We start from the raw sequence: 57,671 nt of genomic DNA on the forward strand, positions 1-57,671 counted from the left end.
GATTTCTTATACACTCTCGTGTTAACAACCATCATTCGAAGCTCTTAAAGCGTTTGTCACCTGAATCAAATCTCCTAAGAGTTTTAACTCTAACCCTTTATAAAAAGAGCTAACCGATACCGCTGCAAGTCCCATTCTATCTAGCGTTTACGACTATTTCTAATCTCAAGCGTTAGTCTAGTTGGCCTGCTGTGCCGTGTCAGTGGATGCGCATTATAGGGATATCTCGGAGTAGCGCAAGGGCCTTATTGATAAAAAGTACAATAAAAATGAAACAACTTAACTAAACGAGTATAAAGCCCGCACTTTGTCGATAATTCAGGCCAAACTAAGGTTAGTTTCGGATGTTAACCTCGAATATTAGTATCGAAGTTAGACCGATGTGTAGCAGCGATAACCAACTAAGAGGCCAGTTTTGCTAAGTTTCTCTAGCCACCATGATAGAGCATCTAATTTTGGTGATTCTTTTAGGAGCTACACGACCTCAGACATATGTTGGTATTAATTATATATTCAAGCTAGCATATTGCATTGTTACAGACTGTATTTAACTTAGTTCATTTTTACTAGGGATAGAAAATGATTAGAACAACAAAAGCGCTTCTTTCTATACTCACTCCTTCAACTTTGGCTATTGTACTTACGGGCACCTCCATTGCGCTTACTTTATCAGGTGCCAACGTGCAGGCCAGTGTCATTTACACTTGGGTCGATGATAATGGTGTCACCCATTATAGTCAGCAGCCACCTGAGCAAGCTCAATCACCGACTGAAACAGATAAGCTATATAGTGAAGACATTAAACCTAAACACATTGGTACGGTTGCGCCTTTAGTTAAAGTCGCACAAGGCAGTGGACCATCAGATATAGAGAGAAAAGCAGCCGCTATCAACCAAGCAGACCAAAAGCAAGCCAAGTTAATCTGTAAAAATGCTCAACACAGTCTTAATGTGCTAACAACTCATTCAAAGCTAAATAAAAAGAACAAAGAAACAGGTGATGTTATCGCGATGACCGAAGAGCAAAGGCTGGCTTCGATTACAGAGCAGCGTGAACGAGTTAAGCTTTTTTGTACAAAGTAGTACCGTTTAAACCAAAACAGACTCGATTGAGTCTGTTTTCAGTTTCAGTATCTACAGCTACTTTTTAGCTTGTAGATTATACATTGAGCGTGGAATCCCATCAGCACAAGCTTCTTGCCCTGCAGTCCAACCGTCATCAAATTGTTGTAAGCCATCCAATGCTTTGTCTTTCTTTATAGAGTCATAGAGCTCGGTCTGCTGGCGCTCAGTAACATAAGCATTTTTACAGCCTCGGTAATACCCATAATGATAAAGACTTTCATACGCTTTATTTCCTTCACCAATATAAGGCCCTGACACCGACTCTTTTTCATTAATCGAATTTGAAGAACAGCCAATCACACTTAACGAAATTAATGTAATAACGGCTAATTGTTTTTTCATAATGCTCAGCTCCGTGTCCATATCGAAAGACAAAAAATTCAAAATGCATGGTTCAACATTAACCCTGAGTATTATGTATTACTCAAATATTACCAATTCGGCTAAGTTAGATATTGAAAACAAATATGTTTAGCTCAAAAAACAGCCTTCACAGTTCAAATATACATTAACAATCACAACTTAACAGGGTTTGTTGAAAGTTTTTCAAACAAAAAAGGCTTCAACTTATGTTGAAGCCTTTTACGCTACCATTGATAGTACAGTCGCTAATACTAATCCGACTACTGCTTAAAGACTAATGCGTCGCCTTCGACTGAAACCTTAATATCCTTACCGGGCAATAGCTTTCCACTGAGGATTTGTTGTGCCAGTGGATTTTCCACTTCTTGCTGTAAGGCACGCTTAAGCGGTCTTGCACCGTAAACGGGATCAAATCCTGCTCTGGCAATCAAGGCCAAGGCTTCATCGGTCATCTCAAGCCCATAGTCTTTATCTGCTAGACGTTTTTTTAGACCTTCGATTTGAATCGATGCAATATGAGCAATATTTTGCTCATCTAATGGATGGAACACTACCGCTTCATCAATTCGATTCAAAAACTCTGGTCTAAAGTTTTGCATGACAACTTGCATAACATCAGATTTCATTTCGTCATAAGTTTGCGTACCGAAGCCCATCTGGATCAGATCAGAACCTAAGTTTGAGGTCATGATCACTACGGTATTTCTAAAATCTACCGTGCGCCCTTGTCCATCAGTCAAACGACCATCATCTAATACCTGTAATAAAATATTAAATACATCAGGGTGCGCTTTTTCGACCTCATCTAGCAAAATAACTGAGTATGGCTTACGTCTGACGGCTTCTGTTAAGTAGCCACCCTCTTCATAACCCACATACCCAGGAGGTGCACCAACTAAACGCGACACTGAGTGCTTCTCCATAAACTCAGACATGTCGATTCGAACCAAAGCTGACTCAGTATCGAATAAAAACTTTGCTAATGACTTACATAGCTCTGTTTTACCCACACCGGTTGGACCTAAAAATAGGAATGAACCTATTGGACGATCGGGATCGGCAAGGCCGGCGCGGCTTCGACGAATCGCATTCGCGACTGAATTTACCGCTTCATTTTGGCCAATCACACGCTCATGTAGCGCATCTTCCATCTTAAGCAACTTATCCCGTTCACCTTCAAGCATCTTAGACACTGGAATACCGGTCGCCTTTGACAGCACTTCGGCGATCTCAACGTCTGTGACCTTATTACGTAGCAAGGTCATATCCTGCATTTCAGCTTGCGCCGCTAAGTCCAACTGCTTTTCGAGTTCTGGAATACGTCCGTACTGCAGCTCAGACATACGAGTTAAGTCACCCGCACGTCTTGCAACCTCTAAGTCCATTCGCGCTTGCTCAAGATCAGCCTTAATATGCTGAGTTCCTGCTAATGCCGCTTTTTCAGTACGCCAAATTTCATTTAACTCCGACGCTTTCGCTTCAACCTCTTTCAGCTCCGCACGTAGCACTTCTAGACGACGTAAACTCGCCTCATCAGCTTCTTTACTTAGTGCTTGCTCTTCAAGTTTTAACTGAATAGCACGACGTTCAAGCCTATCTAATGATTCGGGCTTAGAGTCAATCTGAATACGAATGCTTGATGCGGCCTCGTCAATCAGATCGATTGCTTTATCGGGTAGCTTACGATCTGAAATGTAACGGTGCGACATACTCGCCGCCGCAACAATTGCCGGATCGGTGATTTCGACATGATGATGCAATTCATAACGTTCTTTTAAACCACGCAAAATAGCGATGGTGTCTTCAACACTCGGCTCATCTACCAATACTTTTTGGAAACGGCGCTCAAGTGCGGCATCTTTTTCAATATATTGCCTGTACTCATCTAACGTCGTTGCACCAACACAATGTAAGTCACCACGAGCCAATGCAGGTTTGAGCATATTACCCGCATCCATCGCACCATCAGATTTACCAGCGCCAACCATAGTGTGCAGCTCATCAATAAAGAGGATCACTTGTCCTTCTTCTTGAGATAACTCATTAAGTACCGCTTTTAAACGTTCCTCAAATTCACCACGGTATTTAGCCCCCGCCACTAATGCGCCCATATCGAGTGATAATACACGCTTATTTTTGATGCCTTCAGGCACCTCATTATTAATGATCCGCTGAGCAAGCCCTTCAACAATCGCCGTTTTACCTACGCCCGGTTCACCAATAAGTACCGGGTTATTCTTACTACGACGTTGCAGCACCTGGATGGTACGACGAATTTCATCGTCACGCCCTATTACAGGATCTAATTTTCCCTGCTCGGCACGCTCTGTTAAATCAACAGTGAATTTCTTCAATGCTTGACGTTGATCTTCAGCGTTAGGATCATCGACATTTTGGCCATTACGGATCTGAGTGATTGTCGCTTCCATTAACTCTTTTGTCGCACCAGATTGTTTCAGGGCTTGCGCTAGCGCATCGTTGCCCTCTAGCGCAGCTAATACAAATAGCTCACTAGAGATAAACTTGTCTTTGCGTTTCTGCGCCAATTTATCGCAAAGGTTCAATAAACGAACTAATGCCTGCGATAACTGTACGTCGCCGCCAGTGCCTTCAACTTGTGGTCGTTGCTCTAAATCCTTACTCAATAAAGATCGCAGGGTACTCACCTGGATCCCTGCTTGCGTAAGTAGAGGGTGAATTGACCCTCCATCTTGATTTAGTAATGCCATCATCAAATGTGATGGTTCGATAAATTGATGATCTCGACCGAGTGCTAATGATTGAGCATCTGAGATCGCCATCTGGAATTTATTAGTCATACGATCGAGTCGCATAAATCCTCCGATAACTCATAAAAATTGGGTAAATAAAAGGCAATGAACATTGCGTTTCTGTTTCGAGACATTGAATTGGACGTACTAATACATTCCAATTCAATGGTACATATTCATTCGCACTAAAATTCACACAAGAAAAAGGGGGTACTCCGCAATTGAGCAGAATATCTGTTACTTAAAAGATGGGGACTATTTAAACAAAATCAAGTTTGATTTAGCGATTAAGCCAAATAAATGATGCCATGCGGCCCGTAATGCCATCACGACGATAGGAGAAAAAGCTTTTTACATCAGAAACTGTGCAGCGTTGATCTTTAAAAATACGCCCAACACCTAAGAGTGAAAGCCTAAAGCTGGCTAACCCTTGAATATCTGCCATATATTTTTGCTCCCCTTGCGGGTTGATATGACAAGTAAAGAATTGACTCGATTGCGGATGCTTAGTTTCAAATTGTGCTTTAACTTCAGCGCCCACTTCAAAAGCTGTAGGCCCAATGGCAGGCCCTAAATAGGCAACCAGTTCATTAGGTTGATGATTAAATTTTTCGACAGTAGCTTCAATAATTCCATCACACAAACCGCGCCAGCCAGCATGAACAGCGGCGACTTCGGTGCCATTCTCATCACACAATAATATCGGTAAGCAATCGGCGGTCATCACAACACAAACTTGCTCGGTGTTATCGCTATAACTCGCATCGGCATGATGAACTTGGGTATTGTCAGCATCGACAACGTCAATACTGTGGGTTTGTTCTAGCCAGGCAGGCTTTGCGGGAAGATTTAGCTGCTCAACAATGAGCGATCTATTGGCCAGGACCTTGTTAGGATCATCACCAACATGCAGCCCTAGGTTCAGGCTGGCATAAGGTGGCAAACTAGCGCCACCTTCTTTAGTAGAAAAAGCCAGGCTCACCCCAGATGGGATAAACCAAGCTTGATTTTCTATTTTGCTTATCATGAATAAACTAAAGGATTTTCTTCAGTATCTTTACGTAACGCTCTGGTCAGCTTCACCATATCTTCTGGGATAGGTGCTTGCCAGCTCATGATTTCACAAGTAAATGGATGTGCTAGCTCAAGTCTAACTGCGTGCAGTGCTTGACGCTTAAAGCCCATGTAAGTCTCGAAAAAGTCTGGTGCAGCCCCTTTTGGTGGACGTGGACGACCCGCGTAAACAGGATCACCAACCAAAACATGACCAATATGTGCCATATGGACACGGATTTGGTGCGTACGGCCAGATTCCAAACGTAATCTTAGGCGAGTATGCGCTCTGAACTTTTCCGCCACGCGATAATGAGTCATCGCAGGCTTACCGTTATGAACAACTGCCATATGGGTACGCTTAGTCGGGTGACGATCGATTGGTTCATCGACAGTGCCGCCGGCAATAATCGTACCTGTCACAATCGCTTCATACTCACGCGTGATCTCACGGGCCTGCAGTGCAGAAACCAAGTGTGTTTGCGCTTCAACCGTTTTGGCCACCACCATCAAACCTGTGGTGTCTTTATCCAAACGATGCACAATACCTGCACGCGGCACTAATTCGATACCAGGGCAATGATGCAGCAGGGCATTCATTAAAGTACCATCTTGATTACCTGCGCCAGGATGAACCACTAAGCCAGCCTGCTTATTGATAACTAGAATATGGTCATCTTCATAGATGATATCTAAATCAATAGCTTCAGCTTTAGCTTTCGTTTCTTCTTCTAACGTGGCAGCAACCGTAACTTCCTGACCTTCTAGCACTTTAACTCTAGGCTTGTCAGAAACTTCGCCATCAATAAAGACTGAACCTGATAAAATCCATTCTTTGATACGTGTACGCGAGTAGTCAGGGAACAAATCAGCCAAAGTCTGGTCTAATCTTTGTCCGGTTTGTGTTGCTGTTATCTCGCTTTTTAGATTAATCTCTTGTGTCATATGAACCGTACCCACTTTTCTGGGTCCAAAAATGTTTACTATCTGTTACAATCGGATTGTTTCTATTTTATCGTGAAATGGAAAAATTCTTAACAATAACTTTAAAAGAATCGAATTCAAGTATGCATAAAATTGCCAAAAGTGTCGCTGTAGTCCTTATCACGCTTGCAGCTACGGCCTGTAGTAGTAAACAGGGCGAAGACCCTCAGATGACAAAAAGTTCACCGGAAATGCTTTATTCTCAAGCAAGAACCTCGATGGAACTAGGTAATTACAGCAAAGCTGTGCGTTCTCTAGAAGCCTTGGATTCGCGTTTTCCATTCGGTCCACACAAGACTCAAGTACAGCTTGACCTCATTTATGCTTATTACAAACTTGACGATCCAGCGTCAGGCATTGCGAATATCGATCGCTTTATTCGCTTAAACCCAACACATAAAGATATTGATTATGTTTACTACATGCGTGGCCTAGTCAATATGCAGTCTGATCGATACATGTTTCACGATATGCTAAATATCGACCGTTCTGACCGCGACCCTAAAGCCGCACAAGATGCATTTAAAGATTTCGATAGACTGATTAAGTCATATCCAAACAGTAAGTATGCAGCAGATGCACAAAAACGCATGCAGCATCTAAAAAATAGACTGGCACTTTACTCGATCAAGGTAGCTGAATACTACATAAAAATGAATGCATGGAGTGCAGCTGCAGTACGTGCACAGTCAGTTTTGGAGACTTATCCAGGTACCCCATCAGCTGAAAAAGCATTAGAAATCATGTCTACTGCCTATGGTGAACTTGGACAAGAAAAGCTTAAAGATCATGCACTCATGGTGATGAAGGCTAATTTCCCTAACAATAAGTTAGTCACTAACTAAACCAGTTTAACATGCATATTTGACAATAAATAAGACCTCTTTTTGAGGTCTTATTTTTTTGTTCAAAATTTGACTAGTACCGAAAAATAAAGCCCCGTAACGAAAATTTGTCATTTCAAGCAACTAGTGTTCAGCTTTTCTCAATAGCCAGCGCCGATAAAGTACCGGTAACATTAATACGTCAAAACCCCAGGCAAAGAGCACCACGAGACAAGACAGCAAGCTTAACTGAGAGATAGGCGTAAAGTCTGATAATAGGCCGATTGAAAAGCCGAGCGTAATGGTCAAGGTGGTAAAACTAATAACAGGCAAGACCTTAGATAAACTATCCCATATAGAAACAGTGGTGATCTCTCCCCTATCAGGCAGCTTTAGCATCAAATGTAAGGTGTCATCAACGATGATCCCAAGCATCATTCCTAATACCAATGCGGTACCTAAACTGATAAAACCACCATTCATTTGCCATAGGGCAAATACCCACAACAAAGGTAAAAAGTTAAGCAGTAAGCCCATAAAACCAAAAATTAACGATCGCTTTAATACACTCAATAATATCGCCAAGCCAATTAAAGCGACAGCAAAAGAGACAAGCATACTATTGGCATTATCGACACTAAGATGAGCAAACAACAAATTACTCCCAAGTGGTGGACTGACACCAACACCGATTGCATTTTCGGCTAACCAGGTATCGACCCGTTGCTCAAAAGCAATAAGCTCCATGGCTGTCATAGGTTGTAAATATAGCGTCATTAAGCTCGATTGTTTATCAACCGACAACTCACTTGCCAAGCCCAGTTGTGCCACGCTATTTCTGGCCAAGATCTGCTTAAACTGACTCTGCCCAAGCCCAGCACTTTTTATCCAGTCACCGATATGCTGCACCTTAATCACTTGTGGCTGCAGTTTTAAAAAACGGCTGAATTTATAGATAAAGCTGATCTCAGTCTTATTTATCTGTTTTCGCTCTACGCCACTGACAACATAATGCTGCAGATTTATCCCCGAAAAGTATTGCGCCATTTTCTGACTTGAAACAATAAAAGGGGTGCTTGGCTCAAAGTAACTTAAGGGATCATCATTTAAGCTCAGCTTCGATACGCTAACAAGAGCCATTGCACTCAAAATGACGATACCGAGCATCACCGCTAGCGGCTGTTTAGTGTTGAGCTTCGCTAACACCAGCACCTTATTGAAATTAAGCAGTTTGCTTTTGGGTGCGCCCGCATATTTAGCGAAAAAAATCAGACTTGTTAGACTGAGAATATAATTACACAGCACAGCAAACCCAACCAGTAAGCCAAAACTTTGGATTGGCGGTGATGGGCTCAGTAGTAATAAGCTAAAGCCAAAGATGGTCGTCATGCTAGAGTAAAACAGTGGCGCTTGATTAACCTCAACCGTATAACGTAAAGCCTGCTGATTTGTTTTTCCTAGGCTCATCTGGGTTTGCCAACCAAAGTACAAATGAGATGCATAAGCTAAAGCGAGTGTCACTATAATCACTGGCACAAAAGCGGTAATCGCCGCAAGCGTCAGTTTTAACCAAGCCGCTAACCCCACGGTTAATATTAATGTGACCCCAGTATTAACAATAAGCGCAAAAATCCACGACTTTTGCTGTATAAACAGCACCGCCATCAACAAGATAATGCCTAACAAGGCTGGGGCAAACCAGCTCAAATCATGACTTAATACTTGAGCATATTGCCAGTTAAGTGCGTGAGTACCATTAAGATAAAAGTTAACCCCTAAGGGTTGCCAATAATGGCGACTATCGTTAGTGACTCTTTGCAGTACATCGTCTAACCACAAACTCTGTGTAGTGAACTCAGGCGCTCTGAGACTAGTTAATTGCAACTTTAACAGTAGCGCGTGACCATCAGTAGACAGCACAGAGGACAGCCGAGGGTGAGCTTTATAAGCTAAAATTTTATCCTGTTTGGCTGTGCCATCAATAAACTGGTTATAGCCTTGGATACTGGCGATATCTTGGTTGGCATCAAGCTTATCCAGAAACAAAGCTAATTGCGCCTGTGGCTTTTTATCTCGCCAATCTTGCGGCGTTTCTAACAACAGCCAAAGTTGATCATGACGTTCAAATTTAGCCATCATGTTATTGAATGCCACAAATCGCGGATCTGACGGCGCGAAGTAGTCATTAAAATCCACATCGAGATTGAGGCGATTAGCCCCCAACACAGAAAGAAGCAATAAAACCGCCATCGCGATAAACATGACGATTGGATGTCGCTGAATATTCCAGATGATCTGCGTTTGATAACCCAATCAAACTCTCCCTCTATATAGCTGTAAGTCGTGTGCATCTCAAAAGCGTCACTTCCTTGTATGCTCACTCAAAGCAGCAAAGCTATTTTCATCAAACTTATTAAGCAATTTAAGCAATAAACCATTCATTTACGATTATTGCTTACTTCTAAAGCTAAGTGCCGAATTATTCAACGGGCAAGCAATAAAAATCACTTATTTTCAAAAATGGGTTGACTAAAAACGGTAAAAGCCTTTTAATAGCGCCCGTTGCCCGAATAGCTCAGTCGGTAGAGCAGAGGATTGAAAATCCTCGTGTCCCTGGTTCGATTCCGGGTTCGGGCACCAATATTTAGTTTAGGTGTTGCAACAACAATAGCTAGACCAGCGACAAGGCATATTAAGACCTATTATCGCTACATTAAAACCTCGCATAGCGAGGTTTTTTTTATGCCTAAAATTCAAGACCGATGAAAGTAAACGCCTAGTAATTAGAGTAGTTACTAGAGGCTTACTATCATCATGTTCAAGCCATAGCCTTATACCTTGAACTTACTCACCGCATCTCGTAGATACGCGGCACGCTCACGCACCTCATCCGTCGCACTCGCGTTTTGCGTTGCCACCTCTGCCGTTTCCTGAGCGATATCGCGGATCACCACCACATTTTGATTAACCTCTGCAGCCACCATGCTTTGCTCTTCAATTGCCGCCGCAATTTGTGTGCTCATATCCATGATATTGGTTACGTCGCTGTTGATTTGCTGTAATAAACTACCAGCTGAGGCCGCTTGTTCAGCGCTTGCATTGCCCTGCTCACAACTCGCGTGCATCAAGCTCACAATAGAGTGAGTGCGGGACTGCAAGGTTTGTATGATCGCGGCGATCTCTTCTGTTGATTCTTGTGTACGCATCGCAAGACTGCGCACTTCATCGGCAACCACGGCAAAACCACGTCCTTGTTCACCGGCTCTTGCAGCTTCAATCGCGGCGTTTAATGCTAGTAAATTGGTTTGATCGGCAATGCCGCGAATGACATCAAGTACGCTACCGATAGTTGCGCTGTCTTTTTCAAGATCTGTCACCACATCAGTCGACTCGTTGATCTGCTGCGCCAATAACTCTATCTTTTCGATTGTGTGTTGCACACCAACCTGCCCTGTTTGAGCATTGTCGTGAGTCATACTGGCTTTATTAGCAGCAAGTTCAGTGTTTTTAGCAATCTCATCAATGGTGGCTCCCATCTCAGTAATCGCCGTTGCGACCATATCGGTTTCATTCAGTTGGTTCTCAGCACCTTGTGAAGCGCGCGCCACATTGCTTGCTAAATCTTGGCAAGAGTCATTCATAGTATCAACAGACTGAGTCACTTGATGGATAAGCTGCTGGAAGCTTTCTACCATACTGTTAAAGTGCCTAGCGATTTGACCAAGCTCATCGTCACTGCTCGCATCGCAGCGCATAGATAAGTCTTTATTTTCTTCGATATAAGTGATCACCTCAGTAATGCGCTTAACTGGCTCAATAATACTGCGAATAATCATCAAGGTCGCAAATGCCAGAGCCACAGCAATCAGCACCGCAATTGAAAGTCCGACAATAAATGCCGAGCTTTTTTTATCGCTAATCACATCCATCGCCAAAGATTCGAGCTGATTGAGCGCCCTATCGGTATTGGCGACAGCTTGGCGCAATTGTCCACGCTCACCTTCAGAAATGGTCAGACCGAGTTGCTGCTCTTTTTGCACTAACGTATTGAAGTCTGTGCTATATTGTTGGATATAGCGGGCTATCTTTTGCTTCGCTTGCTCATCAAGCTGGGCTAAGCTCAGAGTATTGAGGAATTGCTGCAGGTTATCATCAAATTTACCCACATAACTTTCGCTACGCCTTAGCATAAAATCTTTCTCGGCTCGCCTAAGTTGCAGCATCTGCACCATCAGTTCAGGCTCATTATATTGCTCAACTAAACCTTCAACCTGATGCACAGCGCCTCGCAACGTGCCGTATAAACCTGTTTTTGGCGTTAAGCCTATCTGCTTATTGAGACTCACAACATTGCTAAAGGCAGATTCATAGCGGGCAAGTTCTTGGCTAAAAAGGGTTAAACTTGCAGCGGGTATAGCGTATTTTTCAAATACACTAGTCAACTTAACCACTGTTGCTTGAGCATCACGATTATCAGATTTATGCTGATCAACGTACTTAAGATCCTTTCTTGCTAGAAAATCCTTTTCATCTTTGCGTAGTGTTAACATCTCATTTTTAAGCCCCGAAATATCCTGCGAAGCTTGTGCTAATTCCGTTTGCACTTGGCTAAAATAAACTTGAAGGCCAAACATGGCCGCTAATGCAGTGATAGACACGCCTGCACTTAACATTAATTTATATCGAATTAGCATGTTACATCTCTTTTTTATTAGCTTAAGTCCCTTAGAAAACATCAAATAGCAGTTACCTAAGGCTGTCTTTTATTTTATCGGCTGATTAGGTAGGACATTTAGCTACAAAAACACCTAAAAACAGCAAATAATATCTAACAATATAATTATTAAGTTGAAATATAATTCAGCTCATAAAAGTTCATTGACTCAGGCAAAGCCTATAAATAGTATAAAATATACTTAAATGGAGATTTTCATGTTAGTCATCAATGCAGAGTCAGTTCATCAATCCCTTAATTTCCCAGATTTAATCAATGCCCTAGATGAGACATTTTCTCGCCCCGCAGGTATGCCGCAACGTCAAGTTTTCAGCTTAGATGAGTCAGCCAGCCATAGTGACGCTTTTGCAGTCTTACCTTCATGGAATGACAAAGCTATCGCTGTAAAAGCGTTTACTTACTTTCCTGGTAACCCACAAAAAGACCCTAAACTGGCTAGTCTCTACTCTAAAATATTGGTCTTTAGTCGAGAGACCGGTGAGCCTCAAGCATTAGTAGACGGCACTAGCGTCACCTATTGGCGCACCGCTGCAATCTCTGCACTAGGTAGCCGATATCTGTCTCGTGAAGACTCCAGCAAACTACTGGTTTGCGGTACAGGCAATTTAGCCTCTTTTATGGCACTGGCTCATGCCAGCGTGCGCCCGATCACTCAAATTACCATTTGGGGGCGCAGCGAAGAAAAGGCTCGCAAAACGGTTGAGCTTATCCGCAACAAACGCCAAGATATTGAAGTCATTCTATGCTCTAACTTAGAGAAAAGTGTACGCGAGGCCGATGTCATTAGCTGTGCTACCGGCAGTCCAGCACCACTGTTTAACGGTGATTGGGTTCAATCTGGCACACACACTGACTTTGTCGGTAACCACAACCACGATAGACGCGAATGTGATACCCAATTAATCACTAAATCGTCGGTGTTTGTTGATTCCAAAATCAATGTATTTGCTGAGGCTGGAGAGTTACAGATCCCAGTGGCAGAAGGTGTGTTTTCCCTTGACGATGTAAAAGGCGAATTAGGTCAGCTTTGCACAGCAGAAGTTAAAGGCCGTACTAGCAATGAAGAAATCACGGTGTTTAAGACCGTAGGTACTGCACTGGCAGATCTTGTTGGCGCACAGCTCGTTTTCTCAAAACTAAGCTAGGCTAGCACTCTAAAATCAAAGCTCGCAGTCCCAAGTGCTAAGTTAGCATTCTCAAATCTAAGTTAGCCTTCAAAAAAGCTGAGCTCGCGTCACAATGTCGGTTTATCTGTTTATCTATATTGAGAGAAGCATACTTGGCTTCTCTTTTTTTGCTAAATCCAGCCGCTATATCCATAAAAATAGCTAGCCTCAAGCCATAACAAACAAGATTTATCTTTGCATCTCGACCAGCAAAAAATAATTTCTATTGCATTTAAACCTTTTTATCTGTTGGCTATGTCTTATTAGTAACGTAAGCGCACAAGGAAAGTTGAGTGACGGTACAAATACAGGTCATGGCGTCAAGGCCGCTTCTAGAATCTGAACTTATAGATAAAGCAAAGTTAGGTGATAAGTCCGCTTTTAAGCAGCTCTATCAACTGCACCACCAGCGAGTATACGCACTTTGCTTAAGGATCACGGGTCAAGTGTCGTTAGCAGAGGAAGCCACCCAGGATTGTTTCGTCAAACTATGGCAAAAGCTGCCTCAGTTTCGCGGTGAAAGTCAGTTTACAACTTGGCTGCACACGCTCAGCGTCAATCAGGCTCTATCTAGCCTTAAGAAACATCGCTCATTTTGGTCGCGATTTGTCAGTAGTGACACCGATGTGCAGAGCATCAGTGATGAATATGAAGACCTAGATAAACTATTACTCAAATTGCCAGAGCGAGCGCGGATCGTTTTTGTATTACATGCCTTAGAAGGCTATAAGCACGAAGAAGTTGGCCAACTAATGGGCATTGCAGCAGGTACAAGCAAGGCGCAATACCACAGGGCTCGACATTTACTTGAATTGCTTATAGACCCAAACCCGCTAGAGAAAGGAGGCCGCAATGAATAACGTTAAAACAACACTCACACAATTAGTCAAACTGGCTCCTCAAGAACTCGCCCCTCAAAGAGACCTTTGGAGCGATATTGAAAAGCAACTCGATAAACCCGATTTTCAGCAGGCTCAGCCTCACATTAAGCAAAGCGAGCAATGGCAACGCCTCGCGATTGCCTGCATAGTGCTACTCACAGGCCTGTTGGGGATGAATGTTTGGCAGCAAAATAGCCTGCCCTCGCCAAGTGATTCACCATTGCAGCTTACCTTAGCCGAGATCCAGATGCAGCATCAGCTTCAAGTGCAGCAGCTTAGTCAGCAACCGCACCTAGTTAACTGGCAAGGAACCGAGCTAGGCGTCCCCCTAGATAAAGGCATAGAGCAGCTCAGAAAGGCAGCCGAACAGATCTACCAAACACTACAAAAATCCCCTAATGATAAGGAACTGTGGCAGCTATGGCTGTGGACTCAACACAAAGAGATTGAGCTATTACAGCAAGGTCAAACGCTACCCGTTAACCCATTACCTCAAGGAGCATTAATATGAAACCAACACTCATCACTACGCTAATGGCTAGCGCTGTTTTATTTACGAATATGACTATCGCAGGAGAAGCTATTGAACAGCAACAAGCTGTTCAAGCAAATCCTGCTGTAAAAGTGAAAGTACAGCGTGGTAGCGTCACATTTAAGTCTTGGGATAAAAATGAAATCTCAATAAAAGGCACTTTAGACGAACTCAGTGAAGGCTTCATATTCTCAATCAAAGGTAATAGTGTCACGATCGAAGATAAGATGCCGCGCCAATATAATGGTAAGAATAAAGACGGCTCTGATTTAGTTATCACACTACCAAAGCAACTTGTGCTTGAGGCCGAAAGCGTCTCGGCGAACTACACGCTAAATGCCTTAGTTGGCAAGCTTGAGGTAAGCTCTGTCAGCGGCAATATCAAGGCTAACGACTTACATGAAAAAAGTCTGCTACAAACCATATCCGGCGATATTTTTACACGTAATTTAACGGGGGAGACTCAGCTTAAAACCGTATCAGGAGATATCAAAGATAGCCAAAGTAGTGGCTCACTAGACTATCAACTCGTCAGTGGTGAGCTCAGCGCAGACACCAAGGCCAGCAAGGTTTCAGTAGAAACGGTCTCAGGTGATGCCACTTTAGCCCTGGGTAATATCGACTCATTGAATGTCAAAACCGTTAGCGGCGATGTAGACTTATCGCTGACAGCGTTAACCCGTCGAGCTAAACTTGGCAGCGTCAGTGGTGATATGAGTATTACACTCCTAGATACCACCAATATCAGTTTCGATATCAACGGCGGCCCCGGCGGCAAGATCAGCAACAAATTAACTGACGACAAGATCACTAAAGAAAAGTATTCGCCGCAATCCTACCTAAAATTCCAAACGGGTGATGGCCGTGCAGATCTCGGCGTGTCGACGATTAGTGGCAAAATTGAATTACTGAAGTAATAGCGGTAAGCCCCACCATTGATACAGCCTCTTGCTTCTTATAGGCTGGCAAAATACAGGCTGTAAAGCGTCATGACTTACAGCCTATATTTTTAGCGATAATTAATGCACTTCAAGAGCTTAACGCCCTAGCTTCCAGCGGTTCCTATAAATGAAATAAATTCCTTTGCAGCTGGAGTTAACCCGCGAGATTTTAAATACACAGCACCATAATCCACACTGATGTAAGGCATGTCTTTCACGTTTAATAACACCAAACGTCCAGCACTTAACTCTTCGTCAATAATCACTTTTGGTAATAAACTAATCATGTCGCTGTTATATAGCAATTGCCTTATTGAGTGGAAAAGCTCGAACCTTACTAAGCCAGAAAATGCATGTCGACTGCTATCAAATAGGTCGCCAAACAAACTTTCAAGCTCGTGAGTTGTTGCTCTAGGCAACGCGATAGGAAAGTCTTTTAATCTGGGAGTATATAAATTTTGCTCTCTCACCAGTGGATGGTCGGGCCGACAGCAAAAGACCCCCACAGAGCTACAATAATTAATAATGTTTAAGTCTTCTCGCTTATCGAAACCAGTGACTTTCGTTTCAGCAACAAACAAATCCAGCTCCCCCCTTGAGAGTAAGTCATTAAGTTCACTCACATCTCGGGTACGCAGCTCGACACTTATCGATGGTGAGAACCTTGAGAACTCGCTGAGGATCTCACTCAATATATTACTTGAAGCAAGAGTCCCACCACCAACAACCAATTTACCTGTTGATTTACCACTATTAATTTTTATATCAGACTCGAGCAGATGGACGCCATTTAAAATCTTATCGCTATGCTTTAGCACCAAGTCCCCATGAAAGGTCAACTTTACATGCCTTGAGTCTCGAGTAAACAGCTGCACCCCAAGGTTCTGCTCCATCTTCTGGATACTGCGTGTCAATGATGGCTGAGTTATGGCTAGCTTATCAGCTGCAACACTGAAGCTCTTGCATTCAGCCAACGCCACAAAATGTTTTATATGCCGCAGCTCCATAAACCTCATCCAATTAATAATGGTCAATCCAAAATAAGTTCAAGCCGAAGTCACACTTCAGCCTACAAACTGATACTACCAGTTGAAGGTTAACCCTTGATTAACCTGTCCGGCCTCTGCTTCAGCTCCTACAAACTATGCCAGATAAAGGCCCGACACAAGTTCGCTATAGCGGCAATGTAACAACTTGTATCAATTGTATCCCTGTTAATATTTCCGGTTCATCTTGCTATTAATTATAGGGTTTCTAAATGAAATTAGATCCGTTCAATTCAATTACCCTCGTACTTCAACACGATAAAACCACATACACAGTCCGTTTTTAATCATAAAAAAACTTGCATACCCATCAGCTATAACAGCATTCACTCTGACTATTGGCCACCAAAGAAATAAACAGTTAACAATCTAGTTGCACAAATACAACCAGAAGGCAGAACAATGAAACTAAAAAAAATAAGTCTGATGACTATCGCGGCAATCTACGCCGCTAGTGCAGGCACAGTGGCCGCTTCTGGCACTGATAACAATATACGTAGTATCGAAATCACAGATGCCATCCTTAAATACAATGAAGAGCTCCGAAGTGGTAACAGTAGAGCCGGCAATAGCGTAAACCGTCCCGCGAGTAACGCACAAAATATTCACCGTGCAATCGCTACAAACCAAAACAGCAAAGTACCGTTTAAACACCAAGCAGGTTTACAAGGGGAACAAACTTATATCGTAGAGTTAAGCGACAAACCCGTTTCTCTCTACCGTGGTGGCGTTGCGCAATTTGAGGCAACATCCCCGACGGTTAACACCATCCCTAGTATGTTAAGCCCTCGTGGCCACAACAAACTCGATACTAAAAGCAGTTCAGTTAAGCAATACAGCCAATACCTAACTGATAAACAAGATCAAGCGCTTAACTAAATATCCGCAAGGGTTGGGGCCAATCTTGATATAAAAAATCGATACACATTGGCGTTTAATGGTATGGCGCTACGCATGACTCAAGAGCAAGCTGCAAACGTTGCCAGCCTTCCAGGTATTCGTAATGTTAGCCTTGAGAAAATGTATGAGTTACACACTGATAATGGTCCAGGACACATAGGTGCCGACGGCATCTGGACTGGAAGTGCAGCTGATGATAAATACAAAGGTGAAGGCATTGTCGTTGGGGTACTTGATACCGGTATCAATTCAGATCACGCCTCTTTTGCGGCAGTTGCAGGCGATGGTTATACCCATACAATGCCAGATCGCTATAGCAGTTACCTAGGTGACTGTGAAAAAGTTGAATTTGCCAGCATGTGTAACGATAAGCTTATCGGTATTCGCTCCTATGAGAGCATCACCGACAGTTATATGGATGCCGCTTTCCAGCCAGAGCAACCCTCTTGGAACATTACCGACCCTAAGCGCCCTCAAAACGGTGAGGATTATAATGGTCATGGTTCACACACGGCTTCAACTGCGGCGGGAAATGAGCTGTTTAATGTAGAGCATGTGGTCGCTATTACGGGCGAAGTTGGTGATGGCATACCAACTGGCCTTAAATTTGACAAAGTGTCTGGTGTTGCACCACGCGCCAACATCATTATGTATCAAGTCTGTTTCCCTGGTGACGGCAGCTATGGTGACGGTTATGGTGGTTGTCCTGGCTCTGCGCTGTTAGCAGGTATTGAAGATGCCGTTGCTGATGGCGTAGATGTTATCAACTACTCAATTGGTAGCCCTTTTGGTACTTTCCCTTGGGATGACCCTATGGAGATGGGTTTCTTGGCTGCACGTGAAGCTGGGATCTCGGTTGCTGCTTCTGCCGGTAACTCTTATGCACCGCAACATGCCAGTCAAGCACGCGGCGCCATCGACCACTTCTCACCTTGGATCACCTCTGTAGCAGCAACGACTCATGGCCGCGAAATAGCGGTTGAAGGTAAAACGCTAACTGCATCAACTGGGGGAGAAAAGCCGCTTGATGAACTTGTCGGTGGCGGGCTAACTGGCGCTTACACAGGCCCCGTTGTTGAAGCCAAAGCTTACGGCAGTGAATATGAAAAGTGTAACGACCCCTTCCCTGCAGACTTCTTCTCGGTAGATCCTGATGGAAATCCATTTGCTACCGCGCCAATTGTTGTGTGTAAGCGTGGTGATATTGCCCGCGTAACCAAAGCGACTAACGTTGAGGCCGGTGGCGCAGGTGGCTTTATCCTGTGGAACTCGGGTTACTCAGAAACCACTGCCAATGATCCTTACTCTATCCCAGGTATTCATATTGATTACAACGCTTACTATGGTGACTCCAAAAACGGTTACTTTGGTCTAGAAGATTGGCTTAAAGGTGGTGACAATCACAGCATAACCATCACGGCCTCTGAAGTGGTGGCCAATGAACGAGTTGCTGATTACGTTGCAGATTTCTCATCGCGTGGTCCCAATCTTGAAGCGCCCGATGTGATGTCACCAAACTTAGCTGCGCCAGGTGTTGACGTGTTTGCAGCTTGGGCCGATGAGATGCCATTTAGCACGCAAGGTATGCCAGCGGATTACGCAGCAATTAGCGGTACATCGATGGCAGCACCTCACGTAGCAGGCGCTATGGCACTACTGACTCAGGCGCATCCTGATTGGACGCCAGCGCAGATTCAATCGGCATTGATGACCACAGCGTCATTAGATAATGCCACTCGCTCGCGCGATGGCTCGCCCTATGACCCCGTCCCAGCGGGATACAGTGATGCAGGTAGTGGCGTGATCAACGTATCACGTGCTAATAATGCGGGTTTATTGCTCAATGAAACAGCTGAAAATTACCGCGCAGCTAACCCCAATAATGGCGGTAACATTCACACCTTGAACCTGCCTTACTTCTATCAAGATAACTGTGCCAGTACATGTAGTTGGATGCGCACAGTAACAGCGACAGAAGAAGGAACTTGGACCGTTGATGCGACAGCTGAAACTATGGATGGTGCACCTATGCTAGAGCTAGAGGTGTCGCCAAAGACCTTTACTCTTAAAGCGGGTGAGTCTCAAGCCATTAGCTTAAAAGCAAAAGTGTTAGAGGTCGAAGCGATTGGCGCCGACTCGTCAGGACTGCAGCTAACAGGTTCAGTCAAACTGACTCCAGCAAATAGCAGCACACCAATGCAGCACCTACCTGTAGGTGTTCGTTATAGTGGCGACAACTTACCAGCTGAAGTGTCCGGGATTATTCACCGCGAGCAAGGGCATACTTTAACGCCAATGCTTAACACTGAAGAGATCCAGTCGCTAAACTCAAAAGTATTTGGTTTAACCAAAGGGGAAACATTTACCTATGCACTCCCTCGCGCAGATGCAAGAACTTACTCGACTGGCTTAACGCTTGCTGAGATAGAAGCCGATGGCGGCGCCAAAGTTCATTTCTTCGATGTACCAGCCGGTACGCAGCGAATTGTGTAGGAAGTCCTGTCGGCACCAAAACACGCTTATACCTCTATCGATCTGGGTATGGATATCAATGAAGATGGTGACATTCAATGGTTAGATGAAGCTATCTGTTACTCATTTACCGATAACGGCGACTTCTGTGCCATTAACAACCCGACCCCGGGTCGTTACTGGGCAATTGCTGCCAACTGGAAGTATGACTATGAAGACCCTAAAAACCTTGCTGACGAATTTGTTCTCAGTCTAGGTATTGTTGGCGGTTCCGATGATGCCAATATGACGGTTGAAGGCCCTGCGACGACCGATGGTCTGACTCCTTATCAATTAAAACTTAACTACAACCTGCCAGGCGCTACCGACGGTGACACTTACTACGGTGTTGTTGCGCTAGGCAGTGATGACTACAACCCAACTAACTTGGGGGATTTTGCTGTTAAATTACAACATAAGGGGATAGACACTGAAATTACTGCATCGCAAACGGCGGCTAAGGTTGGTGATATAGTTGATTTCATCGTTGATTTAGCACCTAACTTACTCGGGGCAGAGCGTGCGTTCACATTAAATGCAGCACTGTCTGAAGGGATGCAGTTAATCGAAGACTCTATCGTTGTTGGCGGCGTAGGTGACTATCATGAAGGCCTGACAGTGAGCGGCAATACGATTAGCATCAACGCTGCACAGGCATCGTCTAGCGATATGCAGCGTCACTATGTGTTTACTACCAACTTAGATGACGCGACCTGTAAGGTGCCTTACGGTGACGATGAAACCTTCTATGACCTACCTTTGCAAGGCTATCAAGATTTAGGTATTTCAGGTCTATCTAACCAGATGCTATACATACCGATGGAAGAGAATGGGTTACCTCATATACCTCTGTATGCCAATCCTCAGGAGTTCACACAAAATGTACTTGGGATCTCGCCATTTGGTTATATTCAACTCGATGCTAACCCAGAGTTTTGGAACTATAACCAGCCATTCAATGAGAACTTTCAAACCTTCCCAGACACGGTAATCGCACCACTATGGCGCGGTGATGTGAAGATGCCGCAAGGCTCGATTGATTGGGCAACATTCCGCTACACCAACGTGGTATATGGTGTGGTAACCAATGATCACTATATCTTCCAGTAGGATGGCGGTGAAGAGTGGAACAGCTTCTTGGTCGGTAACACCAACCCAGATCCTGATGCTAAGTTTAACATTCAAACTATTATTGCTAACTCAATAAGCTTTGACCCGGAAACACCAGAGATGATCTTTGCTTATCAAACTTTAAAATCAGCAAATGCTCACTTAGGTTCAATTGGTCTGCATGGATTCTGGGGCGAGCGTACGCCATTTGGCCCACTCTCCGGCTACTTGAATGACGGCTTTGCTTATAACGACGTTGATGAAAAAGTCAGTGAAGGTACAGTGGTTTGCGCCGATTATCGGGGGCCAGAGCAAACAGCACTTTCGCTTAAGTTCTCAGCCCGTGTATCAGCCTCCGCGATAGGCAGTGACAACACAGTGTCAGTTCAGACTCAATATGCTGATTCAGAGTTAGTGTCTGTTACTCATACCGTGCTAGCACCAAGTAATATCAGTGTTGCTGCAATGCCAGATATGGAGATGGAAGAAAATAGCACCCTTGAAGGCTTAAGCGTTATGTATAACGACGTAAAAGGTACGGTCAATGGTTTGATGGTCAGCGGTGAGAATATTACAGCGACTATCACTGGTGAAACATTTGCCATTACACCTGATGCTAACTGGCACGGCACCACAGAAGTTACCGTTACCGTGCATGATATGGCATATCCCTCAGATCAAGCATCTACCCGCTTTATGCTAACGGTGCACTCTGATGGTATAGAGCCAACCCCACCAGCAGAAGAAACTCCGGATGAACAACCGGAGTCAGATTCTAGTGGGGGTAGCCTGGGCTTCCTAGCGCTTACGCTACTTGGATTGTTAGCTGGCAGCCGTAAAAAACGTCACTCGCTAACTTAATTAAAGAACCGTAACGCTAAGTTAGAACGTTACTTTTCTTCATCACTTGTCTTTGGCCCCTGATTATAAGGGGCCTTTTTTATCCCATCTTAAAGTGAGTTAAGAGTTAGATAACATCAACTGTAAGAAACGTTTAGCCGCTACACTAGCCTGACTGCGCAACATCACCACACTAAAGCAGACATCCAACTTCGGCATATCGACAGGCTTAAAGATATGTAGCTCATTCCTCATCGTTTCATCCAATAAGGCTACCTGAGGAGTAAGGGCTAACATCTGCGAATGCTGCATCGCCGCTTTAATCGGCGAAAAAGCGTCATAATGCAAAAGCCCTGCAAAGTCACTGCGATATTGAAACAAGAGATCACCGAACATATCAACGACACCAGCAGGTAAGTTTCTTGGAATGGCGATCGGGAATTGACGAATATCATTTAAACTCAAAATGTCACGTTTAGAAAGGGGATGATCTTTTCTGGCACAAAACACCGCATTATAAGTGGGCAAGTTAAAGCTTTGTACTAACGCCTCATGACCTATCTCCTCCCCCCTCACATCGGTAACCAATAGAGATAATTTTCCCTGTAGCAATTTGACCAAATTATTCTGCCACGTGCCCTCTTCTAACTCTATATGCACATCAGGATGGCGATCGATAAAGCGCCCGATTGCAGGCCCAAGGATAGTATTAGCTGGAACCGGGCTAGTCCCAATTGCAAGATGTCCGCTGCTTTTACCCTGTAGGTATTGTAATTCCTTGCGTAGCGTGTCGACCCCTTGAATAATATTTTCACTATGATTGAGCACCAACTCACCCGATGCCGTCAACGACATCGCTTGATGACCACGGTTCAAAAGCTCTGTCCCTAGTAACCCCTCTAAACGCTGAATACTTCGGCTCAATGAAGGCTGTGCCAAGTTTAATCTCTGCGCCGCCTTCTGATAATTTCCTTCTCTAGCCAGTACAGTAAAATTTCTCAAATGTCTAAATTCAATCATGACTCATCCGAAGTCAGCAAATTTAACAGAAACACAACATACAACTGTTAAATATTTTGAACAAGAAGCTCACTGTTACAACTTGTATCCATCCGCATGCAATGCACACAATCTACAACAAAAGTTAACCAGCTGTTATTAAAGGGTAAAGGTGAACACCCTACCTATTTGCATACAAAATACGTATCGCTTTATACGCATAACGCATTAGCCCGCAACACTATTCTGCAGTTAAAAACGCACAGCGACATTAACAATTTCGCAACAACGAATAACAAGGAATGGACCATGAAACTCAAGAAAATTAGCGTAGTCACAATGGCTGCGTTATACGCTACTGGGTTAGGGACGTTAGTCGCGGACCCTTTATCCATAGACACCACTAATGGTGGTAATAGCGAGCTTATCGGAATAAAACTCACACCAGAGCAAATCGAACAATATAAAAACAAGCCAAAACATCCTGGTGTTAATCAAGGTAACCGCCCTGGGCAAGTTGGCATGAACGTACATCGTGCGGCTAAAGGCAGCAGCCATAAGGCGCCTTTCGTATGGGAAGACGAGATTGAAGGGGAGCACACCTACATCATCCAGTTGATGGATGCACCGATTGCATTGTATCAAGGTGAGCGACCTGAGTTCGCCGCGACCTCTCCTCGTAGCCAACAACCATCGATGCGCAGCAGTGAGCGCTTCGGTACACTCGATGTTAAAAGCCCGGCAGTAAAAAGCTACCGTAGCTACCTAACTGAAACCCAAGACTTAACAGCAAGTAAAATCAGAATGGTCGCACCGCGCGCCGAGATTAAGCGACGCTTTAATATTGCTTTAAACGGTATGACGATGACCTTAAGCCAGCAAGAAGCGGCTAAAGTGGCAGACTTGCCAGGCGTTAAAGTCGTGAGTCGTGCTAAAGAATATAAGCTATTTACTGATGTAGGCCCTAAGCACATTGGTGCTGATATGGTTTGGCAAGGCAGTGGTGTCCCCGATGGCGTAGAGATGCGCGGTGAAGGCATCGTTGCCGGTATTATCGATACGGGTATTAACTCGGATCACCCATCATTTGCTGCAGTAGCAGGCGATGGTTATGTACATACAAACCCACTGGGCAAAGGCGAGTTTGTCGGTGACTGTGTTGAATATCCAAACATGTGTAACAGCAAACTAATTGGTGTACGCTCATACGATATCATTACCGATACCTTTAAAGATCCAGTATTCCAGCCAGATATCCCAGAGTGGGAAGCTGACTATAAACGTGCCCCCAATGGTGAAGATTACAACGGTCACGGCTCACACACAGCCGGTACCGTAGCGGGTAATGTACTGCACGATGTAGCCTACCAGTTAGCAGGAATGACTGAGAAATCAGATGGATTTGATACCCCATTAGTCTTCCCTGAAATTTCAGGTGTAGCCCCTCGAGCCAACATTATTGCTTACCAAGTATGTTACCCAGGTGGTGGTTCATTTGGTGAGACCTTTGGTGGTTGTCCGGGTGATGCACTGGTTGCAGCGATTGAAGATGCGATTGTTGATGGCGTTGATGTTATCAACTTCTCAATTGGTGGCCTTGAAAGCTTACCTTGGTACGATGCGATTGAAATGGCTTTCCTATCAGCACGTGAAGCGGGGATCTCAGTTGCAGCATCTGCAGGTAACTGGGGCCAATACGGACCATCATATATCGACCATGTCTCACCTTGGTTAACTTCTGTTGCAGCGAGCACTCACGGTCGCCAAATTGAACCAGTAGCTGGCCGCATTGGCGACTATGTTGGTGCTGGTGCACCTGATGATATTGAAGGTTACGGTATCACCGGTGATTTTACGGGTAACTTAGTTGATGCTGCGAATTTTGGTGATGAACTTTGTTTAGAGCCATTTGCTGAAGGGACGTTTACAAGTGACGATATTGTCCTGTGTAAGCGTGGCGATATAGCCCGCGTACAAAAAGGCGTTAACGTTGCTGAAGGTGGTGCTGGCGGCGTCATCCTCTATAACGCTATCTCTTGGGATGATGGCCGAGGCGGTAATAGCCTTAATTTAAACCCCTTCCCTATTCCTGGTATGCATGTCGATATGGCATCAGGAAATTCACTTGTGGATTGGGTCGCAAACTCAGAGTCTGCACCTCAGTTAAGTATCTATGCTTCAGAGATCACCACGACTGAACGTGAGGCTGATATATTAGCTAACTTCTCATCACGTGGACCAAGCACCACAAATCCAAATACTATGGTGCCCAACGTATCTGCACCGGGTGTAGATGTATTTGCCGCCTACTCAGATGAGATGCCATTTAGCTTGTACCCTGCGCCAAGTGACTATGTTGCAATCAGCGGTACGTCAATGTCTGGCCCCCATGTTGCGGGTGCATTAGCACTACTGACGCAGGCCCATCCTCAATGGACACCTGCGATGATCCAGTCAGCACTAATGATGACTGCACAATCAGGTAAAGCCTACAACAATGATTACCCTGCAGAGTTGGAAACAGCAAGCTTCCATCAAATGGGTAGCGGTGTCATCAATGTGGCTAGAGCGGTAAAAGCAGGTCTCGTCATGGATGAGAACGGTGACAACTATCGTGCAGCTAACCCTATGGAAGGCGGCGATGTAACCGCACTCAACGTACCTTATTTGGTTGATGCTGAATGTCAAAGCACCTGTACTTGGATGCGTACTTTTACTGCAACTAAAGACGGTGACTGGGACGTAAATGCAGAAGTGTTAGCGATGGAAGGCGCGCCGTTCTTGCAGCTAGAAGTCTATCCGCAGAACTTCTCTATTCTGGCAGGCGAAAGCCAAAGCATCATGGTGACGGCAACGGTATTAGACGTGACTTCGGTAAACGCAAGTTCAGCTAATCTTGATGTCTTCGGTAAAGTAAACTTAACCCCCGCTGATAAATCCATGCCAGATCAGTATCTGCCGGTTATTGCCCGCTTTAGCGGCTCAAAATTACCAGAAATGGTGTCAGGTATTATCCACCGCGATAACGGTACGATGCTCACTCCAGAGTTGATGACTAACGAGATTGCAGAGCTCAATGTTAAGGTTCACGGTCTCACAGCAGGTGATGTGGTTGAGCATCAGCTTAGCGCCGCTTATATCGATATTGAGGACCCTAGCACTCTGGTCGACAACTCAGGTATTAAGCTGCACTTCTTCGATGTGCCTGAAGGTACAGCTCGCATAGTATGGGAGCAAGTCTCTGAAGATAAAGCCGCTGAGACATCGTTAGATATCGGCATGGACCTCAATGAAAACGGTTTGGTTGAATGGTATGACGAAGCAATTTGTTATTCATTTACCGGTCTTCAAGAGTACTGCGCAATTAATAATCCAGTGCCAGGTCGTTATTGGGCCATGCTTGGTAACTTCAAACGTCCTTGGAGCGATGAAGAAGATACCTTGGATAACATTGTCACTAGCTTAGCGATTATTCCAAGCGTTGATAATGGTTCAGTGACTGTCACTGGTCCACAAACAACCAACGGTATCGATCCATATAACCTTAACATCAACTGGTCATTAAGCGATGCTAAACAGGGCGACCGTTTCTATGGCTTGGTTGAAGTCGGTAACAGTGCTGAAAATGTCGGTAACCTTGGAAAGATGGCGCTAAATCTAGTCCATGCGGGTGATGATGTAATGGTTAGCACCAGTCAGCAGCAAGCTAAAGAGGGTGACATTGTTCAAGTGAACGTAATGATGGCTCCTAACATGCTTGGGCTTGAGCGTGACGTCAATATGCAGTTAGAGCTCCCTGAAGGTCTACAGCTAATAGCGGACTCAGTTACTGCTAGCGGTAATAATCTCGACTTAACCGATAACCTTACGGTTGAAGGCAATCAAATTAGTCTTGCTACCATGCAGCCAGCCAGTAACACACAGGCACGAGAGTATCAGTTTACCACCAGCGATGACGACTTAACGTGTCGCATTCCTGTTGGCTCAAACCCTTACTATCTCGACTTGTTTGAGGAAGCATACATCGAACCTGTATTTGCTATTGCAGGTCGTGCAAACGAAACACTCACCATTCCGTTAAGTGCTTTTGGTGTCGATAGGATCCCACTTTATAATAACAATCCAGACTTTATGGAGAAGGACACCCTAACGATTTCACCAGCCGGTTTCATCCAGCTTGATAGTATGCCGCTATTCTGGCCACTGCACTTCCCAATGGACGAGCAGTTCTTCCCAGATACAGTGATTGCTCCACTTTGGCGTGGTGACGGTATGATTATGCCTGAGTTCAATATGGAGACAGAAGCCTACGACGGTGTATCACTGGCATCAACTACTGACGGTCGTTACTTGATTGTAGAGTGGGACAACATGCGCCAAGAGTTTGCCTTTGGTGTTAACTTTGACCCTGACTATGACGCTCGTTATAGCTTCGAGCTGTTAGCGTCTACCGAGCTTAACTTTGCCGCGGGTGAGCATGAGTTCATCTTTGCCTACGACACTATGACAGGTAAAAAATCGCACTTAGGCTCAATTGGTCTGCACGGTTTCCATGGTCCTCGTGGCACCTTCGGTCCAGCTTATGGCTATATCGGTGATAGCTTCGCCTTCAACGATGTTGACGAGAAAGTCTCTGAAGGTTTAGTGGTATGTGCCAACTACTTTGGTCCTGAGCAATCAGCCGTTGAGCTGTCATTCTCAGCTCGAGTGGGTGCTACCGCTGTGGGTCAAGATCTACAAATTGCAGTCGATAGCGACTACACAGGTAGTGATAGCATCACAACAACCGCAGCGCTAAAAGTACCAACCAACCTTGCGATTGGCGCCTTGAATAACATGAGTGTTGATGAGAACGCTAGCATCAGCTTTGAAGTCATGGTTCAAGATAAAGAGAGCACAGCCAATGGAGTTCAAGTGTCTGCTGAGCATGTAACCGCAGTCGTTGAAGGCAATATGGTGACGTTAACTCCAGAAGAAAATTGGTATGGCGAAACTGTGGTAACCGTAATGGCACACGACTTAGCCTTCCCTAATGACGCTGCACAAACGAGCTTCACCCTAACAGTGAACTCTGATGGTACAGAGCCAACTCCGCCACCAGCGGAAGAGACTCCAGATGAGCAACCTGAGTCAGATTCTAGCGGTGGTAGCTTAGGCTTCCTAGGTCTTGCTCTACTTGGTCTGCTTGCGACAGGTCGCAGAAAACAGCGTTAACACAGCTGTTCGACCAAGCGCTTTTACGAGCATTAAGGTTAAGTAATAGCAGCAATTGTTTTCACAACGCTTAACCTTTTTTTGGGCCCTCACTAGAGGGCCCTTTTTTTACGTATAGTTGTGTAGTTACGTCTAGTAATGAACTATTAAGCGTTACTTTACTGACTTAACTTCAGCATAGGTAACCGTTAAGTTCTGAAATCAACCTATTAAAGTCGCCTTGCTGACTTTTACTGCCTTAACTTAACTGATTTACATAACTGGCTTACTTAACTGATTGAGTCTCAACATCGGTTAAGTAGCGCCACTCGCCCAGCCCAAGACTTGGGTCAAGTTCAATTGCGCCAACACTTTCGCGGTGAAGTTTAGTCACTTTATTACCAACGGCTGCAAGCATACGCTTAACCTGATGATACTTACCTTCAGTAATCGTTAAGCGCGCTTGATTAGCACCTAAAATCTCAAGTACAGCAGGTTTAGTCAGGCCATCTTCATTATTAAGCTGCACACCGTCGCTAAACTGCTGCACTAAGTCATCAGTTAACGGCTCAGCGGTTTCTAATAAATAGCGCTTAGCGCATTCTTTCTTAGGAGAGGTGATCTTATGCGACCACTGACCATCGGTAGTGATCAGTACTAGACCCGTAGTATCCGCATCAAGACGCCCAGCAATGTGTAAGTCTTCAGGGCGAATAACATCCAGCAGGCTTATCACCGATGGGTACTCTTCATCTATGGTTGAGCAGATCGTATCAACAGGTTTGTTAAGCATGATAAAGCGCGGACCAATGATGGTTAACACTTCACCGTCAAGACGGATCTCATGTTCATCGGTAACTTTAAAGCCCGAGTTTTTAACCACTTCGCCATTACAAGTCACATCACCACGATGTAGGGCTTTTTTAGCAGAAACACGAGAGTGTGAAGTCGATTCACAAATAAATTTATCTAAACGCACAGGCAGAACTCAGCTTATATAACCATAATGGCCGACATTATGAGGCCAGCGCCGCCAAAGGGCAAAGTTTTGCTTAAATCAACAGTCACTCAACGCTTATCACTGCAAGGACTTCAGCATGAGAAGGCGAGCTTATAGACCTAGAACCTAGGACCTAGGGCAAAGCTTATACGCTAAATCTTTGTACTCAGGCTATTTGATAAAAAGCACTTTAATTTCAATCCAGGAAACCTTTTCTTACACATGTTTACCCAATAATCCCCATAAGTTTACAGAGCGGGCTTGTTCGTTATACGCTAAAAACCTTAACATACGTAACTCAATGTAATTCATGCTGGCTTGATAAAAGCGTGAGTGCAGAGCTTACTTCTAAAAAAACAACAAATTGACGGTATAGATTAAGGAAGAAAAATGAAAAAAGTACTCGTTGGGGGCTTATGCGCTTCCCTTATCGTTGGCCTCAGTGCGTGTAATAGCGAACCGACTAATGTTAAAACACCAGATACAGGTAAAACAGAAGCGGCCGTAGCGGTAGAAAAAGCCCTCACTTCTGGCATCGACTTTGCCAACTTCGACAAATCAGTTCGTCCACAAGATGACTTCTACTCGTACGTTAATGGTACCTGGGTAAAAGATACGGTTATTCCAAGCGATCGCACTAGCTCTGGTGCATTTTACGATCTACGTGAAAAGTCACGTGATGATGTAAAAGTGATTATCGAAGAAGTGGCTGCAACCCCAAATCTTGCAGCCGGTAGCGACGAGCAGAAAGTTGCCGATCTGTATAACTCATTTATGGATGTCGAGACGCTAAATAAACTGGGTGTAACACCTATCCAAAGCGAGCTTGAAACCGTTAATGCCATTAAGTCAAAAGATGATCTAGTGACTTACTTTGCTCGCAGCCAAATTAACGGTAGCGGTACACCGATGGCATTTTATATCAACGTCGATGCCAAAGACTCAAGCCGTTATGCCACCCATATCTGGCAATATGGTCTAAGCCTGCCAGAAAAAGATTACTACCTAAACCAAGATGAGCGCTTCGTGAACATCCGTAAAGCGTATCTTGAGCACATCGAAAAAATGTATACCTTAGCTGGCCTACCCAATCCAAAAGCCAGTGCTGAAGCGATTCTTGCACTTGAAACTGAGATAGCTAAAAAGCACTGGGACGTGGTTGAAACCCGTGACAGCACTAAGACGTATAACAAATACCAAGTTAAAGATTTAGCTACATTGGCACCCGACATTAACTGGGACGGCTACTTAGCAACACTTGGCGCCGACAAGCAAGCTGACATCATTATCAATCAGCCTAGCTATATCCAAGGTCTAAATGAAGTCATTAAAGACACCGATCTAGAAACCTGGAAAACCTACATGCAGTGGCAAGTGCTGACTCACGCAGCAAGCAGCCTAAGCGAAGCTATCGATACAGAAAACTTCGAGTTTTTTGCTAAAACGCTTAACGGCCAGCAAGAGCAGCAACCACGTTGGAAGCGCGGTGTGTCGTCGGTCAATGGTCTACTCGGTGAAGTGGTTGGTAAGGTGTACGTTAAGCGCCACTTTAAACCTGAAGCAAAAGAGCGCATGCAAGTGCTGGTTGAAAATCTACGTGGCGCCTATGGCAATAGCATTGAGTCGCTAGAGTGGATGAGCGCAGACACGAAAGTCGCAGCCAAAGATAAGCTGGCTAAATTTGATCCCAAGATTGGTTATCCAGACCGCTGGGAAGATTACAGCAAGCTGACTATCAAAGCTGACGATTTATATGGCAACAACCAGCGCGCAAGCAAGCTTAGCCATGAAAAAGAATTAGAAAAACTCGGTAGCCCAATTCGTAAGTGGGAATGGCACATGACACCGCAAACCGTCAATGCTTACTACAACCCAACCATGAACGAAATCGTATTCCCTGCCGCTATTCTTCAGCCGCCATTCTTTAACATGGAAGCCGATGACGCAGTAAACTACGGTGGTATTGGTGCGGTTATCGGTCACGAAATGGGCCACGGTTTTGACGACCAAGGTGCTAAGTTTGACGGCGAAGGTAACATGCGTGATTGGTGGACAGAGCAAGACTTAACTGAGTTTTCAGCTCGTGGTAAGGCGCTTGTTGACCAATACAATGACTACGCTGTATTTGACGATCTCAACGTTAACGGTGAGCTGACTCTTGGCGAAAACATTGGTGACCTTTCTGGTGTCACTATCGCGTACCGCGCTTATAAAAAGTCGCTTAACGGTAAAGAAGCCCCGGTGATTGATGGCCTAACGGGCGATCAGCGTTTCTTCATTGGTTTCAGCCAAATTTGGCGCGCCAAAATCAAAGAGGAATCTATGCGTAACCGCGTAGCAACTGACCCACATTCACCAGCACAGTTCCGTGCTCTAGGTGCCCTATCTAACATGCCTGAGTTCTACAGCACTTACGATGTTAAGCCCGGTGATGCGATGTACATTGCACCAGATAAGCGCGTAAAAATCTGGTAGTCAAACTTTAGGTCCTAGGTTCTAGGAAATGCCAAGAAAGGTCCTAGGAAAGCAAGAGGCGTGTGGCTGTTGTAGGTCGGGCTTTAGCCCGTCAAGCTCCTGCTTCTGCTAGCAAGACCATTCTAGGTCCTAGGTCCTAGGTCCTAGGTCCTCCAAATAATAAAAACGAAAAAGCCGTTGATGTCTCATTTCATCAACGGCTTTTTCGTTTATTGTTACTTTTCAGAAGCGACAGCTCACACTATGAACAAATGTTAATTTGTCATTCAGCATAGCTTAAGCATTTGCCAGTTAGATTATGGGTACAGCCACAAACTAGGACTGCCATGAACCGGATATTACGGACTTTTTTCATATTCTTACTGCTACTGTCGACCCGTTCAGCTTTTGCCCATACTGTCGAGCATAGTCAAAACAATACCAAGGATAACGGTAGCTACGCCGCCAAACTGGCTTTTTCTAAAAACATCGATGGGCTTACCGCGATTCAGTCTATGCAATACCAGGTGCCTAGACAAACTAGCGCCGATCTCGACACCCTCTATAGCCAAGCCAATCACGCCCAACAAGAGCTGAGCCAGTTGCTTAAACTGATCACCTCACAATCTCAAACCCAATCAATATTGGCCGATATTAAGAGCCGCGAAAGAGCGCAGACCAAGGTACAAAACAAACTTGGTAACGACGCGAGCCAGCTCACCGATATCGTAAGAGCGAGTATCGTCAGTAACGACATCCATAACTTGATGCAAGCATTTGCCTTACTCAAGTCTGACAGCGAACTTATCCAGGTTAAAAACCGCTTTGCCACCCCAAAAGAGTCTGGCTACCGTGACCTTAACCTACTGATTAAACTCCCTCAGTCACAGATGATTGCCGAAGTGCAGCTGCACCTTGCCGATATTGCCGATATTAAAAGCGGCGCCGAACATAAGGTCTATGAGCAAGTGCAATCTATTCAAGCCTCTGCCATACAGCAGCAACGTGATTTAAGTGAGATTGAAAACGCAAAAATCACTCAGCTGCGTCAAGAGTCACATAAGCTTTACCACAAAGCATGGCTAAGGTATAAGCGCAGCGACCAAGCTAAAGTTATCGATGCAGTAGCAGCATAAAACCTCGATAAACCGATTCAACAAGGCCCGCTAACACGGGCCTTTTTTTTGTCCTCATCCCGCGGTGAACATCACCTAAATCCCAAAGTCATAAGTGCATTTAATTACTACTGTAACCTGCACTTCCAACTGATTTGGAGTTATACTCCGCTCCAATAATCTATACACCCAAATATACCCAAGACCTTATGAACGATATCATTGAGCAACTGCAAGAGATGAGTGAAACGGTACCTGTACCGTTAGAGCTAGCGACGTTTGAGCAAATTGTTGAAGTGGAAGAAGAAATTCTTATCCCACTGCCTATGGAGCTGAAAGAATACTTACTCCACGCCAGTGATGTGATTTGTGGCAGCCTAGAGCCTGTCACCGCAAGCGACCCCAATTCGCATACTTACCTGTCAGAAGTGACCTCTTATGCTTGGTCGGTCGGCCTGCCGCGTGAGTTTGTACCGATTTGCCAGCAGGGCGATAACTTCTTCTTTATTAGTCAAGAAGGTCAAATTCAGCTGTGGCAAGATGGTGAAATCGACGAGGAAGAAACCTGGGAATCTTTTTGGGACTGGGCCGAAGATGTATGGATGCGTAGCTAATAGCCATCGATATCGCTAATACGCCATCACAACAATTTTACTAAGGAAATATCATGTCTAAACAACTTGGTTTCAATGCCATTGAAATGCAGTACCTTCGTCACTCTTTGGCGTTAACCACAGCTCAAGTTGCCGAAATTGGCAAAGTCAGCGAAGCCGATGTGATTGCCTGGGAAGCCGGCGAAAAACCTGCTCACATGCCAGTACAAAAGAAGCTAATCGAAATCGATGAAGCCATAGAGATGCAAGTACTCAATACTTGTGATGGTATTGAAGAGCTATTCAAGTCAGAACCAAAGCGTACCTTAAGCTTTGTGGTATACCCAACTCAGGCACTTTATGCCCAGTACAACCCTGAGTTTTTAGGTACTCTTCCGTTAGCAGAGCTTTATAACACCTCAGCTTGGCGCATCAAGAAAGAATGTAAGCTAATGCTAGAAGTCGATGTGGTATTAGTGCCATTAGACTTTGAATCATATAAAGCGTACCGCGACAAAGATGGCTTAAAAGAGAGCCGCGAAAATCGCGCAAAATGGGCGAAGACGCAGTTATAAGCTTTAGATCCGAGGTACTAGGAAAGGCAAAGAAAGGTCCTAGGTCCTAGGAAATGCAAAAGGCAAAAACGATGAAAGCCGAAACGGATAAAGCCGGTTAAAAGCTGTGAACAACAGTGTTTGTTGTAGGTCAGGCTTTAGCCCGTCACGCTGTTGCTTTTCCTAGCAGGGCGGAGCCCGTCCTCGAAGCGAAGCGTTCTAGGTACTAGGTACTAGGTACTAGGTACTAGGTACTAGGTACTAGGTACTAGGTACTAGGTACTACATTAAGAAAAGCATCCACTTTATTCTATATAATGGATGCTTTTTTTGTGCTTAATTTTTAGTTTAAGCAGGGGTTAAGCTGCGCCAGCTTCCTCTTTTGCTAAGCCTTTGGCCATGGCTGGACGTGCGGTGAGTCGATCGCGATAGGCAGCAAGCTTTGGCGGAATATCTTGCTCAAATCGCGTTGCCCATAATAAGGTGTGCCCAAGTAAAATATCGGCAACACTTAGCTTATCCCCCAGCAAAAACTCGCTATCGGGTAACCACTTCTCAGCTATCGCAGCAGCCTTATCAAACTCCCACTTTGCTACCGCTAACATCTCGGTTAAACGCTGAGCTTCAGGTAAGGCAAACTTATGCTTACCCATGGTCCACAAAGGCTGCTCAAGCTCACTAATAATAAAGCTAATCCACTTATGGTGTAGTCCTGACTCATGGCTGCCCGCTAACGGCAATAACTTCCCCTCACCGTATTTCTCGGCCAAGTAGAGCACGATTGCTGCAGACTCGGTTAATGCAAAACCATCGTCTTCTAAGGCGGGGACTTTACCGCAAGGGTTAACGGCCAAAAACGCGGGATCACGCCCATCGCCATTCACAAAGTTGATATATTGATATTGCCACTCTAAACCGAGTTCCTCTAGCGTCCACGACACTCTTAAAGAGCGACTACGGGGAATGCCATATAACTTTATCATCGTGCGCTTCCTTAACCTGATAACAACTGAATAAATAGAGCCCTTAAGCTACTGTGAAGCAGTAAAAATAGAAACTAGCACTTTGTTTCAAAATAAGTCAGTTTCAAAATAGGCTTCAGAATGAGACGGCTTCAAATAAGCTCATTTCAAAATAAAACAGGTTAATAATATAACAGTTTCAAATCAGCTGTAATTTTGCTTAAGTAATGGATGAAATAAGAACATAAATTACAGCAATATAAAATAAGATGAAAATAATGAGACTAGTGTGATAAGCCTTTTACAAGAGATCTCTGATACTCTCAAACGCATTGAAACCAATAGTAAAAGTTAGAGACTAACACCAGGATCTGAACCGATAACTTGAGCTAGAGATAAGAATCAGCTTCATAACATTGCCTATAACAATAAAAAGATATTAAACATGAGTCATAACAGCGCGGCACTAACAAACCAAAAAATGAAATTACCCACACTACTGAACGCCATGGGACCAGGCCTGTTAATGGCCGCGGCAGCCATTGGAGCCTCACATCTGGTCGCCTCAACCCGAGCAGGCGCAGAGTTTGGTTGGCAACTGGCCTGGGTTATTTTAGCCGTCAATCTGCTTAAGTACCCATTTTTTGCGGCAGGAGCGCGATACACCAGCGCCACTGGCGAGAATTTATTGCAAGGTTACTTAAAGCAAGGACGCAAGTATCTGCTGGTATTTACCGCGCTCAATACTATCGCCGCCATCGCCAGTACCGCAGGCGTTGCGATGCTAACCGCCGCCATGCTGACTCAATTTATCCCTTTGCCCATAGATATTCTGGCGCTACTGGTATTAGTCTCCAGCCTAGTTATTCTAATCTTCGGCCATTACGCCTTGCTGGATAAACTCACCAAAGTCATTATGCTGGCGCTAACCCTTACCACCTTAATTGCCGTTGCACTGGCCTTTAACGCACCAGCAATTGTTAACCCAGAGTTTGTGCCTCAATCCCCCTGGCAATGGGCTTATATCGGCTTCCTGGTCGCCATGATGGGCTGGATGCCAGCGCCGATTGAAGTCAGTGCTTGGAACTCGCTTTGGCTAATAGAAAAACAAAAGTTATCTCCAGTGACCAAAGAGCAGGCACTGTTTGACTTTAACTTTGGCTACTTAATGACGGCGCTACTCGCCATAGTCTTTCTCGCCCTCGGCACTTTAGTTATGTACGGCAGTGGCGAGCAATTTTCGGCATCCGGCGCTAAGTTTGCCAGCCAATTAATCAACCTTTATAGCCAGGTGATGGGCAGCGAAAGTCGCTATCTCATCGGCACTGTGGCCTTTTTATGTATATTCAGTACCACAGTGACGGTGATAGATGGCTATAGCCGCACCCTCAACATGGGTTGGCAACTGCTGACTCAGCAACAAGATAGTGAGCGACGGTTTAATGGGGTAATGCTATCAATCAGTGCTCTGGGCTTAATTATCATATTGTTTTTTAAAGGGGCTCTACTTCCTTTACTGGAATTTGTTATGATCCTCGCCTTTATGACAACGGTCGTTTTTGCTTGGCTTAACTATAAGTTGATGATCAGCACAGCACTGTTACCAGCAGACAGGTATGGTAGCGCCATGAGAGTGCTCTCATGGCTAGGCTTAACTTACTTAGTAAGCTTTGCCCTGCTCTTTATCTATTGGATGCTAACAAAATAACGTACACGGACACCTACACCTCAAATGCACCTAATAACAAAAACACTTATAGGCACAGTCGTGGTTGGCTGCTGCCTTTGGGCAGCAAACAAAGCCAGTGCGAATCGAATGGCCAGCAGCGATATAGCCAAGCAATTACCAACCCTTATCGCACAAAATGAGCGCCCGTTTAGCGGCATCATCATGCTCAAGCGTGACAATCAGCCGATATTTACTTATATCTCGGGTGATGATGTTGAAATTAACTCAAGCTTTGTCATTGCCTCTTTATCTAAGCAAGTCACTGCGGCGTTAATTTTAAAAGCGGTGGATGAAGGCTTAATAGAACTAGAGAAAAGTGTCAGTTTCTACTTATCAGAAGACACTAACCAGACCCAACACTATATCCCCCCGAGCATCACGGTGTCGCAGTTACTGAGCCACACATCCGGTCTCGTCAATATCGGCGAAGCGCCCCGATATAAGCCCGGAAGTCAGTTTCAATATTCTAACTATGGTTACGCGCTATTAGGTGAGTTACTGGAAACCGTTTACCAAAAACCTATTTATCAACTGATTAACCAGCTCAATGAGCAAACTAAGCTAGATGGCCTGTATGCCCAAACGGGTGGTATTAGTAGTATTCAAGCCAAACACCCAAGCTTGATCCTTGGCCAAGTCGAAGAGCTAGGGCAAAGTAGCGATGGTAAAAGCCATGCTCACTACACTCAAGTCGATTTAAACATCGATAATCAATTGGTCGCTTTTGGTGGCATGATTGCCTCGGCAGAAGCGTACAGTCAGTTTCAGCATGCCCTGTATAGTGGTAATTTGATCACTGCCAACAGCCTTAAGTTAATGACCTCTCCTCAAGCAACCCGCAACCACAGATGGGGCGTCTTAGAATACGGTTATGGCATTCAAATTAGCCGAGACGAGCAGTTAGTCGAATACAGTCACAGTGGTTACCTACCCGGTTATGTGAGCCTTGCGGTCTACTACCCTAAGTCAAAGGTGAGTCTGCTTATCTTTGAAAACACCTCGTGGGATCTGAGCGATAGCCAAAGAACTTTTGGCTTGCATGACGACATTCGCAACAGCATTCGCAGTAAATTGATTGCAATGGAAAACCGTCCAGTCGAAAAACTCTATCAAGCTGGCATATCCGCAGTAGAAAATGCCTTATCGGCTAAACCTGAACCAAAATCAGAACCCGAACCAAGACCTGAAACTGCACAGCTTAAGAGTGCAGAGTAATTGCTATTGAAGAGTTAACTTCTGCTATAATAACCGCCGATGATCGCGCAGCCGCGCGATCCCATAGCTAGAAGAAATCAAACTTATGATTAACAATGATATTTTACGTAAAGTTCGCTATATCCTCGATTTAAGCAATGCAAAAATGATCCGTATTTTTGCCAAAGCTAAGCACGAAGTGACTCAAGAAGAGATCATCGACATGCTAAAAAAAGAGCATGAAGAAGGTTATACACCTTGCAACGACAAAAACATGTGTCGTTTCTTGGATGGTTTAGTGATCTACAAGCGTGGCCTAAAGCCTGGCGCAGAAGTACCAGAGCCATTATCGCAACTGACCAATAACCTTATCTTTAAAAAGTTAAGAGTGGCATTTGAGTTACGCGAAGAAGATATCATTGAAGCGTTAGAGCTTGCTGAGTTCAACATGACTAAGTCAGAGCTAGGCGCACTATTTAGAAAGCCTGGGCACAAGCACTACAAGCCATGTGGTGACCAAGTGCTGCGTAACTTCTTAATGGGCTTATCACTCAAGCACCGTCCAAAAGACGCTGAATAATAGTTACGTTCACTCGTGATCAGAAAAGCACTGCCAGCGGCGGTGCTTTTTTTTTAAAGAAGGTACTAGGAAGAAGATCCTAGACTCTAGGGCGCTACGCTACGAGGGCGGGCTTCGCCCTGCTAGAAAGTGCAAAGGCTTGACGGGCTAAAGCCCGACCTACATATCTTAGGCTCTAGGCTCTAGGCTCTAGGTTTTAGGACCTAGGACCTAGGAACTAGGACCTTTCTCAGCCTTGCCTATTTTTTCCGTAAGCGCAGCGTTCCGTAGTGACGTAGTCACGTTCCCTAGGCCGCAGGCCGTTCGGCTGTTACCGTCTTTGCTTTCTCCGTCTTGGCTTTCATCGTCTTTGCTGTTTGCCTTTCCTAGAGCCTTCACTTTTCCCATATCTAAAAAAGTTAGCTTAATTCGGCCGCAACCGCTAACAAAGATCACGCTTTGTGTTAATCTTCCGTGATTCGCATCACCTGTCATCCAACTAACAAAAATAAAGAAAAGGTTTCCAATGGACGATAATAAACGCCCGCTCTATCTTCCTTTTGCTGGTCCAGCCATTCTTGAAGCCCCTTTGATCAACAAAGGCAGCGCTTTCACCGACGAAGAACGGATTTTTTTCAATCTTGAAGGCCTACTGCCGCACGTGATTGAAACTATTGAAGAGCAAGCCTCACGCGCTTACGACCAATATAAAAACTTCAGCAATGATCTCGATAAACACATCTATCTTAGAAACATTCAAGATACCAACGAGACCTTGTATTACCGCCTAGTACAAAACCATATTACCGAGATGATGCCTATCATCTATACCCCAACTGTGGGTATGGCCTGTGAGCGTTTTTCTAAAGATTATCGTCGTAACCGTGGCCTATTTATCTCTTACGCCAATAAAGACCGTATCGACGACATTCTTAATAACTCGACTCGTCAAAAGGTTAAAATCATCGTTGTGACCGACGGTGAGCGCATCTTAGGCTTGGGCGACCAAGGCATTGGCGGCATGGGGATCCCGATTGGTAAGCTGTCACTTTACACCAGCTGTGGTGGCATTAGTCCAGCTTACACCCTGCCAATAACCTTAGATGTGGGTACCGATAACCCGCACCTGCTTGAAGACCCAATGTACATGGGCTGGCGTAACCAGCGTATTGGCGGCGAAGAGTACACCGAATTTGTCGAAGCCTTTATGCAAGCCGTTCACCGCCGCTGGCCAGATGCACTGATCCAGTTTGAGGATTTCGCGCAAAAGAACGCCATGCCACTGCTAGAGCGTTATAAAGATCAATACTGCTGCTTTAACGATGATATTCAAGGCACTGCGGCTGTAACCGTTGGCTCGCTTTTAGCAGCATGTAAAGCGGCAAACACTAAACTTAGTGAGCAGCGCATTACCTTCTTAGGTGCAGGCTCTGCAGGTTGTGGTATTGCCGAGGCAATCGTGGCGCAAATGGTGTCAGAAGGCATCACTGAACAACAAGCGCGCAAGCAAGTGTTTATGGTTGATCGCTGGGGCATGCTGCAATCAAACATGCCTAACCTTCTGCCGTTCCAGCAAAAGCTAGCGCAAAACTGTGATGATATCGCTAATTGGGATAACTTCAGCGACAACATCTCACTGCTGGATGTGGTCAACAATGCCAAGCCTACAGTATTGATTGGCGTATCAGGTGCCCCCGGTTTGTTCACCGAAGAGATCATCAAAGCGATGCACAGCCATTGCAAACGCCCAATTGTGTTCCCACTGTCGAACCCGACTAGCCGCGTTGAAGCCACACCAAAAGATATTTTGCATTGGACTCAAGGTCAGGCACTTGTCGCGACAGGCAGCCCATTTGAGCCCGTAGTTGTTGACGACACCACCTATGAAATCGCTCAATGTAATAACAGTTATATCTTCCCGGGTATTGGTCTTGGCGTATTAGCTTCTGGGGCAAAACGTGTCAGTGATGCCATGTTGATGGCATCGAGCCGCGCGTTAGCCGAGTGTTCACCATTAGCGCTTAATGGCGAAGGTTCGCTACTTCCTAAGCTTGAAGACATTCATATGGTGAGTAAGCGTATTGCGTTTGCGGTGGCCAGAATGGCGATTGAAGAAGGTCATGCTTTAGCGACAACCGATGAGCTGTTGACCTATGCGATTGAAGAGAACTTTTGGACAGCAGAGTATCGTAATTATAAAAGAACGGCTTTTTAAGGTTCTGCTTCGGAACCTTAACTAACGAAGTTTGAGCAATCAAGCTTCGCTTGACCTTTAAGTTAGACTTCGTCTAACAACTAAAGTCGTGAGCTTCCAGCTCACACACGGGCAAGAGGGGATCAACAGCAATCCCCTCTTGCATCTCCCCTGCCGCCCCGACGAAGTTACATGCCTTAGATACGGGCCTCATACTCCAATAAAAATCGCCTAACGGCTCAGATGGGACATCCATGTCCCCCCGAGCCTGAACCATCATCCATGATGGCTCCACGGCATTTTCATCAGCGTACTTCGGCAACTTCGATGGGGAATGGGTGTTTTCTGTAAGTTTCGCAACTCACTTTTGCCCCAAAGTGAGTTAGCCTTGGAATGAAGGCTGATTACATTTTTTGTCTGTATCCTTGCTATGGGTTAGCCCATTTGAGCTTTTAGCTAAGTAGCTATTAATCGCCTCCAGCGGGGTATGTGCAGACACTGCCGTGACACGCTGCAAGTCCTTCCCTGGAAGCTCGGCCATGACGTCCATGTCATGGACGGTCACGGCCGTGTCTACACCTGATAATAGGTGTACTCAATTTAGGTTGGTGTTGCTTGATGTCCAACACGGAAATGCCCCGAAACTACTTAGATTAAATACTCAACATAATTCAGAGGGCGTGTATTTACCCTACTAAAACTGACCCGGTTGAGTTGATAACTTAGCATTCCCGTTATTAGGCGACATCTTGCAGCCTAGCTCCCCTTTATGTGGAATAACTTATTGATTATCAGTTGAGTCAATATAAAATGGCTGCATTAAGCAGGACAAAAGACGACCGTTTGTCGGCTAATAGGCGTTATGGTCACGGAGATAAAATGTCACATCCTATTTACTACAATTCGATTGTACATGAAGCGTACTATATTGAACAATTGGCTTCGGCAAGCGCCAATCATGTGAGCAAGTTGTCAGAATTGTATAATACAGAAAAGGCGGAAGAATGCGTTATTTCTGAATATGAAATAGAGTATGAGTCTTACGTCGAATGGTTAATAGAGACTGTAAGTAGTCACTTAATTCTATGTGCTACACGGACAAGGGTTTTACAAGATAGTTACGACTTTTCAATTGACGATAACCCCCAATATTCACCTGACCTTGAAGCTTTCGAGCATTTTGAACAAGTTGTCGAAGTAAATAAAGGAAGTTTTAAACCTTCTCTGCGTGAGTGTTGTAATAAAATTATTCATGCAACTTCGTACGATTTAATGTTCGCTAAAAATGAATCTGGTTCTGAGTATTGGGTAGGAAAATGTGAGCTAAAAGGTAGCTTCAATAAAAAAGACTGGATCATTGTATTGGATGCTACAAAGTTTTGTTTTGCTTTAAGGTATTACATTGATTTAGTTAAACACCTTTAGAAATGTGAACATGCAAACTGTTCAAGAGGGATTCGTACACGTGGCATTTTTGTTATGCATAGCCGTTAGAGTTTAAGGTAGTTTGTGGTAGCTTCGGTTGTAGTGCTCCCACTTTTACAGGGCTATGTGCTTTAGAGTATGAATGAATTAAGAAGTAAAATATTTGAGTCGATAGAACATTTAGATGACATTAAGTACTTGTCCAAATGTGATATCGAGCAGTCAAAGTTATTCGGTGCATATCCTGAGGTTCGGAAGGCACTTGCGTACTATTGTCCTGCATCTAGTTTCTCTGACTTGATTATCAATCAGCTGGCTATGGTTGCTAGTCATCAGTGTGTCGAACTAAACGGCAAACTGTACCCGTATATCTGGTCAGATTTATTGGAACGAATGAAGTTAGTTGAAGTTAACAAGCCGAAGTATAAGCCTTTCAAAGGTAAAGGCTCTCCCTTAAAGGGTTATGGGCTATACCATGTTCATCATAGCTTAAACTTCGAAATTATATTTAATTTTAAGCGCTACTTTGAACGTAAGTTTCCTGAGGACTCATTAATATATGAAGCTATCAATGAGCTAAAAAAAGAGCACCCTGAACATACAGAACATTGGGCTACTTTTGTAAATTCACATATTATTAAATCAGTCGAATGGGGTGCTAAGAACAAGACAGGTGAGTGGTTAATTTATCAGGTGCTTGGTGACCAAATCCATTTTGTAGCTCTCGCACTACATGAAACAAGTGATAAGCATTTGTTTGAAAAGTTGGAACCACACCTTCAAGCACGCACATAACAACTATTTAAGGCTTCGCGATACTTTTACTAATCTGGCGCAAGTCGTATAGAAAGATCCCACTAAATGATTCCTGTCCAAAAATGAGTTTGCAAAAAGATAGGACTGGCATATCTTTTATGCCCAAATATCTTTAACCATAACCTTAAAACTAACTACAACTCAAACTCACAGAAAACACTATTTCCCCATAGGAGTTGCCGAAGTGCGTTGAAGAAATAACCGTGATGCCCACACGGATGTGGGCATAGCTTTCGCGGGGCAGGATGCCCCATCGGAAGCGTTAGGTTATTTCGAATAAGTACGAGGGTGACAACTTCGTAGGGGCGGCTCGGGTGATGCAAGAGGGGGAAGCTGTTGTCCCCCTTTTGCCCGAGTGTGAGCTGGAAGCTCACGACTTTTATCAAACGAAGTTTGATTGCCCTCAACACAGATAGAAGCGTTATCTATACGCAAAAGAAAAGGCTATAGGAAAACTCCCATAGCCTCTTGAAAATAGCCTTTTTGACTTAACTTTTTAGCAAAAAGCTAAACCAACTATTTGCCAGCAATCACTGTCTTAATGCTATTCAGCATTGAGCGATCCGTTCGGGCTTTCTTAAGCTTACGTACGCTTTCTTTAAGCGATGCGTCAGCTAAGCGAGTGAAAATACCGTTGTATTCTTTCTCGGCAATTTCATCGTCAGTCTCAGCCATCTCGGCAATATCTTGCGCAACACGGCTTAACTGAAACCAGGCGTTAGCGATATAAAAACCGTGAAAGTCTTCTCTGGCTAATAGTGACTTAGCACTTGCAGGCAAAGCATCCCAACCATTACTGAACTTAAGATCTGTGTCTTCAATTAACTCGTTGCAAAGGTTGGCATAGGCTTCAAACAGATCCTTTGGGATCTCGTTCATAGGCATTACCGTATTACACACGTTTAATGAAACCTGCTCGGCACGTTCTCTATAAGTTTGGCTTACTTCTGTCATGATTTTTCTCTACAAATGAGCGCGATTGACGCACTCTTTATTCAAATTAATTTGGCTTAAAACTTACCGCTTACATATAAACCGTAATTGCCGTTACCTACGATTGGCGTTACCGTAATGCCTTTATATGGGTCGGTAAAGTATAGGCCAGATAATATGCCTATTGCGGCGCCAGCTAATACGTCTTCTACATGGTGCTTGTCGCTTTCTACGCGGGTATAGCCTACGTAAGTCGCACCTATATAAGCAGGTATAGCCCACTGCCAACCGTATCTTTGCTGCACAAAGGTTGCCGCGGCAAAACTGTCGGCGGTGTGCCCTGATGGAAACGAGTCATCGCCTGAGCCATCGGGGCGGTCTTTATCAACGCTGTACTTAAGGCCTTCCACGACTAAACGTGACACTATGCCCGTTTTGGCTAGCTGCCATGCGCCCTCAAAGTCGTCTTCATAAATAAGGCTTGTGCCCAATGCTGCGGCAGGAATTAATAGGTGCAATACATCACCTGACTTTTCTAAATCAGATGCTGCAAACGTTGACCCACTTGCCAGCAACAGTAAACAAGCAAAGACTTTTCTCATCCTTATGACCTTATTGACGAACTATTTTAAGGCCGTTGTTATACAGGCTGCTCAGCACAAATGCAAAAACTTGTCTAAGGTGTGATCTATTTGCGCTTACTCGCAATTTAAGTTTAGTTAAACTTCGTTACCATCGTGTATCCTACTGCATGAATATAAAGGACTTTAATACATAAAATAAATCTCAATGAACAAGCTGACCCTGTTACCTCTTTTTATGCTCGCCCTCAGCTTACTCTCTGTAAGCCGTCCAGTTACTGCTACTGAAATCGATATAATTCAAGCTGACAAGCTATTTGATATGTTCGATAGCGGCGTCGTTGAAAATAACGCCGAGAGAAAACAATACCTAGATGAACTCACATCGTTAGTGCCTAAAAATGACATTGCTAGGCAGTTGCGTTTAACTCGCGCTACCTGCTGGTCGTTTAACATGAATGATGATGCTGAGACAGCCCAGGCTCTGTTATTCGCTAACAAGGCCCTAACCCGACCAGAGTTAGCCAACTTTCCCGAAGACAAATTGGATTTAGAGCTATGCTACGCTTGGTTTTCAGAGCAAAGAGGCGATGTTGACACCGCCACCACCTATTATAATCGACTCATAAATGAAGCCTATAAGCTTGAAAATTTACGCCTGATGGCTGACGTGCGCATGATGCGCGGATTTTTAGCATCCCTCCAAGGTAACTACACCTTGGGGCTAGAAGACTTAATGACTGCTAAAACCCTTTATAAAAGTCTCAATGTCACAACCTGGGTACAACACAGCCTATACGAGATCGCGACCATCTATCGCCGTTTAGGTGATCAAGACAATGCCATTCGCTATTTCAACCAATTACGTGAGAGCCACATTGATAACGAGCAGTTTGATAAAGCCAATGTTGTGAGCTCATCAATTGCCATCGCAGAAGAAGAAGCGAATAATTTTGCTGAGGCTAAAAAGCTGTTTTTAGAAAGTTACCACTACTGGGATAGCAAAGGTGAAGCGTTCAAAAAAGCAGGCGTAGCCGTTAATATGGCGGGAACCTTAATCAAATTAGGAGAGATCAACTTAGCCCGCCAGTATTTAGACGAGGCCGCCCACGCTATCAATCCATCTGCGTCAGGGTTTTATAATTATATGCAGTTGTTTTATGCTCAGGTTTACTTGGCGCAAGGGCAATTTACCCAAGCTCACAACAGCATACAGTTAGCTCGACAAGCCTTTCAGCGAGTCAAAAGCTTGCGGGGTCTGGTGCAGCTGCAACTGGTAGAAAGCCAAATATTTCTTAAGCAGTACGATTGGCAAGCAGCCTATCAATCGCTACACAAATATATGGAGCTTCATATGGAGCTCGATAAAAAAATATTCTCTCGCTACAACACAGAGATGCGAACTCGCTTTAATGCTGAACAAATAGAGGAGGAAAATCGTCACTTAATTGAAAACCATAAGCTCAAAGAACTTGAGTTGGCGATGCTGGAACAAAATGAGGCGCAGCAATGGATTATCATTTTCATGGGTAGCATCATTCTGATTATCGTGTCGATTTTTACCTATAATCAGATACAAAAGAATAGGTTACTGTCTGTGTTAGCGCTCACAGACGATCTCACTCAGCTGCCTAACCGGCGTTATATTTACACTCAGGCCCAGCACCATTTTGAGCGTGCAAGCAAAACCCAGCAACCTTTGTCGGTTATTAGTTTCGATGCTGATTATTTTAAACGCATTAATGACAAGTATGGCCACGAAGTGGGCGACCTGACCTTAAAGCTGCTCGCCAATACCTGTAGAGAAGGGCTAAATTCTAAGTATGACGCTGCCAGAGTAGGCGGTGAGGAGTTCCTCATTCTTCTGCCAGATACAGATAAAGCCCAAGCCGTTAAGATAGCCCAGGACCTAGTCAATCAAGTTCGCGATACTGATTTCAGTTCATTCCCGCCGGACTTCTCGATTACTATCAGTGCTGGCGTTTCGATGCTTCGCGAGAGTGACGATAAGCTGTCACTGCTACTAAAACGCGCCGATGACGCGCTTTATTTAGCAAAAACAAACGGCCGAGACCAGGTTAAAATGTGCTAAATGGCTAGGCTACTAAGGCTATGCTTTAGGCTTTTAACTGCTGCTTATTAGCGATATACCTAAGGCCTGCTATGTATAATAGCAGGCCTCTCCCCCTGTAATTCCAGTTGCAGTAACCGTCCCAATTACAGCCCCTGTTACTGCCCCCATTCTCGTCAATAGTACTGGCTAAGCCTGCATTCGCTTGTTATAGATGCAATCACACGCCATAACTAAGCAATGCACTAGAAGAGGTATTTGAGCATTAGCCATGATTGATTCTGTTAAAAAATAACTAAAATATATATTTTATCGTGTATGCTTGTGCATGATTATCAATGACTTTAATGCTAAGAAAGCGCTAAATGCCCAAGCCGTTTTTGTTAATAAAACTCATTCTGTTTTTAAGCTTACTTTGTGTGAGTGTTTTCGGTTATGCCGAGCAAAACTATGCAGAACAAAGCAATGCAGAAAAAGCCGATGCGATTTTTACACTACTCGATAGTGGCACCGTTAATAACAACCAAGTTCACCTCGCTTATGTCGCCGAGCTTGAAACGCTAATCGCTAAAGATGATATCGCAAGAAAGATGCGCCTAACCCGAGCGCAGTGCTGGTCATTTGATCCATTTAAAGAGGGAGAGGCAGCCAAAGCATTAGCGTTTGCTCAGCATGCACTTACCCACCCTGATCTAGCTCGCTTTCCTAACGACAAGCTAGATTTAGAACTCTGCCAGGCCTGGTATACCGAGCAAGACGGCAATGTTGAGCTAGCACTGCAAGGCTACAACAAGGCGATCAATCAAGCTTATGCGCTTGAGAACTTACGCCTAATTGCCGATGCCAGAGGTATGCGCGGTTACCTTCATTCTTATCAAGGTAACTTCACCCAGGGGCTAGAGGACTTAATCACCTCGCAATCCCTCTATAAAAGTCTTAACTTACCCGCTTGGGTCAGTATTAACCTGTACGAAATCGCCACTAGCTATCGCCGCTTTGGCGATCAGAAAAATGCCATTCGCTACTTTAAAAAGCTCGAAAAAAGTAAAATAGAGAGTAAAGACTTTGATGCCGCAAATAGCATTTCAGTCGCCATTGCCATTGCCGAAGAAGAGTTAGGGAATTTAGAGCATGCCAAGCAACTGTTTGAAACTAGTTACTTGTATTGGAAAGCTAAAGGGCGCGAACTCGAGCAAGCAACTGTCGCGGTCAATATTGCAGGAACGCTAATTAAACTGAGTGAACTTGATGAAGCAAAGCGATATTTAAATGAAGCTAAACCTTTTATTTTGCCATCTGATGAAGGTTTCTTCAGCTTCATGCATCTATTTCTCGCTCAAGTGGATTTAGCCGATGGTCAATTATCCCAGGCCCATGACAACATAGCACTGGCGCGTAGTGCCTTTAAACGGATAAAGAATATACGTGGCTTAGCACAGCTGCAGTTGGTAGAAAGCCAAATATTTCTCAGTCAAAATAACTGGAAACAAGCTTATCTGGCGCTTAAGCAGTACATGACTATCCACAACGAGCTTGATGCCAAACAGCTATCAAGCTACACCACCGAAATGCGCACACGGTTCAATGCCGATCAGATAGAGCAAGAGAATCGTCATCTCATCGAAAACCAAAAGCTCAGAGAGATAGAGCTGGCCATGTTGGAGAAAAATGAGCTCCAGCAATGGATCATCATCTTGCTAGGCGGCTTTTTGATGCTGATTGTGTCGGTGTTTGCTTACAAGCAGATCCAGAAAAACACATTATTATCAAAGTTGGCGCTCACAGACGATCTAACCCAACTACCAAATCGGCGCTATATCTATAGCAAAGCGCAAACATGCTTTGAAGAAACAAAAATAAAACAGAGCTGTTTTTCAGTCATCGCTTTCGATGCAGATAACTTTAAGCTGATTAACGATAACTTTGGACATGAGGTCGGCGACCAGGCTCTTGAATTACTCGCTGAGATCTGCCGCAGTGCCCTCGCCCCGGAGCATCAAACCGCGCGTGTCGGCGGCGAAGAGTTTTTGATTATCCTGCCAGATACCGACAAGGCGCAGGCCTACAAAATAGCGCAGGCCTTAGTGCTAACCGTCTGTAATAGCAACTTTAGTCAGTTCCCACAGGGCTTTAGCATGACCATTAGCGCTGGCGTTGCCAGCTTAATGTCAAGCGACGACAAGCTGTCGCAGCTGCTAAAACGCGCCGATGATGCACTCTATCTAGCTAAGAGCGAAGGCCGTAATCAAGCTAGAGTGAGTTAGCCCATTGAGAGTCTAAGATGAGTCCAAGAAGAGTCGAATAACATCTCAGGATACCTATTTACTCTCAATAACTGCTATCATTAGCGCTTACTTAAAGCCGTTACTTTCGCCGATACTTTTCGCCGACAATAGACCTATGTCTGACTCTTCTTCACAACTTGCTGCAATCGACACCTTAACGCCCACTCAGCTCGGCGAATTAGCCCTTAACATTAAAGCATGGGGCCAAGCGTTAGGCTTTGCCCAAATCGGTATTTGCGATACAGACTTAAGCGCTGAAGAGCCAAAATTACAGCAGTGGTTAGACAAGGGCTATCATGGTGATATGAGTTACATGGCCAATCACGGCATGATGCGCGCTAGACCTTATGAACTTCACCCCGGCACTAAGCGGGTTATTGCCGCTCGCATGAACTATCTACCACCCGAAGCCGGTTTTGCGGTTAACCTTAAAGACCCTAATCTTGGCTATATCTCGCGTTATGCTGGCGGGCGTGATTATCACAAGATGATCCGTAGCCGCCTTAAAAAGCTCGGTGATAGAATCGAAGCTGAGTTGAAAGACCTAGGCATTAGCAAACCAAACTCTCGCCCTTTCGTTGATTCTGCCCCTATTTTAGAGCGCCCTCTCGCCGATAAGGCAGGCCTTGGCTGGACAGGTAAACACAGCTTATTACTCAACCAAGACGCTGGCAGCTGGTTCTTCTTGGGTGAACTATTAATCGACCTGCCTTTGCCCGTCGATATTCCTATTAGTGAAGGCTGCAACACGTGCGTAGCGTGCATTAAATCTTGCCCGACCAACGCGATTATTGAGCCTTACGTTGTTGACGGTAGTCGCTGTATCTCTTACTTAACCATTGAGCTACAAGGCGCCATTCCAGTAGAGTTTAGACAAGCTATTGGTAACCGTATTTACGGCTGCGATGATTGCCAACTCGTCTGCCCAGTAAACGCTAACGCGCCACTCACCGATGAAACCGACTTTCATACTCGTCCCTCACTTAAGCAGCCACAGCTACTTGAGCTGTTTGCGTGGAGCGAAGCTGAATTTTTAAAGCTCACTGAAGGTAGCCCTATTCGCCGGATTGGCCATGCACGTTGGCTTAGAAATATCGCCGTTGCGCTGGGTAATGCGCCCCACAGTGAAGCGATTATCGCAGCGCTTGAGGCCCGTAAACTATCGAATGAAGTCGATGATATGGTGATAGAGCATATTGATTGGGCTCTACAGCAACAAGCAGCAGATGAGCAGAACCTAAGCCGCAAAACCCAAAGGGTGATCCGCAGTGTCGAAAAAGGCCTAGCGCGGGACGCGTAGGCCTAATATCAGCTCATTAGAGAGCTGTTATGCATTTGGATCTAAGGTAAAGCCGACTTTAATTGTTACCTGCCAGTGCGCCACCAACCCCTCTTCAAGGTGGCCACGAGTTTCAACCACCTGAAACCATCTCAAATGCTTCAATGATTCATTTGCCGCGGCAATCGCATTCTTGATGGCCTCATCAGAACTAATAGGTGACGACCCGGTCAATTCAATAATTTTGTAGGTATGGCTCATAATGACTCCAGCGATGAGAAGGAAATAACTTTAGTCAGTATAGAACAACCTCTGTGATAGTCAGGACAAAGAATTCCCCCCCAACACTCGCGGTAAATATGAGAGCAATTTTCCCTCAAAAGACAGCATGCACAGTTTATTTCAATCAGTATGATGCCAGAAACATACGCCATCCGATCCCAGGAAGGCTAGTAAAGCCGGTGGTATAAGACACCACTTTGCCTTCATTGATGATAATCAGAGTCGGTGTAACATGCACCGACCAATCTTTGGCACTGCGATTATCAGCATCATTAATCACAGGAAAGTGATAATCATGGTCCTGCATATAATCATTTATCTCACTATTAGTGCCCGATGCAATGGCCACGCTCACCACTGGAAAATAAGCCGAAATAGCCTCAACAGATGGGCTTACCGAACGGCAAATAGGACACCATGTACCCCAAAAATACACCAAAACGGGCCCATCGGTACTAAGCGTCGATACGTTAATCTTCTCACCTGTGATAGCAACACCACTAATCACCGGAAAATCATTGACCTCTAAGTTTCTACTACGCCACTTATCCATGACCCAAGCTACGGCGCTCAGCATGATAAGCAAAATCAATAACTGCTTAATCCAACCACCAATACGGTGCTTCAATGTCGGCTTTTTTTCTGGCGATTGTTTTTCTGTCATTTTCTTTTCAGTCGTTTTCTTTTCGGTCGCTTTCTTTTCGGTCGCTTTCTTTTCGGCCATAGCGCTCAGCATTACCGGCATCATATTGCGGCAGTAAAATGAATATGACTCTATAAGACCGGATAAGTAAACAAATAGTTCATAACAGCACTCACTCTAGCAGCACTCGCCCCTTTAATCGCCAAGGATAACGGGCAAACAGACTAGGCAAGCACTCGAAAAAACAGAATTGATAAACACACTAGGCTGACTAGGAAAACGAATACTGCCCCCCAACAAACTATCAGCTAATGACGAGCTAAAGATGAACTAATGACGAGCTAAAGCACCATAAAACAGGTAATGCTTTAGCTCGTTTGCTTAAGTTAACTCAGCAGGCGAGCAGCGCTAGCCTAATTTGCGCCGCAATATCTTAGTCGCCTCAACAAGGTTAACCAACGCGGGCTCCACTTCATCCCAAGTGCGTGTCTTTAAGCCGCAATCAGGGTTAATCCACAGTTGTTCTACCGCAACTTTACTCGCCGCTTTTTCCATCAAACTGACAATTTCATCAACCCTTGGTGTATTGGGTGAGTGAATATCGTAAACACCCGGACCAATTTCATTTGGGTAGTTAAAGTCCTCAAATGCATTGAGTAGCTCCATTCTTGAACGCGATGTCTCAATGGTGATCACATCGGCATCCATCGCCGCGATTGCTGCGATGGTTTCATTAAATTCGCTATAGCACATATGGGTATGAATTTGCGTTTCGTTGCTAACACCTGCCGCACTCAGCTTAAAGGCATTGACCGCCCAGTTAAGGTAATGCTGCCATTCACTCTTTATAAGCGGCAAGCCTTCTCGAAATGCTGGCTCGTCGATTTGAATAATGCCAATACCGGCATTTTGTAGCTCAACCACCTCATCACGAATGGCGAGGCCGATTTGAGTCGCTATCTGCTCGCGACTGATATCTTCGCGCGCAAAAGACCAATGCAGTATGGTTACCGGCCCTGTCAGCATGCCTTTGACCGGCTTTTCTGTGAGGCTCTGAGCATATGTAGCCCACTCTACCGTCATCGCATTTGGGCGTGATACATCGCCATAAATAAGTGGTGGTTTAACACAGCGTGAGCCATAGCTTTGTACCCAACCAAACTGGGTAAAGCCGACACCATCGAGCTGTTCGCCAAAGTATTCCACCATATCGTTTCGCTCTGCTTCACCATGCACTAATACGTCGATACCTAGCTTTAACTGCCGCTCAATAGTGTCTCTGGTCACTTGGCGTAACTGATCATTATATTGCTCAAGGCTTATTTCACCTTTACGCCAGCGGCTACGCAGGCCACGAATTGCAGGCGTTTGAGGAAAACTCCCTATGGTGGTCGTTGGCAATAATGGTAAGCGGTATTTTTGTCTTTGCGCAGCTTGCCTGAGTGAAAATTCATCATCACGCAGGTAGTCTTGCTCAGTGAGAGCATCGACTCTGGCTATCACCTCTTGATTGGCCGCCTTTGCCCGTGCGCTACGTCGTTGTTGGCACTCAAGCACTATGGCTTTGGCCTCGACAGAGTTTGGATCTGTGAGTAACGTCTTCAATTGACCCAATTCAGCCAGCTTCTGCTTGGCAAAAGAGAGTTGCAGCTTAAGTTCAGGCTTAAGCTGAGTTTCTACCTCTAAATCGACCGGACTATGTAGCAAAGAGCACGAAGGCGACAGCCATAAACGCTGCTTAAGATCCCGCGCTACACTCGATAATCCCTCTGCGAGTGTATCGAGCTCTGCCGCCCACACATTGCGGCCGTTAATCACCCCTGCTGACAGTATTTGATCTTGCCTTAGGCTGATGGAAAAAGCGCTGAGCTGCTCTGGCGCTGTAACCAAGTCTAAGTGTAACCCTGCCACGTTAAGCGATGCGACAAGCTGATGGTGGTGCTCAATACTGCCGTAGTAACTGGCGAGCAAGATGTTTAGGTTACAACGCTCAAAATCACGATAGGCTTGGCTAATCGCGGCTTGCCAATCACTGTCTAGCTCTAGGGCTAAAACAGGTTCATCAAGCTGAACCCATTCGACACCCTGACTAGCAAAGCGGGCCAATATTTTATGGTACGCTTGCAGAAGTTGCGGTAATAAACTCAGCTTATCGAACGATGAACCAACAGTTTTAGACAGGTATAGAAATGACACTGGCCCCAAGATCACAGGCTTGACCTGATAGCCTAAAGCCTGAGCTTCACTCACTTCATCAAACAATTGCTCATAACCAATATCAAAGCTTTGATCGACCGTTAGCTCCGGTACGATATAGTGATAATTACTGTTAAAAAACTTGGTCATTTCAGCAGCGGCAGCGTCTTTCCCCGTTGGCGCTCGGCCTCGTCCGATACGGAATAAGGTATCAATATCGGTGGGGGTATCACTTTGATGACGCTCTGGGATCACATCCAAAGTGGCACTTAAGGTTAATACCTGATCATAGAAAGCAAAATCGCCAACAGGCAACAATCTCACCCCGGCATCAGCCTGCCAGCGCCAATGTGTTTGGCGTAGTTCTTTTGCAATTTCAACTAACTGCGACTGCTTAATTTCACCACGCCAATACTTCTCTAAAGCAAATTTTAGCTCTCGTAAACGACCAATTCGTGGAAATCCCAAACTATTTAATTGCATATTGTATACCTTTTGATGTTAAGATGAGCAAAATTCAGAGTTAACGCCCCTCTGAATTTCATATAACTAAACAGAACAATGGGCGTCTGGACGTCTAGAAGTTTATTGTGTTAGCCTTAGTATTCGCAATCGAAACGAATTCAAGCGCAACATGAGCGAATTTCATGTGAGGATAAAATGATAGAGCTTAGACATTTACGTACGTTAGTTGCCCTAAAGGAAAGCGGCAGCCTCGCTGGGGCTGCAAAAAAACGCTTCGTCACCCAGTCGGCACTGTCTCATCAGATCAAGGAATTAGAGACTCGCATTAACTCAGCTATTTTTGTGCGTAAGAGTAAGCCCCTCTCTTTCACACAAGAGGGTGCGCGATTGCTCAACCTTGCTGAAGATATTCTGCCGAAAGTGATCGAAACCGAATTTGATTTAAAGAAAGGCTTAGCTGAAGGGGATAATCATTTAGGCGTAGGTATTGAGTGCCACAGCTGCTTCCGTTGGTTAATGCCGGTAATGGAGCAATTTAGAAAACAATACCCACAGGCGGATCTCGACCTCTCTAGTCGCCACTTATTCGACTCATTAAACGCGCTTGAGTTAGGTGAGCTAGATGTCGTGCTGACATCGGATCCAGTACCTGCTCAGTCGATTGCTTATCAGCACTTGTTTGATTTTGAAGTTAGATTAGTGGTTGCCAGCGACCATCCGCTGGCGCAGCAAGAGTATGTTACACCGAAACAGTTAGAAAACTTGGCGATTTTAAGCTACCCAGTTTCACTTGAGCGCTTAGATATTTATCGCCACTTCTTAGAGCCTGCAGGCATAAAGCCTGGGCCACAGGTAAAGTGTGATTTAACCATGATGTTACTGCAGCGTATTGCCTGTAAAGATGGTATTGCGGCGCTGCCTAGTTGGTCGATTAACGAAGCTCATGGACTTAGCCTTACCAGCGTTAAGTTGGGGCCAGATGGCCTTAAACGCCCGCTGTTTGGCGCATACCGTCGTAACGGTGCCAATGCACGCTTAGCCCAACATTGGTTAGAGCTCGTCTCAAAAGAAGGGTTAGCGAAGCAGAGATTGAACTGATCAATCCGTACTATAGTGAGCACTACGCTCTGTAGCATACAAAAAAGCCTGCATATTGCAGGCTTTCTTTTTATAGCGCTTTAAGTAGCAAATTTCTTCTCGCTAATACCCGTCTCAAGACCAAACCTGGAGAGTTAGCGTTATGGGTTTGACGTAAGTTATGCGCGATTAAGAACTCATCACGTAAATCATCATCTAGCCCTAATGACTCAAAAGCTTCAAGCGTTAAGGTTTCTTGTTTATCTTCAATCACAGACTTAAGCAGGCTCAGTGGGTAATCCTGTTCAAGTTCTGAGTTTAAGTAAGCAAATGCCGTTAGTGCAATAATGTCACCAAATACGCTAAATAGTGCCAGGGTTTGCACTTCATCAGGGCTAATTTGCAAACTTTCTAGCTGATGCAGTTGATCAACGGCGTCCGCTGCAATCGCTTCGGTAAGCGCCCAATAACCATGAACCAGCTTTTTGTAAGGCTCATTCAATTCGTCTAAACGCTCTTTCAGATAGAAAGTAAACGCATAACGATAAATATTAACCTGACCTAAACGTACTAAAGCATCTTTTAATGAGCGATTCTTACTCGATTGCGGTGTGGCGTGATCTGCACTGTTGCTGCGCCAAAGCAGATGGGCAGATACGGCCGGATCGGATGACACGATATCGATAACATTACGGATATCACCGTCTGCAATAATGGCCTTTTTCAATGGGATAAGGATCCCTCTACGACCAATTACCTGCTCTTCGTTGCTGATAATTGCGCGTACTTGAGTAAATACTTGCTGCTCAAGATCTGTCATGCGAAACATTAAACCTTATTATTTTTAATCATGATGTGCACTCAATTCCGTGGCAAATTAACCCACACAATGACGTCAAAGGTCAAGCCATATAAGCGACAACCTTAACAAGTTTCAACAATTTTATTCACCTCCACTAAATAAGTAGCTGATAAAACCTGCCATCAGTAGCAAGAGCCAGGAATAGTATTAAAACCGGAGGGATTTTGGCTACGCCAATATATTAATGTAAGCCTTTGTTATATAGCCTGATAAATCGCTTTGGCAAGGTCAAAATAGCCTGCGTCATTTAAATGTATCGCATCCGATTTTTTACTCGGACTTTTCAATAAGCGACTTAACGCATCGTCGACTAAAACCAACTCATATTGCTCTGCAAGCTCCTCATAAATCGGTGACGCCGATAAAAATAGGCTCTTTTGTGGCACCGCAACCAGTAAAACTGGGATCTGTTTCGACTGGGCCATCTCTATCATGGCGGCCAAATTAGATTTAGTCGTCGTGATAGCATGGTTTCTTAAGAAGTCATTACCGCCCTCTAACAAGATTAATAGCTCTGGTGAATGCTTATCTAATAACGAAGCTAAACGTGCTGCACCACCCGTTGTTGTCTCGCCCGATACGCCCGCATTAATCACCTCAAAACCACTAAGAGAAGCAAGCTGGCTAGGGTAGTCTTGGCCCTTCGACGCGCCAACGCCATAGGTAAGGCTATCGCCAAAAGCTAATATCCGTGCATTATCTGATAAGGGCGGAATACTCGCCCCAGAGCAAGCTTGCAATAACAGCAGTGCGCAACTAACGAGCAATAGGACAATAGGGCGACGCTTAAATAATGGTTTCATCAATAACTTTTAACTTGAGGCTGTAGCCAAAAAATAACATAAAAAAAGCCAGACACAAGGTCTGACTTAAGTACGCATATCATTTTAAATATGTCACAAAAAACTAGAATGCTTGATAGCTAACACTCAAAAATAGCTCTCTACCAGGGCTAAAGTAGTTTTGAGCGGAGATAATCTCTGCGTCAAAGATGTTGTTCGCTTTTAAACGTAAGCTCCAAGCATCATCGAGCTGATAACCCACACTTAAATCAACTTTATGATAGGCATCCAAAAACGCATCATAACCAGCATAACGCTTACCTTGATAATGGTAGTTAGCCAAGAGATCAAAACGTTGCCAGCTATAGCTCAGCATATAGTTAAACTCATTCTCGCTACGGCCAACAAGCTGCTCACCTGTTTGTTTATTCTCAGCATCCAGATAGGTATAACCCAGTTGGTGCTCAAGGCTCAATAACTGGAAATTAGCAGACAGTTCGATACCGCTGATCTCAGCTTCATTGATATTCGCAGGCTTCCAGATATCCCAACCATAATCGTCTTTCTCACCCGTAGGGGCCCAAGCAATCAGATTATCGATAGTATTTTTAAATACACTGATATAAGCACGCACATCTTTAGCATTAAAATGCAGCGTTAGATCGTAACTCTCAGCGGTTTCTGAGAGCAACTCTGCGTTACCAGAACCTGGCCAGTACAGGTCGTTAAAGGTTGGCACTTTAAAGGCCGTACCCGTTGTCGCGGCCAAACTCCATTGAGCATTAAACTGATATGCGAGACTAGCGTTATATGAAACTTCGCTGTCGATATTTTCCACATCATCATAACGCACCGCAACTTCAGCCAGTATATTGCTCCACTGCTTTTGCACTAAGGCGTAGACACCTAAGATATCTCGCTCATCTTGGGCATAATCGCCCTTAACAGACTCATTTGACCAATCGACACCGCCCGTCAGGGTCAAGTCGCTTGCCGCTAGGTATTGGTTACTCCAATTGACCTGATCGCGTTTGGTTTCAAACTCAGATATTGGCACACTGATATCGTTACCACGAAAGTTCTCGTTTGAATCGCGAGACTGGCTTAAGGCTAATTTGCTGGTAAATCGGTCATTACTGTATTGCGTAGCAAGATCCCAAAAGTAATTCTCATAGTCTGACTCATCTGCCGAACCTGAGGCATAGATATCGTCGTACTGAGTGTTACCTTTATCGTATTGTCCGGTCCAAAGTGCTTGCCAGTTTTGATTAATTTGCTGAGAGCCGTTTACTGAAAGCGCGTTGCGCTTATAACCATCATCATCATTTTCAACCTCTGCGCCGTTATATACATCATAACCTTCTGATTGCTCATGGTTAACGCTCAGTGTTGTACTACCATCGCCATGGGTCATACCTGCGCCAAATGAGCCGCGAATATATTCATTGCTGCCATATTCAGCACCCGCAAACCATTCACCGCCCTTGAGTTGGCGAGTAAAAATCTGAATGACGCCGCCAATAGCATCACTGCCCCACACAGACGCTCGAGGTCCTTTTAGGACTTCGATTCGCTCAATATTTTCAGGTGATAAACTGTTAAAGCTAACTGTACCTAATGTGGCAGAGCCGACTTTAACGCCATCG

43 protein-coding genes and 1 tRNA gene (1 of these 44 running past the window's edge) are annotated in these 57,671 nt (G+C 44.7%); 26 read left to right on the forward strand and 18 right to left on the reverse strand.

Going from position 1 to position 57,671, the window contains the following annotated elements; genetic code table 11:
- Positions 1-579 precede the first annotated feature (579 nt).
- On the forward strand, positions 580-1,083 hold the full coding sequence (locus ACVBIK_RS07220; protein WP_447160768.1) for a DUF4124 domain-containing protein: 504 nt from the start codon (positions 580-582) through the stop codon (positions 1,081-1,083).
- 57 nt (positions 1,084-1,140) lie between these two features.
- On the opposite strand, the gene ACVBIK_RS07225 is transcribed toward ACVBIK_RS07220, so the two are convergent.
- From ACVBIK_RS07225 to rluD, 4 genes are all read right to left on the reverse strand, one after another.
- On the reverse strand, positions 1,141-1,467 hold the full coding sequence (locus ACVBIK_RS07225) for a hypothetical protein (protein WP_447160767.1): 327 nt from the start codon (positions 1,465-1,467) through the stop codon (positions 1,141-1,143).
- Between the two features lie 281 nt (positions 1,468-1,748).
- Positions 1,749-4,322: an ATP-dependent chaperone ClpB gene (clpB, locus tag ACVBIK_RS07230; RefSeq protein ID WP_447164612.1), complete on the reverse strand. Its 2,574-nt coding sequence runs from the start codon at positions 4,320-4,322 to the stop codon at positions 1,749-1,751.
- Between the two features lie 217 nt (positions 4,323-4,539).
- Positions 4,540-5,286: a peptidoglycan editing factor PgeF gene (gene pgeF, locus ACVBIK_RS07235; RefSeq protein WP_447160765.1), complete on the reverse strand. Its 747-nt coding sequence runs from the start codon at positions 5,284-5,286 to the stop codon at positions 4,540-4,542.
- On the reverse strand, positions 5,283-6,257 hold the full coding sequence (gene rluD, locus ACVBIK_RS07240) for a 23S rRNA pseudouridine(1911/1915/1917) synthase RluD (RefSeq protein WP_447160764.1): 975 nt from the start codon (positions 6,255-6,257) through the stop codon (positions 5,283-5,285). The genes pgeF and rluD overlap by 4 nt, the downstream gene beginning before the upstream one ends.
- 122 nt (positions 6,258-6,379) lie before the next feature.
- On the opposite strand from rluD, the gene ACVBIK_RS07245 reads away from it, so the two are divergent.
- Positions 6,380-7,141, forward strand: coding sequence for an outer membrane protein assembly factor BamD (locus tag ACVBIK_RS07245; protein ID WP_447160763.1), 762 nt, complete (start codon positions 6,380-6,382; stop codon positions 7,139-7,141).
- A 123-nt stretch (positions 7,142-7,264) separates the two neighbouring features.
- On the opposite strand, the gene ACVBIK_RS07250 is transcribed toward ACVBIK_RS07245, so the two are convergent.
- A complete protein-coding gene (locus ACVBIK_RS07250) occupies positions 7,265-9,433 on the reverse strand; it encodes an efflux RND transporter permease subunit (RefSeq protein ID WP_447169382.1) in 2,169 nt (722 codons plus the stop codon).
- Between the two features lie 251 nt (positions 9,434-9,684).
- Between ACVBIK_RS07250 and ACVBIK_RS07255 the strand changes: the two genes are divergently transcribed.
- Positions 9,685-9,760, forward strand: a tRNA-Phe gene (locus tag ACVBIK_RS07255).
- Between the two features lie 191 nt (positions 9,761-9,951).
- On the opposite strand, the gene ACVBIK_RS07260 is transcribed toward ACVBIK_RS07255, so the two are convergent.
- A complete protein-coding gene (locus ACVBIK_RS07260; RefSeq protein WP_447160761.1) occupies positions 9,952-11,814 on the reverse strand; it encodes a methyl-accepting chemotaxis protein in 1,863 nt (620 codons plus the stop codon).
- A 238-nt stretch (positions 11,815-12,052) separates the two neighbouring features.
- Here ACVBIK_RS07260 and ACVBIK_RS07265 point away from each other — a divergent pair, with 238 nt between their 5' ends.
- From ACVBIK_RS07265 to ACVBIK_RS07280, 4 genes are all read left to right on the forward strand, one after another.
- A complete protein-coding gene (locus ACVBIK_RS07265) occupies positions 12,053-13,000 on the forward strand; it encodes an ornithine cyclodeaminase family protein (protein ID WP_447160760.1) in 948 nt (315 codons plus the stop codon).
- Between the two features lie 335 nt (positions 13,001-13,335).
- Positions 13,336-13,881, forward strand: a complete 546-nt coding sequence (locus tag ACVBIK_RS07270; RefSeq protein WP_447160772.1) for an RNA polymerase sigma factor — start codon at positions 13,336-13,338, stop codon at positions 13,879-13,881.
- Positions 13,874-14,413 carry a hypothetical protein gene (locus tag ACVBIK_RS07275; RefSeq protein ID WP_447160759.1) on the forward strand — a complete coding sequence of 180 codons (540 nt, stop codon included), beginning with the start codon at positions 13,874-13,876 and terminating at the stop codon, positions 14,411-14,413. Before ACVBIK_RS07270 ends, ACVBIK_RS07275 begins: the two co-directional genes overlap by 8 nt.
- Positions 14,410-15,351, forward strand: coding sequence for a DUF4097 family beta strand repeat-containing protein (locus ACVBIK_RS07280; protein WP_447160758.1), 942 nt, complete (start codon positions 14,410-14,412; stop codon positions 15,349-15,351). Before ACVBIK_RS07275 ends, ACVBIK_RS07280 begins: the two co-directional genes overlap by 4 nt.
- A gap of 128 nt (positions 15,352-15,479) precedes the next feature.
- Here ACVBIK_RS07280 and ACVBIK_RS07285 read toward each other — a convergent pair whose 3' ends face one another.
- On the reverse strand, positions 15,480-16,382 hold the full coding sequence (locus ACVBIK_RS07285; RefSeq protein ID WP_447160757.1) for a LysR family transcriptional regulator: 903 nt from the start codon (positions 16,380-16,382) through the stop codon (positions 15,480-15,482).
- Positions 16,383-16,823: 441 nt separating this feature from the next.
- Here ACVBIK_RS07285 and ACVBIK_RS07290 point away from each other — a divergent pair, with 441 nt between their 5' ends.
- The 4 genes from ACVBIK_RS07290 to ACVBIK_RS07305 are packed head-to-tail and all read left to right on the forward strand — an operon-like array spanning position 16,824 to position 21,803.
- Complete coding sequence (locus ACVBIK_RS07290) at positions 16,824-17,300, forward strand: hypothetical protein (protein ID WP_447169383.1); 477 nt, start codon at positions 16,824-16,826, stop codon at positions 17,298-17,300.
- Between the two features lie 30 nt (positions 17,301-17,330).
- Positions 17,331-19,814 (forward strand): S8 family serine peptidase, encoded by a 2,484-nt coding sequence (locus ACVBIK_RS07295; RefSeq protein ID WP_447169414.1) that lies wholly within the window; start codon positions 17,331-17,333, stop codon positions 19,812-19,814.
- 48 nt (positions 19,815-19,862) lie between these two features.
- Entirely contained in the window at positions 19,863-20,942 is a 1,080-nt protein-coding gene (locus ACVBIK_RS07300; protein ID WP_447169384.1) for a hypothetical protein, read from the forward strand.
- A 27-nt stretch (positions 20,943-20,969) separates the two neighbouring features.
- A complete protein-coding gene (locus ACVBIK_RS07305) occupies positions 20,970-21,803 on the forward strand; it encodes an Ig-like domain-containing protein (protein ID WP_447169385.1) in 834 nt (277 codons plus the stop codon).
- Positions 21,804-21,902: 99 nt separating this feature from the next.
- Here ACVBIK_RS07305 and ACVBIK_RS07310 read toward each other — a convergent pair whose 3' ends face one another.
- Positions 21,903-22,802 (reverse strand): LysR family transcriptional regulator, encoded by a 900-nt coding sequence (locus tag ACVBIK_RS07310; protein ID WP_447164608.1) that lies wholly within the window; start codon positions 22,800-22,802, stop codon positions 21,903-21,905.
- A gap of 288 nt (positions 22,803-23,090) precedes the next feature.
- Here ACVBIK_RS07310 and ACVBIK_RS07315 point away from each other — a divergent pair, with 288 nt between their 5' ends.
- Positions 23,091-27,995 (forward strand): S8 family serine peptidase, encoded by a 4,905-nt coding sequence (locus ACVBIK_RS07315; RefSeq protein ID WP_447164607.1) that lies wholly within the window; start codon positions 23,091-23,093, stop codon positions 27,993-27,995.
- Between the two features lie 265 nt (positions 27,996-28,260).
- Here the strand turns inward: ACVBIK_RS07315 and rsuA are convergent, their stop codons facing one another.
- A complete protein-coding gene (gene rsuA, locus ACVBIK_RS07320; RefSeq protein WP_447163942.1) occupies positions 28,261-28,953 on the reverse strand; it encodes a 16S rRNA pseudouridine(516) synthase RsuA in 693 nt (230 codons plus the stop codon).
- A gap of 411 nt (positions 28,954-29,364) precedes the next feature.
- Between rsuA and ACVBIK_RS07325 the strand changes: the two genes are divergently transcribed.
- The 4 genes from ACVBIK_RS07325 (at position 29,365) to ACVBIK_RS07340 (ending at position 33,711) form a co-directional block, all read left to right on the forward strand.
- Positions 29,365-31,449, forward strand: a complete 2,085-nt coding sequence (locus ACVBIK_RS07325; protein WP_447160752.1) for a M13 family metallopeptidase — start codon at positions 29,365-29,367, stop codon at positions 31,447-31,449.
- Between the two features lie 326 nt (positions 31,450-31,775).
- Positions 31,776-32,564: a RelA/SpoT domain-containing protein gene (locus tag ACVBIK_RS07330; protein ID WP_447160751.1), complete on the forward strand. Its 789-nt coding sequence runs from the start codon at positions 31,776-31,778 to the stop codon at positions 32,562-32,564.
- Between the two features lie 188 nt (positions 32,565-32,752).
- Positions 32,753-33,157: an SMI1/KNR4 family protein gene (locus ACVBIK_RS07335; RefSeq protein WP_447169386.1), complete on the forward strand. Its 405-nt coding sequence runs from the start codon at positions 32,753-32,755 to the stop codon at positions 33,155-33,157.
- Between the two features lie 53 nt (positions 33,158-33,210).
- Positions 33,211-33,711, forward strand: a complete 501-nt coding sequence (locus tag ACVBIK_RS07340) for a DUF4447 family protein (protein WP_447169387.1) — start codon at positions 33,211-33,213, stop codon at positions 33,709-33,711.
- Between the two features lie 338 nt (positions 33,712-34,049).
- On the opposite strand, the gene ACVBIK_RS07345 is transcribed toward ACVBIK_RS07340, so the two are convergent.
- Entirely contained in the window at positions 34,050-34,673 is a 624-nt protein-coding gene (locus tag ACVBIK_RS07345; RefSeq protein WP_447160748.1) for a glutathione S-transferase family protein, read from the reverse strand.
- Between the two features lie 424 nt (positions 34,674-35,097).
- Here ACVBIK_RS07345 and ACVBIK_RS07350 point away from each other — a divergent pair, with 424 nt between their 5' ends.
- The 6 genes from ACVBIK_RS07350 (at position 35,098) to ACVBIK_RS07375 (ending at position 42,548) form a co-directional block, all read left to right on the forward strand.
- A complete protein-coding gene (locus tag ACVBIK_RS07350) occupies positions 35,098-36,360 on the forward strand; it encodes an Nramp family divalent metal transporter (RefSeq protein WP_447163944.1) in 1,263 nt (420 codons plus the stop codon).
- 24 nt (positions 36,361-36,384) lie between these two features.
- Positions 36,385-37,596 (forward strand): serine hydrolase domain-containing protein, encoded by a 1,212-nt coding sequence (locus ACVBIK_RS07355; RefSeq protein WP_447169388.1) that lies wholly within the window; start codon positions 36,385-36,387, stop codon positions 37,594-37,596.
- A gap of 85 nt (positions 37,597-37,681) precedes the next feature.
- Positions 37,682-38,155, forward strand: coding sequence for a DUF1456 family protein (locus ACVBIK_RS07360; protein WP_447160745.1), 474 nt, complete (start codon positions 37,682-37,684; stop codon positions 38,153-38,155).
- Positions 38,156-38,660: 505 nt separating this feature from the next.
- Complete coding sequence (locus ACVBIK_RS07365; RefSeq protein ID WP_447169389.1) at positions 38,661-40,349, forward strand: NAD-dependent malic enzyme; 1,689 nt, start codon at positions 38,661-38,663, stop codon at positions 40,347-40,349.
- A gap of 858 nt (positions 40,350-41,207) precedes the next feature.
- A complete protein-coding gene (locus ACVBIK_RS07370) occupies positions 41,208-41,753 on the forward strand; it encodes a hypothetical protein (protein WP_447169390.1) in 546 nt (181 codons plus the stop codon).
- Between the two features lie 138 nt (positions 41,754-41,891).
- Positions 41,892-42,548, forward strand: a complete 657-nt coding sequence (locus ACVBIK_RS07375) for a hypothetical protein (protein WP_447169391.1) — start codon at positions 41,892-41,894, stop codon at positions 42,546-42,548.
- Positions 42,549-43,085: 537 nt separating this feature from the next.
- On the opposite strand, the gene ACVBIK_RS07380 is transcribed toward ACVBIK_RS07375, so the two are convergent.
- Together ACVBIK_RS07380 and ACVBIK_RS07385 are read right to left on the reverse strand one after the other, a co-directional pair.
- On the reverse strand, positions 43,086-43,523 hold the full coding sequence (locus tag ACVBIK_RS07380; RefSeq protein ID WP_447169392.1) for a DUF3069 domain-containing protein: 438 nt from the start codon (positions 43,521-43,523) through the stop codon (positions 43,086-43,088).
- 56 nt (positions 43,524-43,579) lie between these two features.
- Entirely contained in the window at positions 43,580-44,104 is a 525-nt protein-coding gene (locus ACVBIK_RS07385) for a phosphatase PAP2 family protein (protein ID WP_447163951.1), read from the reverse strand.
- A gap of 187 nt (positions 44,105-44,291) precedes the next feature.
- On the opposite strand from ACVBIK_RS07385, the gene ACVBIK_RS07390 reads away from it, so the two are divergent.
- The 3 genes from ACVBIK_RS07390 to queG all read left to right on the forward strand — a co-directional run bounded on the left by ACVBIK_RS07390 (position 44,292) and on the right by queG (position 49,739).
- Positions 44,292-46,175: a tetratricopeptide repeat-containing diguanylate cyclase gene (locus ACVBIK_RS07390; protein WP_447169393.1), complete on the forward strand. Its 1,884-nt coding sequence runs from the start codon at positions 44,292-44,294 to the stop codon at positions 46,173-46,175.
- A 344-nt stretch (positions 46,176-46,519) separates the two neighbouring features.
- Positions 46,520-48,418 (forward strand): diguanylate cyclase, encoded by a 1,899-nt coding sequence (locus ACVBIK_RS07395; RefSeq protein ID WP_447169394.1) that lies wholly within the window; start codon positions 46,520-46,522, stop codon positions 48,416-48,418.
- Between the two features lie 136 nt (positions 48,419-48,554).
- Complete coding sequence (gene queG, locus ACVBIK_RS07400) at positions 48,555-49,739, forward strand: tRNA epoxyqueuosine(34) reductase QueG (protein WP_447169395.1); 1,185 nt, start codon at positions 48,555-48,557, stop codon at positions 49,737-49,739.
- 27 nt (positions 49,740-49,766) lie between these two features.
- On the opposite strand, the gene ACVBIK_RS07405 is transcribed toward queG, so the two are convergent.
- The 3 genes from ACVBIK_RS07405 to metE form a co-directional block, all read right to left on the reverse strand.
- Positions 49,767-49,979: a dodecin gene (locus ACVBIK_RS07405; RefSeq protein WP_447160734.1), complete on the reverse strand. Its 213-nt coding sequence runs from the start codon at positions 49,977-49,979 to the stop codon at positions 49,767-49,769.
- A gap of 145 nt (positions 49,980-50,124) precedes the next feature.
- Positions 50,125-50,736, reverse strand: coding sequence for a redoxin domain-containing protein (locus ACVBIK_RS07410; protein ID WP_447169396.1), 612 nt, complete (start codon positions 50,734-50,736; stop codon positions 50,125-50,127).
- A 315-nt stretch (positions 50,737-51,051) separates the two neighbouring features.
- Complete coding sequence (gene metE, locus ACVBIK_RS07415; RefSeq protein ID WP_447169397.1) at positions 51,052-53,322, reverse strand: 5-methyltetrahydropteroyltriglutamate--homocysteine S-methyltransferase; 2,271 nt, start codon at positions 53,320-53,322, stop codon at positions 51,052-51,054.
- A gap of 177 nt (positions 53,323-53,499) precedes the next feature.
- Between metE and ACVBIK_RS07420 the strand changes: the two genes are divergently transcribed.
- A complete protein-coding gene (locus tag ACVBIK_RS07420) occupies positions 53,500-54,402 on the forward strand; it encodes a LysR family transcriptional regulator (protein WP_447160731.1) in 903 nt (300 codons plus the stop codon).
- Positions 54,403-54,472: 70 nt separating this feature from the next.
- Here ACVBIK_RS07420 and ACVBIK_RS07425 read toward each other — a convergent pair whose 3' ends face one another.
- From ACVBIK_RS07425 to ACVBIK_RS07435, 3 genes are all read right to left on the reverse strand, one after another.
- Positions 54,473-55,201 (reverse strand): HDOD domain-containing protein, encoded by a 729-nt coding sequence (locus ACVBIK_RS07425; RefSeq protein WP_447160771.1) that lies wholly within the window; start codon positions 55,199-55,201, stop codon positions 54,473-54,475.
- 239 nt (positions 55,202-55,440) lie between these two features.
- Positions 55,441-56,046: an arylesterase gene (locus ACVBIK_RS07430; protein WP_447160730.1), complete on the reverse strand. Its 606-nt coding sequence runs from the start codon at positions 56,044-56,046 to the stop codon at positions 55,441-55,443.
- Positions 56,047-56,149: 103 nt separating this feature from the next.
- Positions 56,150-57,671 carry the 3' portion of a TonB-dependent receptor domain-containing protein gene (locus ACVBIK_RS07435; protein ID WP_447160729.1) on the reverse strand. 332 nt of this gene lie beyond the right edge of the window, so 1,522 of the gene's 1,854 nt are visible here — the last part of the coding sequence; its start codon lies off the right edge, out of view; its stop codon occupies positions 56,150-56,152.

Source organism: Shewanella sp. 125m-1 (genome assembly GCF_052977065.1).

Coding starts and splice junctions, on each gene's coding strand:
- ACVBIK_RS07220 (WP_447160768.1), top strand. CDS start 580: ATGATTAGAACAACAAAAGCGCTTCTTTCTATACTCACTCCTTCAACT.
- ACVBIK_RS07225 (WP_447160767.1), bottom strand. CDS start 1,467: ATGAAAAAACAATTAGCCGTTATTACATTAATTTCGTTAAGTGTGATT.
- clpB (WP_447164612.1), bottom strand. CDS start 4,322: ATGCGACTCGATCGTATGACTAATAAATTCCAGATGGCGATCTCAGAT.
- pgeF (WP_447160765.1), bottom strand. CDS start 5,286: ATGATAAGCAAAATAGAAAATCAAGCTTGGTTTATCCCATCTGGGGTG.
- rluD (WP_447160764.1), bottom strand. CDS start 6,257: ATGACACAAGAGATTAATCTAAAAAGCGAGATAACAGCAACACAAACC.
- ACVBIK_RS07245 (WP_447160763.1), top strand. CDS start 6,380: ATGCATAAAATTGCCAAAAGTGTCGCTGTAGTCCTTATCACGCTTGCA.
- ACVBIK_RS07260 (WP_447160761.1), bottom strand. CDS start 11,814: ATGCTAATTCGATATAAATTAATGTTAAGTGCAGGCGTGTCTATCACT.
- ACVBIK_RS07265 (WP_447160760.1), top strand. CDS start 12,053: ATGTTAGTCATCAATGCAGAGTCAGTTCATCAATCCCTTAATTTCCCA.
- ACVBIK_RS07270 (WP_447160772.1), top strand. CDS start 13,336: ATGGCGTCAAGGCCGCTTCTAGAATCTGAACTTATAGATAAAGCAAAG.
- ACVBIK_RS07275 (WP_447160759.1), top strand. CDS start 13,874: ATGAATAACGTTAAAACAACACTCACACAATTAGTCAAACTGGCTCCT.
- ACVBIK_RS07280 (WP_447160758.1), top strand. CDS start 14,410: ATGAAACCAACACTCATCACTACGCTAATGGCTAGCGCTGTTTTATTT.
- ACVBIK_RS07285 (WP_447160757.1), bottom strand. CDS start 16,382: ATGGAGCTGCGGCATATAAAACATTTTGTGGCGTTGGCTGAATGCAAG.
- ACVBIK_RS07290 (WP_447169383.1), top strand. CDS start 16,824: ATGAAACTAAAAAAAATAAGTCTGATGACTATCGCGGCAATCTACGCC.
- ACVBIK_RS07300 (WP_447169384.1), top strand. CDS start 19,863: ATGGATATCAATGAAGATGGTGACATTCAATGGTTAGATGAAGCTATC.
- ACVBIK_RS07310 (WP_447164608.1), bottom strand. CDS start 22,802: ATGATTGAATTTAGACATTTGAGAAATTTTACTGTACTGGCTAGAGAA.
- ACVBIK_RS07315 (WP_447164607.1), top strand. CDS start 23,091: ATGAAACTCAAGAAAATTAGCGTAGTCACAATGGCTGCGTTATACGCT.
- ACVBIK_RS07325 (WP_447160752.1), top strand. CDS start 29,365: ATGAAAAAAGTACTCGTTGGGGGCTTATGCGCTTCCCTTATCGTTGGC.
- ACVBIK_RS07330 (WP_447160751.1), top strand. CDS start 31,776: ATGAACCGGATATTACGGACTTTTTTCATATTCTTACTGCTACTGTCG.
- ACVBIK_RS07335 (WP_447169386.1), top strand. CDS start 32,753: ATGAACGATATCATTGAGCAACTGCAAGAGATGAGTGAAACGGTACCT.
- ACVBIK_RS07340 (WP_447169387.1), top strand. CDS start 33,211: ATGTCTAAACAACTTGGTTTCAATGCCATTGAAATGCAGTACCTTCGT.
- ACVBIK_RS07345 (WP_447160748.1), bottom strand. CDS start 34,673: ATGATAAAGTTATATGGCATTCCCCGTAGTCGCTCTTTAAGAGTGTCG.
- ACVBIK_RS07350 (WP_447163944.1), top strand. CDS start 35,098: ATGAGTCATAACAGCGCGGCACTAACAAACCAAAAAATGAAATTACCC.
- ACVBIK_RS07355 (WP_447169388.1), top strand. CDS start 36,385: ATGCACCTAATAACAAAAACACTTATAGGCACAGTCGTGGTTGGCTGC.
- ACVBIK_RS07360 (WP_447160745.1), top strand. CDS start 37,682: ATGATTAACAATGATATTTTACGTAAAGTTCGCTATATCCTCGATTTA.
- ACVBIK_RS07365 (WP_447169389.1), top strand. CDS start 38,661: ATGGACGATAATAAACGCCCGCTCTATCTTCCTTTTGCTGGTCCAGCC.
- ACVBIK_RS07370 (WP_447169390.1), top strand. CDS start 41,208: ATGTCACATCCTATTTACTACAATTCGATTGTACATGAAGCGTACTAT.
- ACVBIK_RS07375 (WP_447169391.1), top strand. CDS start 41,892: ATGAATGAATTAAGAAGTAAAATATTTGAGTCGATAGAACATTTAGAT.
- ACVBIK_RS07380 (WP_447169392.1), bottom strand. CDS start 43,523: ATGACAGAAGTAAGCCAAACTTATAGAGAACGTGCCGAGCAGGTTTCA.
- ACVBIK_RS07385 (WP_447163951.1), bottom strand. CDS start 44,104: ATGAGAAAAGTCTTTGCTTGTTTACTGTTGCTGGCAAGTGGGTCAACG.
- ACVBIK_RS07390 (WP_447169393.1), top strand. CDS start 44,292: ATGAACAAGCTGACCCTGTTACCTCTTTTTATGCTCGCCCTCAGCTTA.
- ACVBIK_RS07395 (WP_447169394.1), top strand. CDS start 46,520: ATGCCCAAGCCGTTTTTGTTAATAAAACTCATTCTGTTTTTAAGCTTA.
- queG (WP_447169395.1), top strand. CDS start 48,555: ATGTCTGACTCTTCTTCACAACTTGCTGCAATCGACACCTTAACGCCC.
- ACVBIK_RS07405 (WP_447160734.1), bottom strand. CDS start 49,979: ATGAGCCATACCTACAAAATTATTGAATTGACCGGGTCGTCACCTATT.
- ACVBIK_RS07410 (WP_447169396.1), bottom strand. CDS start 50,736: ATGCTGAGCGCTATGGCCGAAAAGAAAGCGACCGAAAAGAAAGCGACC.
- metE (WP_447169397.1), bottom strand. CDS start 53,322: ATGCAATTAAATAGTTTGGGATTTCCACGAATTGGTCGTTTACGAGAG.
- ACVBIK_RS07420 (WP_447160731.1), top strand. CDS start 53,500: ATGATAGAGCTTAGACATTTACGTACGTTAGTTGCCCTAAAGGAAAGC.
- ACVBIK_RS07425 (WP_447160771.1), bottom strand. CDS start 55,201: ATGACAGATCTTGAGCAGCAAGTATTTACTCAAGTACGCGCAATTATC.
- ACVBIK_RS07430 (WP_447160730.1), bottom strand. CDS start 56,046: ATGAAACCATTATTTAAGCGTCGCCCTATTGTCCTATTGCTCGTTAGT.